Origin of the sequence: Colwellia psychrerythraea, from assembly GCF_000764225.1 — a bacterium.
GTDB classification, from domain to species: domain Bacteria; phylum Pseudomonadota; class Gammaproteobacteria; order Enterobacterales; family Alteromonadaceae; genus Colwellia; species Colwellia psychrerythraea_D.
Map to the genome: position 1 here is coordinate 115,343 of NZ_JQED01000040.1, position 57,671 is coordinate 173,013.

Below are 57,671 nucleotides of genomic sequence, written 5' to 3' on the forward strand. Positions count from 1 at the left end.
ACCACTTAGGTGATAAAGATGAACATTTACCGACCAATCATGGCTTTGATGAATTTTTTGGCAACTTGTATCATTTGAATGCAGAGGAAGAGCCGGAAGATCCTGATTACCCTAAAGATCCTGCTTTTAAGAAAAAATTTGGCCCTCGCGGTGTAATCCATTCTTTTTCAGATGGCAAAATTAAAGATACCGGACCATTAACTAAAAAGCGTATGGAAACGGCTGACGATGAATTTGTCGCAGCGGCTATGAAGTTTGTAGATAAAGCGGTGAAAGCTAAAAAGCCTTTCTTTGTTTGGGTTAATACCGCAGGTATGCACTTTAGAACGCATATCAATCCAAAACATGTTGGCCTTTCAGGTCAAGGATTCTATAACGATGTGATGGTTGCTCACGATAATCATGTTGGCTTAATGTTAGATCAATTGGATAAATTAAAAATTACCGATAATACCATTGTCATGTACTCAACTGATAATGGCGTACACTACAATACTTGGCCAGATGCAGGTATAACCCCGTTCGATGGTGAAAAAAATAGCGAAAAAGAAGGTGCTTACCGTGTTCCTATGATGGTGCGTTGGCCGGGTAAAATTAAAGCTGGTGAAATTTCAAATGAACTGATGGCTCATTTAGACTGGATGCCAACCCTAGCTGCTGCAACTGGTGATGACCAACTCAAAGAAGACATGCTTCAGGGCAAACGTCGTTTTGGTAATAAACAATCAAAAATTCACCTTGATGGTTATAACATGTTACCCCACCTTACGGGTAAGACAGATAAAAGCCCACGTAACATTTACCATTATTTAAATGACGAAGGATTTCCTGTCGCTATTCGCGTTGGTGATTGGAAAATGGTTTATGCAGAAAACCGTGGGAAAACCTTAGCGTTGTGGACAGAACCTTTTACTATGTTGAGAATGCCTAAAATCCTAAACTTACGTCGTGACCCATGGAGTAGAGCCGAAGAAAACTCTAATTCTTATTACGATTGGATGATTGATAAAGCACCCTATATCTATTTAGGTTTATCAGAAACAGCTAAATTTTTATCAACCTTTAAAGAATATCCACCTAGCCAACCTACTGGCTCTTGGTCAGTTGAAGCGGTATATGATACTTTCCTAAGTAAGTCTGAAGGCAAATAATACACTCTTTGTCTATACTTAAAGGCCAACAATTGTTGGCCTTTAAGTAAGTTTACTCATGCTTTATTGTTTAATAAAAAATATAACAAACAATAATAAAAACAATTACTACTGCTACAAATAGGCCTCTCATTAACAATAGATTTATCAAATTAGTTATGTAATATTAAAAATGAGACTAATTCGCATATTGCTCATTTAACGGTGAACAATACACTCCTCCATCGGAAAGGAAATGACATGGTAACTCAAAATAAGTTAAGGAAACTGGTTTTAGGTTTAGGATTATTAGCTGCATCAAGTGTTGCAATGGCAACGACAGATACTGCTAAACCAAACATTCTTGCTATCTGGGGCGATGATATTGGTCCATTCAATATTAGTGCCTATAACCGTGGCATCATGGGTTACAAAACCCCCAATATCGATCGAATTGCTAATGAAGGTATTATCTTTACCGACTCTTACGGCGATCAAAGTTGTACCGCTGGTCGCGCTGGCTTCATTACCGGTCAACACCCAATGCGAACAGGTTTAACTAAAGTAGGTTTACCTGGTGCGAAAGAGGGGTTAAATAAAAAAGATCCAACAATTGCTGAACTATTAAAGCCCCATGGTTACATGACTGGCCAATTTGGTAAAAACCATTTAGGTGATCAAGATGAGCATTTACCAACAAACCACGGCTTCGATGAATTCTTTGGTAACCTATACCATTTAAATGCTGAAGATGAGCCAGAACATCCTAACTATCCTAAAGATCCTGCCTTTAAAAAACGTTTTGGCCCTCGTGGTGCTATACATTCTTTTGCTGATGGTAAAATTACCGATACAGGTCCGGTAACAAAAAAACGTATGGAAACAATTGATGAAGAGTTTTTAGGTGCCGCGTTAAAATTCATTGATAAAGCACATGCTGCTAAAAAACCTTTCTTTGTATGGTTCAACTCCACACGTATGCACGTTTGGACTCGTCTCAAACCCGCATCTGAAGGTGTTACCGGTCAAGGCTTATATGCCGATGGTATGGTTGAGCACGACGGTCATGTTGGCCAGTTATTAGATAAAATAGATAAACTGGGTATCGCTGAAAACACTATTATCATGTATACCACGGATAATGGCGCTGAGTTAGCTTTATGGCCAGATGGTGGTTACACACCATTTAGAGGTGAGAAAAATACTAACTGGGAAGGCGGTTACCGTGTTCCTATGATGGTTAAGTGGCCAGGGAAAATTAAACCAAATCAAGTGTCTAATGAAATGATTTCATTAATTGACTGGATGCCTACTCTTTTAGCCGTTGCTGGTGATACAAAAATTAAAAGTAAACTTAAAAAAGGTACTAACGTTGGTGGTAGTAAATTTAAAGTTCACCTTGATGGCTATAATTTTTTACCTCATTTCTTAGACACATCTAAAGCAGGACCTCGTAAAGAGTTTATTTACTCGTCTGATACCGGTGACATTGTAGGATTACGCTACGAAGACTATAAATTTGTTTTTAAAGAGCAACGAGCACATGGCTTAGAAGTCTGGCAAAATCCTTGGACAACACTTCGTGCACCTAAAATATTCAACTTAAGAATGGATCCATATGAACGTATGGACCATGAATCTGAAGGTTATGGTCAATGGTGGGCTGAACATATGTTTTTAATGGCTCCTGCTATGATGAAAGTGGCTCAGTTTAAAGCAACCTTTAAAGAGTTCCCACAACGTCAAAAACCTGGAAGTTTCGTGCCATAATCCGACTGTCAACTAAGTGTTCTTTTAAACACTTAGTGACACTAATGTCCACAGGGCAAAGCCATCAAAGTCTTTGATGGCTTTAACTTTCTTACTTTATAGTTGTTCATTGACTGTTATAAAGTAAGAATTGTTTCAAAAAAATTATTAACATTTATCCACTGACTAAGTAAGAATTCACTGCAGTTATGAACCAAGCTTTTAAATTTTCATCACCTTCATTGCCCACTATCATAAAGGTATCCCTTTTTAGTGGCTTAATGAATATATGCCTAGCCATTCATGCAAAATCGGTAGAAACGTTAATCGAATCACCTGCGACCGAAGTTGAAAGCGAACATAAAAAACAACGAATATTTACCTTACCTAAGCCAATGTTAGATGAATTGATGAAGAATATGGTGCTCATTGAAGCAGGAACCTTTGACATGGGCTCTGACTCTTCTTTAGCCAGAAACCGTGAAAAACCTGTCAAGCAAGTTAGTCTTGATGCTTTTTACATTGGAAAATATGAATTAACACAAGATCTGTTCGAGCAAATTATGGGTTGGAACAATAGCTTTTTCACCTGTGATAAATGTCCAGTGAATAACGTAAGTTGGCTTAATGTACTTTTATTTATTGAGCGATTAAATAGTGCGACCGGTAAAGAGTTCAGTTTACCTACCGAAGCTCAATGGGCATATGCAGCCAAAGGAGGCAATAAGTCCCAAGACTATCAGTACAGTGGTTCAAATGATATTAATGACGTTGCTTGGTTTGCTGGCAACGCTAACAACAAAAGCCACCCTGTTGGCCTCAAAAAACCTAATGAACTTGATTTATACGATATGACGGGGAACTTATGGGAGTTTTGTCTTGATGATATGAGCCGTAAGGCCTATACATTTACAGAGAGCCATAATCCTTTTATCGGTGATAAAGAAAACCTTAAACGAAAAGCAATGAAAGTGATTCGCGGCGGCGGTTACGAGTTTTCTGCGACTGAAAACTTAGTTTTTATGCGAGATGGCGCTACCAATAATGTACGTATGGCTGATATTGGCTTCAGATTAGCCTTGAGTAAGAAGTAAATGTATCCACTTTTCTCCCTAAAAGATAAACACTATAAAATGAAATTAGTCCCAAAACTCAGCATATTTGTAGTATTGCTATGCCTCAATGTACTGATCAGTTCAACTGTTACTGCTGCAGATTTTGTTGGTTCAAAAGCCTGTATTAACTGTCATGAACAAGCTTATCAGGACTGGCAAGGTTCACATCATGATATGTCAATGAAACATGCCAATAACAATAGTGTTTTAGGTGATTTTGATAGTGTCACATTGACCTCTCAAAACAATCAGTCTGAAAAATTGAGTACCTTTTTTAAAAAAGGCTCTCAGTTCTGGGTCAATATCAAAGGTGATGATGGTAAGTTTCACGACTATCAAATCAAATATACCTTTGGTTATGAGCCGCTGCAGCAATATATGGTTGAGTTTGATGATGGTCGAGTTCAATTGATACCCTTTGCTTGGGACTCTCGTACCAAGGCAGAAGGTGGACAACGTTGGTTTAATCTCTACCCAGAGATGACTGAAAAGCATCAAGAGTTTTTTTGGACCAATACCGGACAAAACTGGAACTACATGTGTGCTGACTGTCATTCAACCAATGTAGATAAGAATTTTGATATTAAAACAAATACCTACAACACTACTTTTAGTGAAATCAATGTTGCGTGTGAAAGCTGTCATGGGCCCGCTGGTAAACATTTAACCTGGGCTAATCAATCTAATCGATCAGCTAAAGAAAAGCCTAAAAGTAAAATTGAAAAACAACATGGAACCATGTCATTAACTGATAAAGGTTTCAGCCGTGATTTATCAAAATCCGTACAAAACTGGCAAGTGGAAGACAATAAAAAAACCTTAACACCAAAAAGCATTGAAGCTAGCCAACAAGTCATAGTTTGCGCACAATGCCATAGCAGACGAACTCAAATAAGTAGAAACGATCATGTGAAAGGTAATGCCTTTGGTGAGCGGTATTTACTCGATTTGATTTCTAGCACGAATTATCACCCAGACGGACAAGTCTACAACGAAGATTTTGTTTATGGTTCATTTTTACAGTCTAAAATGTACAAAAATGGCGTTGTCTGTACCGATTGTCATAACCCGCACACCGCTGAATTAAAACTTCCCATTGAAACCCTTTGTTTGCAGTGTCATCAAAGTGAAAGCTATGCATCCACACAACATCATAAACATCCTGAAAACTCTACTGGCGCGCAATGTGTTAATTGTCATATGCCAGAAACGACTTATATGGAAGTTGATGCCAGACGTGATCATGGCTTTCATATACCAACGCCTAACTTAGCGCAAAAATTAGGAACACCTGATACCTGCTTAAGTTGTCATGATGATAAAAACAGCCAATGGAGTTCGAGCAAGGTGAATGCTTGGTATCCTAATTCATCAGTTGAAGCGGAAAAGGATTTTGTCGCAGTTTTTTCCGCTCTCAACTTGGCATTAAATGAGCAACAACTACAAGGTGTTTCCTCTGAGTTATCTCGCATTGCTCAAACAATCAGTTATGCTAGCATTATCCGCGCTTCTGCATTAACTAAAATGGCAAGCGTATCCAATACCAATACGATTATCGCTATTGCTAGAGCCGCTAAAAATCCTGATGAAAATATACGATTAGGTGCAATTGAAGGTGCTCAAAATATGGCAGGTGCTGAAAAATGGCGCATCTTATCACCTTTATTAAACGATAACGTCTTAGCCGTAAGGGTCAATGCTGCTTTTGCCTTAGCCAGCTTATGGCAAAACTTATCAGCTCCACAAAAAGAGCAGCTATCACCTGCCCTTGATGAATATATTGCAAGCCAATTTTTTAACAATGATCGTGGTTTTTCTCATTCTAATCGAGGCATTATTTTTGCCTATCAGGGTCAATACGATCAAGCCATTAAAGCATTCAAACAAGGCATGGCGATAGAAAAGCATTTTGCACAAACTTACCTCAACTTAAGCCAAGTTTATTATCAACGAGGTGAAAACCAAAAAAGTATTGAGATATTAAAACAAGGTATCTCAGCAAACCCTGATGATGCGAGCCTGCCCTATAATTTAGGGCTCGCCTATATTAGGGTTAAAGATAAAGCAAAAGCGGCACAAGCATTAGCCATTGCGACACAACTTGCACCACAAAATAGTCATTATTTTTATGTCTATGGCTTAAGTTTAGAACAACATAAACCTAGTGCAGCTTATGGGGCTTTGTATCAAGCATATCAACTTAGCAATAACCCTCAGCATCTATATGCGCTGTGTGAGATGCAAGTTCGCCACCAAAGTGGCTTAGCAAAACAATGTTTATCTCAATTACAACCCTTAGTACCACCAGCAGTGATTCAAAGGCTTACGCTACAACTGAACAGTAATTAATCGATAAGTATCAAATAATTAATGAATAATTCAGCAATAATTTAACGGATAGAAAGGGATAATCTAATGACAGAAAATACGCAAGTACAATCAAACGCTTTAGCACAGTTGTCATTGCTAAAAGCACAAATTGAACAATCAGTTATTGGGCAATCATATGTCGTTGACTCACTACTTATCGCTTTATTAACCAACGGTAATATCTTACTTGAAGGTCTGCCCGGTACGGCAAAAACCCGTTCAATTAAAACGTTAGCGCGCTCTCTTGCTGTTGATTTAGGGCGCGTCCAGTTTACACCGGATTTATTACCATCGGATGTCACGGGTACCGAAGTTTATCAAGAAGTTAATGGTAAACCTGTACTAACTTTCCAACAAGGGCCTATTTTTAATAATTTACTGCTTGCTGATGAAATTAATCGTTCTCCGGCAAAAGTACAAGCCGCTCTTTTAGAAGCCATGGAAGAAAGACAAATAACCGTTGCCGGTAAAACATATAAGCTGCCTGAGTTATTTATGGTATTGGCAACACAAAACCCTATTGAGCAAGAAGGTACCTACCCTTTGCCTGAAGCACAAATGGATAGATTCATCATGAAAATTAATCTTGATTATCCTGATGATGCTGCAGAGGCTGAAATAATTAACTTAGTGCGCGGCGAAGAAAAACAGGTACAGGCAGTAGAAAATATTAATCCAGACCACATTTTCACCGCCCGTGATGAAATTCATAACATTCATTGTAGCAAAGCTATTATTGATTATATTGTGGCTATTGTTATGGCGACCAGAAAGCCAGAACGTTATCAAGATTCTACTTTAGCAGAATGGTTAACTGTTGGCTCAAGTCCGAGGGCTAGTATCGCAATTGATAAATGTGCACGTGCTCAAGCCTGGTTAAAGGGTAAAGACTTTGTTGACCCTGAGGATGTACGTTCAGTTGTTCATTCGGTGTTACGCCATCGATTAGTACTGAGTTATGACGCCTTAGCTGATGGCATTACGCCAGATGATGTCATTGATGAAATCCTTAAACAGGTGGCAGTTGCCTAAGGCGTTCCTATGAGCACCAGCAGTTTTTTTAATAAAAATAGCGCTTCTGCTAGAGAGAAGAACAAAGATGATTCTCACGATAAGTCTGCAATTTATGCTGACTTAAATGAATTACGTCGGCTAAAATATTTAGCGAAAGGTTTCTCGTTTACCCCCAACCAACCAGCAAATAGTGCCTTAAGTGGTAAAAATGTTTCTAAGCTTCGCGGTCGCGGACTCAATTTTGAAGAGTTACGTCATTATCGTCCTGGAGATGACATTCGTTCTATGGACTGGAAAGTGACTCAAAGAACGGGCAAGCCGCATATTAAAGTCTTTACCGAAGAGCGCGAACGTAATGTTTTTTTAGCCATTGACCAACGTATGACAATGTTCTTTGGCAGTTCAAACAAAATGAAATCAGTTATTGCCGCAGAGCTTGCAGCACTTATTGCTTGGCAAATAAGCGATAGTGGCGATCGCATTGGTGCAGTTATTTATAATGATCAACAAACCAAAGTCATCCCCGCCAAGCGTGGCAAACAACATGTTATCAATCTACTCTCTGAGTTGTTAAAGAAAAACCACGCGTTATCACTGAAAAATAGTGCTCATTTGCAAAGTGATGACGGTGATTCCTATAATAAGATGTTAGCAAGATTAAATAAGGTCTCTAGCCATAATGGTTTAATTATTTTGCTCGGTGATGGTCATGGTTTTAACGATAAAAGTACCGATTTCATAAAACAATTACGACAACATAATGAAGTCATAGCTTGTCATATTTTTGACCCGCTAGAATTAAAATTACCCAAAATGTCACAAATGATCGTCAGTGATGGTGTGCAACAAATTCAATTTTCTTCTGCAAAGAAGAACTTTCAAAAAAACTATGAAGCTGAAATTTCCCGACAATTAGAAAGCTATGTCAAAGCAGCAAAAAAATACCGTATTCCATTAATAGAGATAGATACCATTTCACCCGTTGAACAACAGTTACGTAAAGCCCTTGGTCACAACGCTGTTCGTAAAGGCGGGACTAAAAAATGAGTTTTGAAAAACCTTGGGGGAATTACCTCCTTGATGCCATTGTTGAAACAAACGCCCCACAAAGCATTAGTTTTTGGCCTCAAACAATTGCTTGGCAGATTATCTTTGTCTTACTCACAATAGTTATTATCAAGAAAATCTATCAAACATGGCAACATTACCAAGCCAATGCCTATCGACGTGAAGCGCTTGCTTGGCTTGCACAATGTTCATTAACCAGTGAAAATGATGTAAGGCAATTGCCTGCGTTATTAAGAAAAACAGCACTACTCGCCAATGAAGTTAGTCAACTTGAGGAAAACTCACTAAATAGCGTATCCACAATCGGTAAACGTCGTCAAGAAATTACCGGATTAACGGGGCAATCTTGGACAGCTTGGTTAGATAGGCATTGCAAGCGCAGTCAATTTAGTAAAACAACACTGCTATCTTCACACGTTTCTCTGTCAAATGAAGCCTTATTAACACAGCTCGCTTACATTCCTCATCTTGATCTAAATGACAGTGAATTCAACAACGCCTTAAAGCAGCTTTGCCAACAAATCACGTTGTGGGTTCAACACCACCAACTCCATGATGAAGACTTACCACATGATCTAGGGAAGGAAACATGATTGAATTTGTCTACCCTTGGGCATTTATCTTATTGCTTGCACCTATTTTAGTAACACTTTTTGCTCCTGCATACAAAGAACGTAAATCTTCAATTAAAGTTCCCTATTTTGCTCGTTTAGTTGATGTCACCGGTGAAACGCCACAAAGTGGTGCCGTGCTACTTAACAGAAATAATATTCAACGCATTATTGTCGCTTTTTCATGGCTTTGCATTGTAACGGCAATCGCTAAACCGGAAATGATTGGTGCCCCCATCAAGCAAGAGAAGTCGGCGAGAGATTTGATGGTAGCGGTAGATTTATCTGGCTCTATGTCAGTAGAAGACTTTACTTTACCGGATAAAAACAATACCGCTAAATTAGCAGGTAAAGTAAACCGACTCGTGGCAGTTAAAGATGTTTTAAATACCTTTGTCAAAAGTCGTCAACATGACCGCTTAGGCTTAATTCTTTTTGGTGACTCGCCTTATCTGCAAGCGCCATTTACTGATGATATTCCAACTTGGCAAGCATTACTCAACGAAAGTGATATTGGCATGGCGGGACAAAGCACAGCCTTTGGCGATGCTATTGGTTTAGCAATTAGCGTTTTTGAACAATCAGAGACTCAAAACCGTGTCCTCATTGTCTTAACGGATGGCAATGACACGGCTTCTAAAGTGCCTCCAGTAGAAGCTGCTAAAGTCGCCGCAGCTCACGAAATCAAGATATACGCCATAGCGATTGGAGATCCAAGCGCCGTCGGTGAAGAAAAAGTAGACCTTGATTTGTTGCAGGAAATTGCTGACATAACCCAAGGTAAAAGTTTTCAAGCCTTAAATAGTGATGAACTTTTACAAGTCTATGCAGAGATTGATACATTAGAGCCTCAACAGTTCGACTCGCTTTCCTTTAGACCTCGAATCAGCGTACATCACTACCCTATCATCTTATTTGTCAGTATTTATCTAATTGCACTGTTTATCGTGAATATTCGCATTCGCTTGCTGCTTCACAAACAAAAGTATGCATTTGTAAATAATGAGCCAGAAGACCAGTACAGTAAAATGAATGACTACAAAGAGGTGAGCCATGATTAACGAACTCACTTTCTTTTTCGATAGTTTGCAGCACTTCCATTTTTTAAGACCTTATTGGTTGCTGGCATTTGTCGTTATTTATTACATTATTCGCGCCTTTTCTCTTAGAGACGATACCCTATCTCAATGGCGAAGTTTGATGTCAAAACAAGTACTAACGCATCTAACAGTGAGCGGGAATAATACTCATTGGTTGTCTCCTCAGAAAATGTCGTTAATTTTGGCTGTACCATTGTGTATTGTCTTAATGGGGCCAACATGGCAACAACAACCATCACCATTTAGTGAAAATAATGCTCCCTTAGTTATTGCTCTGGATGTATCAAAAACAATGGAGCAAGGTGACGTGCAGCCTTCGAGACTGTTACGTGCAAAGCAAAAAGTAATCGAGTTGCTCGAACTAAGAGGCGATAGTAAAACAGCACTAATCGCCTTTGCCGGCAGTGCTCATGTCGTTATGCCAATAACTAATGATAGAGAAATGATCCGCCACTTTCTTGATGCCCTCAGTGAGAAAATCATGCCGGTACCAGGTAAATTACCTGAAACTATATTGCCATTAGCCAATAGTTTACTCACAAATTCAACCGTGCCCGGCACCGTTTTATTAATAGGTGATGGTGCTACCAATAATACAGTAAATGCCTTTGAAGAATTTTTTGCCACACAAACGGCGCAACTCATTGTGTGGGGTATTGGCCAGAGTACAACTGTTGAACAAAGTAAAAATGGGCAGGATGTACTCAGCACTGATGTCATCCCAATGCAACTTGAGCAATTAAAAGCACTCAGCAGTGAAAGTGATGGTCGCCTTATTTTAATGACTAATGATGATAGTGATGTAAAACGCGTTGATAATTATATTAAACACAACCTTGTTATTGTTGATGATAACTCAAGGCCTTGGCACGACTCGGGATATCCGCTGGTTTTTGTAGTTGCATTTATCTTCTTGTTTTGGTTTAGAAAAGGATGGACATTGCAATGGTAACAATCATTTCTAATCGCTACTTCACTTTATTAGGCGCCATTAGACGCAATAAGCGCTTTATTATCACCACGTTTGTTTTGATAGCTGCGCTTTTCGCTTACCTCAAACCACAACAATTTACAGATCTATGGCTGACCCGTGATCAGCAAGGACAGTTGTTGTTTAAATTAGGTCATTATCAACAAGCCAGTAATACGTTTAAAAGTACACAGTGGCAAGCCTATAGTAGTTATGGTGCAGAGCAATACAAAAATGCAGCTACGCTATATAGCCAATTTTCTGATGTTGAAAACCAAATAGCCAAAGCAAATTCGCTTGCTCATGCACGGGAATATTTAACTGCTCGTAACTTATATCAACAAATATTGATGATTGATCCCCAAAACCTTGCCGCTAACACTAACATTAAAATCGTTCAAGACATTATTGATGAAGTAAACCGTTTATCCGCTAGCCAGGCACAAGAAGACGGTGAGTCAATAAAAGAGTTGGGTGATGAGCCACAAACTGGTGATGGCGCCGAACGAGAGGTAGCTCCAAAAGAGCAAGAAGTTGAACAATTAAGTGCTGAACAATTACTTCTCGATCCTAGCTTAAATGCCATGTGGTTGAGACAAGTCCAAAAAAATCCAGCACACTTTTTATCACAAAAGTTTTATATGCAACAAGAAATAAAGAATCAACAGCCACCTAAAGACAAGCGCAATGATATCCAGGGAGTAGATAATGAATAATGCATTATTTAGTCTATTTATCTGCTTTTGCCTTTTAAGTCCCACTGCCTTTTCTGAGCAAACTATCGATAACTTGATCAATCAAGATAAATTAACCATTTCGCTAACAGTCAACGAAAGTGAACAACAAATAGTAGGTCAAGCGCTGGTTGTTTCTATTGAGGTTGCAACAAACCGCTGGTTTGCCACAGGAACTCGCGTACAAAGTTTTACCTTGACTGACGTTGTGATGCAAACAAACAACATAACAACTATCAATGGCAGTAAGCGTGTCAAAGGACAATCATGGGCGACGCAAACTCATGAAATCACCTTATATCCCACGCTCGCTGGCTCTTATCTTTTACCTGAAATAAAAGTTGATGTATCAGTAAATACTGAGAATGATGGCATTATTTCTGGTGTATTAATGACACAAGAAGCGGGTTTTACCATAAACTTACCAGAAGCACTGATAGGCATTGATAACTTTATCGTTTCACCCGAAGTGAGCCTAAGTATTGATGGTCAATTTGATAGCGATAATCCCTATAGTATTGGCGAAGCAATCACACAAACCATTACTATTACGGCGAGTAATACCCCAGCCATGATGATCCCTGAAGTTAACTTAACCAATATCAGTAAAGCCAATGAAAAAATCACTGAAGGGATTAGTATTTACCATAAACCTGCGAAAGTTTTTGATAAATCTAATCGTGGAACTCTGTCAGGAAGTCGAGTTGAGTCATTTACTTATATTTTCGAAAAACCAGGTGATTATGTTTTAGCAGAGCAAATACTTTATTGGTGGAACAGTCAGACCAACACACTTGAAACATTACAAATCCCCGCCTCATCTTGGCGTGTTTCTGATAAAGGATTCATCAATCAGCATAGCTTTACTAACGGGCTTAGAGGTTTAGACTTTACCCTCACAACCTTATTAATTATTGCCTTATTTTTTGTAGCCTTAGCTTTATTGTATGTAATATTTATAAAACGTAAACAGCTAGTTACTTTATATAAAAAAATAAGCCAGCAAGAGCAAAGACAACTTCGCCAACAGTTTTTAAGTAATATTGCCCGTAAAGAATACCTACTCGCAACTCAAACTCTTTACCAATATTCAATGACATTAGATAAACCAACAGAAACTAAAAGTTATCAATTAACTAAACGCTTGCATAAACTGGCATTTCAAAATGATCAAAATAAAGACAGCTCGCTGACCTTTTCTATTGAGGATGCTCAATTGTTGATTAAACAAGTGGCTGACAATACAGCTAGCAATGTGAAAGAATCTAATTTCCCTTTTAAATCGGCTATTCATCTTAACAAAAAATAGTGACATTTGAACATTGTATTATTTTTTAAAAATCATAAAAAACCCGCACAAGCTTATCGCTTATGCGGGTTTGTTTTTTACACGTAATCATTACCTGTAGCTAGGACTAACTATTAATAAGTTTGCCTATTATACAAGAATAATTATTCGCTATTACCGTCTTCAACGCGGCTTTTCAATTTTTGACCAGGTCTAAAAGTAACAACCTTACGGGCAGAAATTGGAATATCTTCGCCGGTTTTAGGATTACGGCCAGGACGTTCGCTTTTGAGACGCAAGTCGAAATTACCAAAACCCGAAAGCTTTACTTGATCGCCACTTTCTAAGGTTTCGCGAATTTCTTCAAAAAATATTTCAACCATGTCTTTTGCGTCACGCTTGCTCAGCCCAACTTTTTCAAATAAATGTTCTGCTACTTCTGCTTTGGTAAGCGCCATTGCTTAGTCCCTCAGTGATGCATTTAATTCTGTTTTTAATGTTGCAACAACCCTGTCAATGACATCTGTGATGTCTTTTTCTTCAAGTGTTTTACTTGTATCTTGTAATACAAGGGCAATGGCTAGACTCTTAAAACCGTCATCAATGCCTTGTCCTTGGTATACATCAAATAAGTTTAGATCAATTAAATAATTTCCGCCAACCTTTTCAATAAGTTGTAATACATTTTTTGCATCAACGTCTTCTTTTACCACTATAGCCAAGTCACGGCGATTAGCTGGGAAGCGAGATATATCGGTGGCTTCAGGGATTTTTTGAACTAAAACTTCAGACAATAAAAGTTCGAAAATTAATGTGCGACCATTTAAGCCTAATTTCCTTTCTAATTCAGGGTGTAATGCTCCAACACAACCGACAAAAACGCCATTCTTAGTTATTTTGGCAGTTTGACCCGGATGTAAAGCGTCGACTTCAGCTTTTGAAAATTCGTAACCTTGTGCATCACAAGTCAAGGCTAATAAAGCTTCAACATCACCTTTAATATCGTAATAGTCGGTCGCTGCTTTTTCCATACTCCAATGCTCATCAACGCGTTGCCCACTGATAACACCCGCAATCATATTTTCTTGACGAACACCGTTTTCAGCACTCTCATCAGGAACAAAACGTAAGCCAGTTTCAAATAAACGAACACGACCTTGTTGACGATTTTGATTGTATATCATCGATTGTAACAAGCCAGTCCATAAACTTAATCGCATTACTGACATTTCAGAAGAGATAGGATGAGGTAACGTCATTACTTCTTGTTCAGGGTGTAACAATGCTTGAACTTTTGGGTCAACAAAACTGTAGGTGATCGCTTCTTGATAATCGCGATTGACTAAGGTTTGTTTTAAACTTGATAAAGAAAGATTAGCTTCTTTTTGTTCGCACATTTTCAAGGTTGCTTTTGGCGCAATATTTGGAATATTGTTATAACCAAAGATACGAGCAACTTCTTCAATTAGGTCAACTTCAATTTTAATATCAAAGCGATATGCTGGCACAATCACTTGCCATACTTTCGCTTCGCTTTCGCCTGTTGTATTAACAGTAAAACCAAGGCGCGTAAGAATTTCGCTGACTTGTTCATCTTCAATATGATGGCCAATACGACTATCTAACATTGTACGACGTAAGCTCACATCCTTCGTTTGCGGAATGTCTGCATCAGATTTAGCTTCAACAATCGGACCTGCTTGACCACCGACAATAGCAAGTAATAATTCAGTCGCTCGCTCAATTGCATCGTGTTGTAGAGTTGGATCAATACCACGTTCATAACGGTGTGAAGCATCAGTATGTAAACCATATTGGCGGGCTTTACCTAAGATAGCTAAAGGTGCAAAGAATGCACTTTCTAAAAAGATATCAGTAGTATCGGTAGTAACACCTGACTCAAGACCCCCAAAGATGCCAGCCATTGCTAATGCTTTATTCTCATCGGCAATAACTAAAGTCTCCTCTGTTAACGTCACTTCGTTTTCATCTAATAAAGTGAGTTTTTCGTCTTTATTAGCGAAACGTACGTTAATGCCACCTTCAAGCTTTGCTAAATCGAAAGCATGCATCGGGTGACCTAGTTCAAGTAAGATATAATTCGTTACATCGACAACAGGGTCTATTGAACGTGTGCCACAACGACGAAGCTTTTCTACCATCCAAAGCGGCGTAGTTGCCTTAGGATTAATACCTTTAATCACACGGCCCAAGTAACGTGGACACGCTTCGCCCGCATCTATGTTAATTGTAATAGCATCATCAATTGTTGGAACGGCTACCGTGATTGTTGGCTCAGTTACTTCTAACGAATTCAACACGCCTACTTCGCGCGCTAATCCCTTAAGGCCTAAACAATCACCGCGGTTAGCTGTTAAATCAACATCGATGGTGACATCATTTAAATCTAAATATTCACGAACACATTGACCCAAAGGAGCATCACTTGCTAATTCCATAATGCCATCTGAATCATCGGCTAAACCTATTTCAGATTCACTACACAACATGCCAAACGAAGGTACGCCACGTAATTTTGCTTTTTTAATTTTAAAATCACCTGGTAATACTGCGCCTACAGTTGCCACAGCAACTTTTAAACCTAAACGGCAGTTTTTAGCACCACAAACAATGTCAACTAACTCACCTTTTTCTACCGTAGCAGAGCTGTAATCACCTAAACTAATTTTTGTTACTTGCAACTTATCAGCATCAGGGTGTGGGCCACATTCAACCACTTCACCTATCACTACACCAGTAAATTCGCCTGCTACCGGGTCAACACCGTCAACCTCTAAGCCAGCCATTGTGATTTGATGCGCTAAGTCATCAGAAGAAAGTGCAGGATTAACCCATTCACGTAACCAAGATTCACTAAATTTCATTATGAGTTTTCCTACTTGAACTGTTTTAAGAAGCGAAGATCATTTTCAAAGAATGCACGTAAGTCATTTACGCCATAACGCAGCATAGTTAAGCGTTCAACGCCCATACCAAAAGCAAAACCGGTATACACTTCTGGGTCTATACCAACACTACGTAAAACATTAGGGTGAACCATGCCACAGCCTAATACTTCTAACCATTTACCATTTTTTCCCATTATATCGACTTCAGCAGAAGGCTCTGTAAATGGAAAATATGAAGGGCGGAAACGGATTTCTACTTCTTCCTCAAAGAAATGATGTAAGAAGTCATGCAAAATACCTTTTAGGTGAGTGAAACTCACATCCTTATCAACCATTAAGCCTTCAACTTGATGAAACATAGGTGTATGCGTTTGGTCATAATCATTACGGTATACTTTACCTGGAGAGATAATGCGTAATGGCGGTTGTTCAACTTCCATAGTACGAATTTGCACACCGGATGTTTGTGTACGTAATACTAATTTAGGGTTAAAGTAAAAAGTATCATGATCTTGACGGGCTGGATGATGCTCAGGAATATTTAAGGCATCAAAGTTATGATAATCATCTTCAACTTCAGGGCCTGCTTTAACTTCAAAACCTAAGTCACCAAAAAAACTTTCAATACGTTCTATAGTACGAGTTACTGGGTGTAAGCCACCTATTTGTGTACCACGTCCAGGCAAAGTGACATCAATTGATTCTGCCGCTAATTTTTCTTTGATTTCTTGGGCACGTAATAATTCACCACGTTCATTCAGTAATTTTTGTACTGCTTGTTTCGCAATATTAATTACTTGTCCCATTTTAGGTTTTTCTTCTTTCGGTAATTTACCTAAACCTTTCATTTGCTCGGTGAATAAACCTTTTTTCCCTAAAAAGTTAACACGCACTTGATCAAGTGCTGTTGGGTCTGATGCTTGAGCTATGGCAACTTCTGCCTGCGCTACAATGCTATCTATAGTGGTGGTGTCTAAGTTCATGATGTCCTCTAAAACGGGTAAATAAACGACGTTAAATAAGCTTTTCTTATGAAAAAAGGCCAGCTAAGTAAGCCATTTACCAATAGACTAAGTTAAATAATAAAAATGCGATTGATTTTACACGAAAACCTAGCTTTAGGTAGCAGTAATAGTGGCTTTTTTAATGATATATTACGATATATAGCCAAACCACAGGAAGATGTAGGTTTCAGCTGTAAGTAGAATCGTCTCTGACTGAGCCGCTGAATGAAGAAAATAGCTATTCTATTGCCGATATGGTCAACAGCAATAGCCTAGCATATCTACGAGTGGCTTGACATTTAATACACCGACGTTAGTTGAAGGCACACAAAAGTAAGTTATGAGTTATGAGTTATGAGTTATGAGTATATTGGCAAAGAATAAATAAAAGAGGAAATTATCCTTCACTATCCACTTTATTATCTTGCGATTCACTTTCACGTTTAACGAGCAAAAAGGTCAAATACATTTTTGTTGGTAAAGAAAAAATCAAGCCAAAGGCAATACACATAGCGCTAATGATAATACCTGTGACACCAAGCGATTCCATATAATCGCTAAATGAATGTAAGTAAATACCCAGCAGGATCAGGCAAATGCCGATAGTAATAGAGGTCTTCAATAATAAAATTAAACGTTGCTCTGACATAAATGACTCTGTAAAACCAAAAACATAATACAAATATATCAATAATGAACATTAGCACTTATTGAGCAAGATCATCATCTTGTCCAATAAGTGCAACTTTACTTTAAGGTTACGTTTAACGCAAAGAATCCAATATTGCTGCTACTGGATGTCTGGCTTTTAAATCACTAAAGCGCTTTACTTGTGAACGACAAGAGAAACCTGTTGCTAATACTTGCTCACTCGAAAGTGTTTCTAACTTCGCTTGCCAGCTCAATTCAAATAAACCTTTAGAATTATCAAAATTAGACTTTTCATGCCCGTAGGTACCTGCCATGCCGCAACAACCTACACTGACCTTTTCTAGGTTCAACCCAAAGTGCTCAAAAATTGATTGCCATTCATTTTCACTGTTCACTAAAGCTGTTTTTTCTGTGCAATGAGAGAAGAGTTTAAAACTCTTAGCTTTTGAACGTTCAGCTGCAGTTATTGATATTTTAAAAGCAGTGTCTTGCTTGATAAAGTTTAATAACCATTCATGGGCAAGTAATACTGAAAAGTTACCACGATCCTGCTGCAAGGTTTTTGCGTATTCATCGCGATAACATAACACCATGGAAGCATCCATTCCCAACATAGGGATATCAAGTTCTGCCAGCTGATTTAAAAAGTCACTGCTTGATTTCGCTGTTTTCGCAAACCGCGCTAAGAATCCTTTGACATGTTGCGCTTTACCATTTGGCTTAAAGGGCAATAAAATGGGCTCTAAACCCAGTTTTTTAATCAAATTCATCATACTTTCTACGGTAGTTGCATCGTAAAATGAAGTAAAAGGGTCTTGTACTATCAGTACATACCCTTTGCGTTGATACGTGGTTAGGTTTTGTAATTTACTTAAATCAAAACCTGAAAACCCTGCTTTTTTCACTTGTTTTTTCAAGGAAGGTACTGAAAGCAATGGAGTATTAACATAACCAATAGTTTTGTCGGACAACTTATCATATAGCTTAGTATTTAGTACCGCATTGACAATTTTAGGTGCCTTAGCCATTAAGGGAGCAAGTATTTCCACGTTGGCGACAAGGTGATCTTTTAACGGTCTGGCGTATCGTGAATAGTAGATATTGATAAAACGTGATCTAAAGTCCGGCACATCGACTTTAATAGGACATTGGCTTGCACACGCTTTACACGCTAAACAGCCTTGCATTGCTTCCATCACTTCATGTGAAAAGTCACCGTTTCCATTTTCATCTTGTTGCGGTTTGCTAATAAAGTTAATACGAAGCTTATCTGCAGCATTGCTTACGATTTCTTTAACCGACCAAAGACTTTTTGAAGCATTAATATTGTCTTCTAGTTTTAGTATATCCACGCCCTGCTTTTCTAATAAACGTAACCATTCACGCATTAAACCAGCACGTCCTTTAGGTGAGTGTCGTCTGTCTCGAGTAATTTTACTGGACGGGCACATAGGGCTATCGGCATCATAATTAAAACATAAGCCGTTACCATTACAATCCATCGCAGCGGTAAAAGATTCTTTAACAGTCACAGGGATTTGTCTATCAAACGAACCACGTTTGGTGCCATCTACACTCACTAACTGTTCGCTAGAATCAATTGGCGTACAAATTTTACCTGGGTTCATTTTATTATGGGGATCAAACACTGCTTTTATTGTTCTTAGCTCGTTAAACAAGTGTTCACCAAAAAATTCAGGGCCATACTCACTGCGATAGCCCTTGCCATGCTCGCCCCACATAAGGCCACCGTATTTTGCCGTTAACTTAACAACTTCATCAGAGAGTGTACGTAATAACTTTTCTTGCTCTGGATCACACATATCAAGTGCAGGTCGAACATGTAAAACTCCTGCATCAACATGGCCAAACATGCCATAATTTAATTCATAACCATCAAGCAGTGCGCGAAACTCACCAATGAAATCAGCAAGGTTTTCTGGTGGAACAGCTGTATCTTCAGCAAAAGCTAACGGTTTTTGGCTGCCTTCAGTTTTGCCCAACAGACCAACGGCTTTTTTACGCATCGCATAAATTTTGTTTATACTTGCAAGGTCTGAAGTTACTTGATATCCAATCACTCCGCGACTTTCTGTTAATTTATCCGACGCATCAACATTATCTTTATTTATCAAATCATCAAGCACTGAAGTAAGCTCATTCACTTGATCTGCTAGGCCTTCAATACTATCGCCGTTATATTCAACAACATTAATGCCATCCATGATTTTACCTGGCACATCGGTGATTAAATCACTAACGCTATGCCAAACAATATCTTGCTTTGCGAGATTTAAAACTCGCGAGTCAATGGTTTCTACAGAAGTCGCTTTGGCATCAACCAATGCAGGAGAATGACGAAGTGCAGAATCAAAACTATCGTATTTAATATTTATCAGCGTTTTAGCTACACGAATAGGGTTAATATTTAGTTTTGCTTCACAGACAAATGCTAATGAACCTTCAGATCCAGTGATCAAGCGAGATAAATCAACCCCTGTAATATCACCACTTTCGTCTGCAGTTAATACGTTCTCTAAATCATACCCTGTTAAAAAGCGATTCAATCGTGGGAATTTTTTTAAGACTAATTCACGATTTTCAAGACATGAGTCAAGCACTTGCGCCATAATTCTTGCATGGGAAGTTGATTGGGAGTTCGTTTGAGTTTGTGTTTGACTATCGCCTTCAATATTATTTTGCTGCGCTAGTTCTTGTGCTTGTGCTAGTGACATTGGCGACGTTTTTAGTACTTCGCCATTAGCCAATACTGATTCTAGGGCTAAAACATGGTTTGAGGTTTTTCCATAAACTAACGAGCCTTGTCCAGAAGCATCCGTGTTGATCATACCGCCAATAGTCGCTCGATTCGAAGTTGACAGATCAGGGGCAAAGAAAAAACCATGGGGGCGTAAAAAATCATTCAGTTGGTCTTTAACCACACCAGCTTGAACACGCACCCATTTTTGCTCAACATTTATCTTTAATACTTTGTTCATATATTTAGATAAATCAACCACAACACCCGGTGTCAAGCTCTGTCCGTTAGTGCCAGTGCCACCGCCACGTGCACTAAATTTAATACTGAGATATTGTGCTTCACTGGCTGTTTTAGCCAATAACACAATATCTGCTTTAGTGCGTGGTTGAATAACTAATTGCGGCAACTGTTGGTATATGCTGTTATCAGTTGCGACTGAAAGCCTCGCGCTGTAGCTGGCATTAATATCACCAGTAAAGCTGTTATCTTTTAATGAACGAATAAAATTATCATATAAAGGAGGAAGATGATTTTGATGACTAATATGGGGAAGCATAACGACTTAATTTTATTTTAAACAGGACAGTGCATCGAGTATATCATGTTGAAAATGAATTTTTACTCCATTTACAGGCCGATATTCAATAATATCACTCAATAATGAATATTTATTATGAAGACTAAATAAACTTCCTTTTAATTGAGCATTACTACTGGCTCATAAATCAAGCGACTACACATTACCCACAAGGATTAACAATAGGCACTTCTCCATTTGAGCCTTATCACAAGCCTCAATATCGCTACTTATCTAATACTAGGCCGATGCAAACAAGTTAAATGATTGATTATTTATCAATCACTAAGCTATGGCCATTACCTAACTTGCTCACTTTTTTTATCCTTTGCCTTAGATAATTTTAACGGGACTGTTACTCAATCAATTGAATTAAATACACAAAAAATTATAAATATTGAAAGAAAAAAGCGCTAACAACTATCTATATGCCAATCGTTACTATTAAAATTTTAGAGAATTTACCATGAAGATGATCATTAAAAGTTTTACAGCATTTACCTTTATTAGTTTCTTGACGCTATTTACGGCAAGTGCCCATGCTGAGTCAGAAATATATACTGGCTACTTCAGTGATCTTGCAGTATCAGGTTACGACACAGTCGCTTATTTTGAACAAGGTAAACCTGTGAAAGGAGATAGTGACTATAGCTTTGAGTACAAAAAAGCAACTTGGCAATTTAGCTCGCAAGCAAATTTAGCACTTTTTAAAGCAAATCCCGAAAAATATTCGCCCCAATATGGAGGGTACTGTGCTTGGGCTGCCGCAGATGGCCGTACAGCCAGCGGTGATCCTCTACAGTGGACAATTATCAATAATAAACTTTACTTAAACTATAACGCAGCCGTAAAAGAAGACTGGTTAAAAGACGCTAACAGATTCATTACTGAAGCTGATAATAACTGGCCTGAACTTTTAAAGTAACTATCTAAAAGAGAAAGAGAATAATTATGAAAGACCGTATTATCGCCATTTTTAGTTGGGTCGTTGTAGCATGGACGTGTAAAGTATTTTTATCTTCACTCCCTTATAAATTTTCTGGTCACCCGGATACTCAACATATATTCGGTACGATAGGTGTATGGATGCAGGAAACGATAAATCCTAGCCTGGGCCTGTGGTTTGCAGAACATGGTGCTGTTGCTGTAGGCATATTTGAACTCTTCGCATCATTACTTCTCTTATCACCCCTTGTTTTTTGGGCAATAAAAAAAATGAACTTAGTCAATAAGGTACCAACACGTGAATTGATTCATACGTTGGGTGGTTTATTGTCGGCGAGTGTCATGGCTGGAGCAATGTTTTTTCACTTAGTAACACCACTGGGTATTGAAGTGTTGCACAACGGTGAAAGTGACGGTGGCTCACTGTTTTATGCAGCAGTATCTATTTTTATTTTAGGGCTTATTTCCGCGAGTATTAATGGCGCTATTGTACGTCGTCAATACAATTAACCAATAACTAAGGCTGTGTCAGCAGATGATTATTCGAATATTACTTGTTTTAAGCTATGTCGTATCATGCATTCGATTATGCGTGAAACCCTGGTATTACTTTCGATTAAATGCCCCTTACTTCAATGAGAGTAAGGGACTGTTTTCTAAATTAGACATCGATCGTCTTATTCCGAGGCAATGGCGTTTAGAGCAATGGGTAGACGATGGCACACGCGAACCATCAGAGTATCCGGTGTTTGTAAAACCTGAGTGGGGACAAAATTCACGGGGGATATCACGGGCTGACAATCTAATGCAACTTCAGCAATTTCGTCGACAACGCAAGTTAAGTAAGATGCGTTATTTAGTGCAAGAAGCTGCTAAGGGAGCAATCGAATTCGAAATATTTACAATTGCCAATCATCAAGATTTAAGTAAACACGCCGTGTTATCGGTAACACAGGTCAATAATACAAGTTCAGATAAATTCCCAATCAATGGAATTTATAACAAAAAAACGCAATATCAAGATATTACACCGACATTATCTATCGAACAACGTGAAAAAATTTCTCAATACGCGAGTGAAATCGGCCAATTTAAAATTTCTCGTTTAGGTGTTAGAGCCGATTCTATAGCGGCATTAGTAGCTGGGCAGTTTGAGGTAATAGAAATCAATTTATTCGTGCCTATGCCGTTAGTCTTATTATGTCAGCAGCGCAGCAGTATTGATAACGTACGTTTCATTTTTAATGCCATGTACTCACTAGCTAATGTCACTAAACAGATCCCTAAAAATCAACCGTATAAGGCAATTTTTTTCAGAAAACTAGGGGTAATGCGTCAACATACTATAAAAGAAAATGAGGTTGGCAATGAAAGCCATTAAGAAAATTATTTATGCATGGATCAGTCAAAAATTCATGGGTGGATGCAGCAGTTACAATTCATTAGAAACTCGCAAGTGCTGTCGCTCTAAAGAACAGGCACGCAATGTCTTTTCAAAAGGCGGTATTCCTCATGCCCACGGTAAAATATTTTTAAACCCTTGGGTCGCTCATCAATTTGCTAAAAAGCATGGCTTTCCATTGGTGATTAAACCTAATGTCAGTGGATTTTCCCGCGGTAGTCATTTTCCTATTACTAACTATAGACAATTATACAAGGCCATTTTTTTGGCTAAATTGTGGTGGCCCACAACAGTGGTTGAACAATATTTACAGGGTAAAAACTATCGTGTAGTGGTCATAAAAGGACAAATAATGTCTGTTATTGAACGCTTTGCCCCTTTTGTTATGGGCGACGGGAAAATGACTATTGGTCAACTCATTGATCAAGAAAATGAAGTGCGTAAATCGATGGCGTTATTTCCCTGCATTTCACCACTTAAGAAAAACGCAATCACAGTTAAATTTCTAAAAAAACAGAACTTAACGTTAGATGACATTCCTGCTGAGGGTAATATTGTCACTTTGTTTTATCGAATTTCATTAGCACCAGGCGGTGTTGTGAAAACGATAGATAAAACAACGATTCCTATAGAAAACATGACATTATTTTTAAAAGTACTGGACTTGTTTGACGCCAACATACTCGGTATTGATGTTATTTTTGAACAAGACATTACCAAAGACTATACCGAACAGAAATGTATATTTTTAGAAGTGAATTCACGCCCATATTTAAAAATGCATGATTACCCTCGTTTTGGTAAAAAAGAAGATTTATCACCTTATTTCAAACAACTGGAACAGCTTGAGATTAGTCAAGCAGATATTTTTTAATGACGGAGGTTGCTCGCTTATTTTATCGCTTTGCCGGCGTTCATTCATTATTGATAGGTTTATTACCCTTTTTCATTCCTGTTTTGTTATGGCAGCAAGGGTATCAACTAATCGAAATTAGCGCATTTATTGCCTTAACAGCTGCTGGGTTCATGATAGGGCTAATAGGCTGGAAAGCTCTTTATAACCGAAGGCACTGGCGTGCTATTTTGCTGGGTTCTTTTGTCGCTGAATTAGCCTTGGTTACGAGTTTAATCCTAATAACCTACTTAATAGAATTGAGCGTGACAGTATTTGTATTAGCAGCGTTACTTAATGGAATTTACAATTGCTTTTATTGGATCACCCAACGTACTTTATTCAGTGCTATGACCCAAGTTCCAGCAGACAAACAAGCAAACATTATAACAGGAAAACAATTCGGTAACTTTCAAATTGTTATCGTTATATTTTTAAAAATTGGCATATTAATGGGAGGGTATTTTCTCGCACAGCAACAAACGCTGTGGTTATTGGTCATTAGTACTTTGCTCTCGGTGTTTGCATATTTTGCCTTATGCCGACAAGTTATCAATAACGAAAGTCAACAAATACCAATAGACAAGACAACCCCGATTGATTATCGACAAAAAGTAGTCTTTAGCCTCGATGGTATATTTCTGTTTTGTGAGAGTTATTTTTGGGTATTAACATTATTTTTTATCACTGATAACAATGTTATGGATCTCGGTTTATTAGTGGTTGGGTTAACCATCACTTTAAGCATTATATTTTGGGGAATTAAAAACACTATAGATAAATTAAACCAACGCTACGTGTTCTACTCAGCCACCATATTGTATGCCGCATCTTGGTTCATGCGAGGCAGCGTCAACAACCATACTGAACACTATTTATTATTGGTTAGTATTATCATCATCGCCTTTTTAACCACTTTTTTTAGGCTAAGTTTTAATAAACAGTTTTTTGATGACGCTAATGCCCAGCAGCCGTTAGCTTTTATCATAATGAAGAGTAATTTATCTCAAAAAGGGCTGCTATTGTTCTTTACGATGTTGTCATTCGGTTTAATGGTGATGGGGGAAACAGATAATTCACTCGCTTTACTTTATTGGTGTTTAGCGCCAGTAGCAGTGTTGTATGGGATATACCCTTTACGACATCAAACACATTTGCAGTCGGAATTGAATAATGAATAAAATTATTAGCGGTAGTATCGAATCATTAGAACAAATGATAGATTTTATCACAGGGCTTAGCGATGAAGCCTATAAGAAAGCACCTAAGCCATTATTTAATAGCTCAATTGGCCAACATTTACGGCATATTCTCGACGTTTATATGGCATTAATGAACAGTGATAATATTACAGAGATAAATTATGATATCCGCCGCAGAGGACTAGATCTTGAGACAGTGCGCAGTGAAGGCCTCCGTGAATTAAATCTAATATATCAATGGCTTAGCACACTTAACCCAGACGTTCTTACTTTGTCCATATCAATTCGAAGTGAAGTGTCTGTGTGTAGCGAACAATCAGCACAAATGGCATCGTCGATGGGACGTGAATTATGCTTTGCTTCAAGTCATTTAACCCATCACTTAGCATTGATGGCCGCGATTGCGAAATTTTTGGGTCATGAGGTTAATGATGAATTTGGTGTCGCACCAACCACAGCGACGTTTTTACGTAGTCAACAGCAAAAGACTGATACATGTGCACCGTAAGTTGGCTGGTTGAAAACAATGATTACCATGTATTTTTTAATCGTGATGAACAGCGATCTCGCAGCTTGGCACTACCACCCCAACAATTCACCATAAATAGAACTGAATCCTTGATGCCGATTGATCCCGACGGCAATGGCACTTGGATAAGCACTAATGAGTTTGGTTTAACTTTATGTTTATTAAATTACTATCAGGGTATTACCCCTCAAGGAGCTTTCGTTAGTCGTGGGCTCTTAGTCAAAGCATTATCTGCAAAAAAAACAATACAAGAAGCACATCAAGCACTGCAACAATCAAGGTTAAGAGATTATGCATCATTTAGTTTATTGGCTTTTGGTTACGATATTCACGGTCTGTTTGTGCAAAAAACATGGCAATGGAGTGGCAAGCAGTTAACTCAATTACAGCTGTGCAGTCCATTTACTTCATCGTCAGTAAAATTTGAACAAGTGAGTAGTTCTCGTTTTGCCCTAGCAAACCAAATGCCAATGAAAAGTGTGGCTGACGTAAAACTTTACCATCAAAGTCATCAACCTGACAAAAGCCACTTATCAGCTTGTATGCATCGCACTGATGCAAAAAGTGTTAGTATGAGTCATATTCATGTCAGCCCACAGCAAAGTTATTTTCATTACAAAAATGCATCCCCTTGTTCTCGCCAGCCATTTGTAACGACAGAACTAACACGTTCATTACAAACCAGCCACTTAACATATCGCTCATTATCTAACCTGAACTCGGTTTAAGGTATTTTTAATCCTCTAAAATTGATTTAATGCACTTCTAGTTAGAATAGTTGTGCTTAATTCAAGACAACTAGACTTGTCAATAGTCAGCCTATTGCAAGTGCATTTAACGAAGAAGTCAGTAAAACTTGCCGCTAGAGAATAAATTATCAAGTCGAACTCAGGTTATCTATGGCGTTATTTATCGACATAAAAAAACACGTTATCTCCAAAGAGGCTAACGTGTTTTTAATATCACTTGAAAAGTAATATGGGAATTGCTTTTCTGGCTTGGCCTTTAGCTAAATTCTAGCTAACAGTTAATTAGCTGTTATTCGCTAATTGCTCAGCAAGGTATAACCATGTTGGTAATACAGTATCAGGGTTTAGCGAGACACTATCAATGCCCTGCTCTACTAACCAAGCAGCAAAGTCTTCATGATCTGAAGGCCCTTGACCACAAATACCAACATATTTACCACGTGCTTTACAGGCTTTTATCGCCATTGCTAACAGCATTTTTATCGCTGGATTACGCTCGTCAAATAAGTGAGCAATTAATCCTGAGTCTCTATCTAAGCCAAGTGTTAATTGAGTTAAATCATTTGAGCCGATAGAAAAACCATCAAAGTAATCAAGGAATTGATCAGCTAATAAAGCGTTTGATGGTAATTCACACATCATAATAATGCGTAAACCATTCTCACCACGTTTTAAGCCATGCTCAGCTAAGATATCAATAACCGCTGCGGCTTCTTCAAGAGTACGTACAAACGGGATCATGACTTCAACATTAGTTAAATCCATATCGTTACGTACACGTTTTATCGCTTCACATTCTAGAGCAAAACAATCTCTAAAATCTTTAGAGATATAACGTGCAGCACCACGATAACCGATCATAGGGTTTTCTTCATGTGGTTCATATGCTTCGCCACCAACCAGATTAGCATATTCGTTTGATTTAAAATCAGACATACGCACAATCACTTTTTCCGGTGAGTATGCAGCCGCTAAGGTTGAGATACCTTCAGTTAGCTTAGCAATATAAAACTCAACGGGGCTTTCATATCCCGCAATAATATCGTTAATCTCATCTTGTAAATCAACCGGTTGCGTATCAAAATTAATCAGAGCTTTAGGGTGAATACCAATCATTTTATTGATGATAAATTCTAAGCGCGCTAAACCAATACCTGCATGCGGTAATCGGGCAAAAGCAAAAGCTCTGTCTGGGTTACCAACATTCATCATTATTTTTAGTGGTAACTCAGGCATATCATTAATTTCAGATGTTTTCACATCAAAATCTAACTTACCACGGTAAATAAAACCGGTATCGCCTTCAGCACAAGAAACAGTGATGTTATCGCCAGCGTTGATCAGCTCAGTTGCATTACCACAACCTACCACCGCAGGAATACCCATTTCACGGGCAATAATAGCCGCATGACAAGTTCTTCCACCGCGGTTAGTTACAATCGCCGAAGCGCGTTTCATGATAGGTTCCCAATCTGGGTCTGTCATATCTGTAACTAGAACATCACCTGGTAGGATCTTATCCATTTCATCCAACGATGATAAAACCTTAGCTTCACCGCTACCAATTTTATGACCTATTGAACGACCTTCACAAACTATTTCGGCTTTGCCATCGGCTTTTAATTGGAACTGCTCCATTACATTGGAGTTTTCTCGGCTCTTAACCGTTTCAGGACGGGCTTGAACGATATATAACTTGCCATCTAAACCATCTTTTGCCCATTCAATATCCATCGGATGACCATAATGTTTTTCAATGATGACCGCTTGTTTAGCTAATTCTTCAACTTCAGCATCGCTTAATGAAAAACGATTAGAATCCGCCTCATCAATATCAACAATTTCGACTTGCTTAGAATGCTCTTGGCTATCTGAGTACACCATTTTAATAGCTTTACTACCAATATTACGACGTACGACGGCAGGTTTTCCTTTGGCCAGTGTTGGTTTATGAACATAAAACTCATCAGGGTTTACCGCCCCCTGCACCACCATTTCACCTAAACCAAAACTTGAGGTAATGAAAACAACTTGATCAAAACCTGACTCAGTATCAATAGAGAACATAACACCTGAAGCAGAAATATCACTTCGTACCATTCGCTGAATACCCGCAGATAAAGCAACACCACGATGGTCATAACCTTGATGAACACGGTATGAAATAGCGCGGTCATTAAACAATGAAGCAAAAACATGCTTAATTGCCACCATGACTGAAGCAAAACCACGAACATTTAAAAAGGTTTCTTGTTGACCAGCAAAAGAGGCATCAGGCATATCTTCTGCTGTAGCAGAAGAACGTACCGCAAAAGAAGCGTCCTCAGAGAAATCACCGGCAAGTTTTGCGTATGCCGCTTCAATATCAATCTGCATTTGAGGAAGAAATGGCGTATCAATAATCCATTGACGAATAGTGGCACCACATTTGGCTAGCTCATTGACATCATCAACGTCTAAACCATCAAGTAATTGGTAAATTTTTTCATTAATACCGCTTTGTTCTAAAAATTCATTAAATGCAAATGACGTGGTCGCGAACCCTGTAGGGACTTGCACACCAACATTAGCTAAGTTAGAAATCATTTCACCAAGCGATGCATTTTTACCGCCGACACGGTCTACATCGTTCATGCCTAAGCTTTGATACCAAAGAACATTTTCTTGCACGTCACTTCTCCAATTGAAAAATAAATTTGTTTATTTATTTGTAGCTAAGCACATTCTACACTGCCCGTTGTACAAACTAAAAGACTAAATAAAATATAACTTAAAAGTTTTCATTATACTCTTCAGCAAACAAGACGCAGGCTACTGGTTACTTGAAATACTGCACAGCCAAAATATTTTCAAGACATAAAGACTGCTTTGCCTAGTAAAACCACCTTTGTATTACCCTTACAAATCAAAGAAATATAGAAGTAATCTTAAGCAAAAACTTATTCGATAGGTTTGAAGCAGCATTAGAGGGGATTAAACAGTGATATCCCGTTCATAATTCCTTATCAAAACAAGGAAAGACTGGTTCAAAAGTTTATCTTGGCTAAAGCCATTGTAATTTCGGCTGAAATCGGGCATTTTTAGCGGTAGCGAATATATAAATTTCGAACAACACCAATACTTATAAATAACGATTCAAGAAGAATTAATTATGCGATCAGCTTTTTACATTTCAGATGGTACAGCCATAACTTCAGAAGTTTTTGGCCATGCATTACTATCACTTTTCCCGACTGAATTTGAACACCATACCATTTCATTTATTGAAAGCACTGAGAAAGCACTCGCTGCCAAGGAAAGGATTAACAAAGCAACTAGCCGCAGTGGTGAGCCCGCGTTAGTTTTTCATACCTTTGTAAATAATGAAAGTCGTGAAATTATTGAGAGCTGTGATGCCGTCCTCTATAATTTTTTAGAACCCTTTGTTGCCCCGCTCGAAGAAGAGTTAGCGATAAAGTCTAAACCGACTACCCATAGAACACACAGCATTCACGAAAAGAGCTATGATTACCGGATTGAAGCAGTAAACTATGCCCTGACAAATGACGATGGTTCAAACGTCACCAATTATGAAGAAGCGGATGTTATCTTAGTTGGGGTTTCACGTTCAGGTAAAACACCAAGTTCACTTTATCTAGCGTTACAATATGGCATTAAAGCAGCAAATTATCCGTTTACTGATGATGATATGGAAGAGCTTAAAATCCCAAGCTTCTTAAAACCATTCCATAAAAAGCTATTCGGTTTAACCATAGATGCACAGCGTCTCATTGATATTCGAGATGGCCGTATGGCAAACAGTAAATATTCTTCTGCAAGGCAATGTCGCATGGAAGTAAGGGAGGTAGAAAAACTCTATAAAAATGAAAAGATACCTTTTATCAATACCACCAAACTTTCAGTTGAAGAGATTACCGCTAAAATACTGGCTGAAACAGGCTTGCAGCGTTACAAATATTAAATTAAATAGCGAATAACAAGCTTATATCAATTTATCGGTGGGTTATTCCGTATTTATTGCCTTTTATTAGCAATAACAGTTCACATTAGCCACTAATTTAGCTATGTTATCGCGCATAATTTACTTTATGCGCTCCTTGCTGCTGGCACATAAATAAGCCGAACTAACACCAAAGAAATATTAGAATTTCATGACGATTAAAACTGATGAATTACGCACCACGCTAATTGAAAATTTAGCCTCACCTGCACAGCTTGCTGAGCAAATTCCTTTAAGTACGGCAACTGCAGATTTTATCATGCAAAGTCGTAAAGAAATTGAAGCCGTGATTAATGGCGACGACAAGCGCTTATTAGTCATTATTGGCCCTTGTTCAATTCATGATACAACCGCTGCTATTGATTACGCTAAGAAACTAACGGTATTACGTGACAAGTATAAAAATGAATTACTCATTGTAATGCGCGTATATTTTGAAAAGCCACGTACCACCGTTGGCTGGAAAGGCTTAATTAGTGATCCTGATTTAGACAAGTCATTTCATGTGGCGAAAGGTTTGAAGCTCGCGCGTAATTTATTAGTCGACATTAATGAATTAGGTTTACCTGCTGGTACTGAATTTTTAGATATGGTCACTGGTCAGTATATCTCTGACTTAATCAGTTGGGGTGCCATTGGTGCTCGTACGACCGAAAGTCAAGTTCATCGTGAGTTAGCCTCTGCCTTGTCTTGCCCTGTTGGCTTTAAAAATGGTACTGACGGTAATGTTAAAATTGCCCTTGATGCCATACAAGCCTCAAGCGTGCCACACGTACTGTATTCACCTGATAAAAGTGGCCAAATGTGTATTTACCAAACTCATGGTAATCCATTTGCTCATGTCATCTTACGAGGTGGTAAAGTACCTAATTACCATACTGCCGATATTAAAGCTACGCGTGAGCAACTTGAAAAAGCATCATTGCCGCAAAGCATAATGGTTGATTGTAGCCATGGTAATAGCTATAAAGATCACCACAAACAAATTGATGTCGCTCGTTCGATAGCTGATCAGATCAGCCAAGGCGAAGACAGCCTATTTGGTGTAATGATTGAAAGTTTTATTGAAGAAGGTAATCAATCCGTTAAAGCAGGTACTCCGCTAACTTACGGTAAGAGTATCACCGATGCGTGCATTGACTTAACAGTTAGTGAAGAGATTTTAGCCTTATTAGCCGCTTCGATTAAAACACGTTTCTCTTAAACAACTTAGCATCACTCAAATAAAAAAACCTTAGCTCTTGGCTAAGGTTTTTTTACATTACTCTTGTGCAAAGAGTTATATCACACTTTACATTTTAGCTAATAAGCCGTCACTTGCGGCCTCGACTAAATCGAGTACATAATCAAATCCACGTGCACCACCATAATAGGGGTCAGGCACCTGATCTTCTTCATGCTCGGTGGCGAAGTCTAGCATTAACTTTATTTTATCTTGCATTGCTGGAGGTGCTACTTTTTTTAGCGCTTCAATATTGTCATAATCCATCGCTAAAATAAGATCAAAGTCGGTAAAATCTTGTACGGTAACTTTACGTGCTTTCATACCATCAAAAGAATAACCACGAGCAACACCCGCTTTTTGAGCGCGATGGTCAGGTTTTTGCTTGGCATGTGCACCGACAGTTCCAGCTGAGTCTATCTTTAATGCTAAACCTTTTGCCTGCATTTTATATCTAAAAACAGCTTCTGCACTAGGTGAGCGACAGATATTGCCCATACATACAAATAACACTGAATGAATTCCCACTACGTTTATATTATTAGACATTGTTTCATTCCATTTTCGAATAGTAATATTGTTAGTTCCATAACGTTGAAACAGCGTATGCGATAAAGTTAAGGAATTATTTGGTAATTTATTGTCTATTTTTTTCAACAACAAATAAAGTAAAACATTTGTAATTTGCCCGTTATTATATTAGAAAAATCACTTATTAGCCTTTTATTACCGATGGCAACGCCTGTGCACACACAGGCTTACTATATAAGTATCCCTGCAATATTTCACAACCTCGGTCAATCAAGAAAATCTTTTGTGCATCATTTTCAACACCTTCAGCAACAATATCTAACTCAAGGTTTTGCGCTAATGTAATAATTGCCGACGTTATCTGGCTTTCTCTAAAATTATGCGGTAATCGGGCAATAAAACTAGCATCAATTTTTAACGTATCAATAGGTAAGCTGGTTAGATAACTCAAGGATGAAAACCCCGTACCAAAGTCATCCAGTGCCACTTTAACCCCCATATTTTTAAGTTGTCTTAATATGTTGGTCGCTTTATCCATCTGCTTTATAAAGCAACCTTCTGTGACTTCAATTTCTAATAACTCTGCAGGCAGCTGACTTTGTGCCAGCACTGACTGCACCGAAGCAACAAGATTACCTTGATGGAAGTGTAATGCTGAAATGTTCACCGCTATGCGTCCACAATCAAGCTCTTGATCTAACCATAACTTTCGTTGTTTACAAGCATGATCTAATACCCAATGGTCGATCTCAGCAATAAATCCAAGTTCTTCTGCCATAGGAATAAATTGTGCTGGAGATACATGGCCAAGAATCGGGTTAGACCAACGTAATAATGCCTCTACCCCCATAACTTTACCAGTGACACCGTGTATTTGCGCTTGAAAGTTCAACTCCAATTCGTTGTTGTCTAATGCTAATCTCAGGTGACTTTGAATTAATGATCGTTCAAGTGAATGGGCATTCATTTTCGGTGTAAAAAGCTGAAATGAATTACGGCCAATGCCTTTAGCACGATACATTGCAATATCAGCATTTTTCATCAGTTCTTCTTTGTTTGTGCCATCTTCAGGGTAAACAGCGATTCCAATAGAAGTGGTTATATTAAGTGCATGTCCTTCAATATGGTAAGGTTGACGAAGCTTGTCAACAATTCGACTACAGGCTTTACAGATATGATCTACTTCACGCATATCTGTTAACAATAGGGTAAATTCATCACCACCAATACGGGCAATGGTGTCTCCTTCTTTTGAACTGTCAGTCAAACGTTTAGCGAAACTTTGCAGTAGTTTATCGCCAATACGATGGCCAAAGTTGTCATTAACTTCTTTAAAATAATCCAAATCAATAAAAAATAGTGCAATTTTATTTTGTTTTCGATGTGCTGTTGCTAACGCCATTTCAACACGATCAAAAAACAATCTTCGATTAGGTAATTGAGTGAGTTCATCATAAAAGGCTAAATTTTCTATACGCTTTTCAGCAAGCTTTCTTTCACTAATATCACTAAAAATAGCAGCAAAAATTTTATTATTATCCTCTCCTTCACTTATTTCAATAATTGTCAGCCACTGTGGGTAAATCTCAGCATTCTTACGCTTGTTCCAAATTTCCCCCTGCCAAACACCTTTTTCTAAAATGCATAACCAAAGCTCTTGATAAAATTCACTATTGTGACGACCTGAGCTCAAAATCTTAGAATTCTGTCCTAACACTTCAGCTTCTTGATAACCAGTCACCCGAGTAAACGCGGGGTTCACTGAGATAATGCTACCTTGCTCATTCGTAATCATAATACCGTCTAACGAGGCTTCTATTATTTTCTCAGCTACCAATAAGTGCTTTTTTGATTCCCTCAGTGCTGAATCTCTTTGCTGAACAATTTGGTGTAACTCTTCAACGTAGGCCAACTCAATATCAAACATTATGTTGTCCATAGATAAGGTGCCAATGATGGCTCCAATATCATCAGACACAGCTAGATGACGAATGTTGTTGCTGATTAATTGCTGGTAAGCTGAATACAAGGAGTGTTTGGCATTAATAGTTTTTAGTGGATAATTGGCATGATGCCAAGCGGTCTTTTTAGTACATTCACCACGGGCAAGTAGGCTTAATAAATCCCGTTCAGTAACGATACCATATTGTTTTAATTCATTATTGAAGATGAGCGAAGAGGAACACTCATTTATTTTCATCTGCTCTGCTACATTATCCAAACTACAGTCATGCTGAAGTAATTGCTGACTTTGCTTAAAACTGCTGGCAACGAGTTTCGCTTGTAAGTAATGCTCTATACCTTGATTTTTAATAACGTCTGTTTGACTAACAATACCCACAGGAAGATTATCATTATCTACGACGACAAAATGCCTCACGCCATGATGTCGAAACTTAGTAGCCAACTCATTAACGGCTACCTCTTGCTTGATAGTCACTACAGGCGAGTTCATTAGCTCACTAATATTTACATTAAACTGTGCCTGATCACTAAAATCAATTTTACGACAATCAGACTCGGTCCATATACCAAGTGTATGGTTACTTTTAATAATAATTGAGCTTATATTGCGCGCTCTCATACGGTTAGCTGCAACGTTTATCTTTGTCTCAGGCAAACACGTTAAGATACTCGTTTGCATAATATCTTTAACTATTAAGTTAAGCTCTGGTGTTTTAGAATGTAACAAGGTATCCCTTCCTATAAAATCTTAGTTCATCAGTCGCGAAGCTAAATCAGCAATTCATGATAGCCGTTAAGCCATTAGTATATTCTGAGCTATATGGAGATACTTTACTAAAGTTACCATCGTAAAAATATGATCTAGCGCATTGATTTTTATCAAAATTAAAGACATATACTTGGAAGCATTTATCTTGTTAACAAAACATGTCAAATATGTAAATTAGGAATGCTTTTAATGTGAATACGGCCAATTCCCCCTACTATTTTTTGAACTAGGAATATGAAATGACACCTGCAATTAATGCCGCTAAAAAGAATAAAATCACTTTTCATCTTCATGAGTATTCTCATGATGCTTCAAGTGATTCCTATGGTGAAGAGGCCGCACAAAAACTTGGTATATCAACCGAGAGAGTTTTTAAAACCTTGGTGGTGAGCATCGACAGTAAAGTATTGATTGTTGCCATAATACCTGTATCTTCCATGTTAAGTATGAAGTTAATCGCTAAAGCTTTCGGTGGTAAAAAAGCCGTAATGGCATTGAAATCTGATGTAGAACGCTCAACTGGTTACGTACTGGGTGGAGTTAGTCCATTAGGACAAAAAAAACGCTTAAGGACTTTTATTGACTCATCAGCTTCGCAATATACTTCTCTCTTTGTCAGCGCGGGTAAAAGAGGTTTGGAAATAGAGTTAAGCCCAAAAGATTTACAACAACTCACGCAAGGCAAAATGGCTGAGCTTTGTCAGTAAATTAAAGAAGTGGGACACTGACACAAAAAAGCGGTAGTACCTAACAGTACTACCGCTTAATAAATGATTTATTATTGTTTAAACGTTATTATTACCTTTTAAACTCTGATGTTTTGCTCCATTGAGGCCAAACACCTGATTCAGATAACTCAACGCCAATTTCAAAGAACAATTGCATATCTTCAACCGCACCTGTTAAATCCCAGTCTTTCGTATATTCATCACAAAGACCGTGATAACACTTACTAAGAATTGGATCTAACTTAAGTCTTAAGTCTGCTGTTGCTTGATCAGCTGGAATAGAGCCACCTTTTGCGTATAACGCAGGAATACCGATATTAGCAAATGCGAAGTGATCAGAACGATAATAAATACCTGCTGCCGGTCTTGGATCACCCGAGATGATGCGATCTTGTTTTAAAGCCGCTTTAGTTAAATAATTATCAAGCTCAGATTGGCCTAAGCCGTATACTGCAACGTCTTTACTCTTACCATTTGCATTGAGTGCATCCATATTAATGTTAGCAACCGTTTTAGCTGCTGGAATTATTGGGTTTGCTGCATAAAACTTAGAGCCAAGTAAGCCCTGCTCTTCTGCTGTTACTGCTAAGAAAGTTACTGAACGGTCAGGTCTATTGGGTAGTTTTGAGAAAGCTTCTGCAACTTCAATCAAGGCAGCAGTACCTGTCGCATTATCACGAGCACCGTTATAAATTTGATCACCTGTTTTGGTTAAATCAGTACCTAAGTGATCCCAATGCGCTGAGTATAAAATATGCTCATCGGCTTTCTGCTGACCAGGTAAAGTTGCAATAAAGTTATATGAAACCGATTTTTTGATCGTATTTTTAACGGTAATAGAGGCATCTAAATTCCCCATATCAACATTGAAACTGCCCTGTGCGGCACGTTTTTTCATTTTATCGAAATCTAGACCTGCTCTTGAAAACAATTCAGTTGCAACACTACTGTTAATCCATCCCTCAACGGCAACACGACCTTTATTTAAGTCATCACGTTGAAAGCTAAACTGAGGACCAGTCCAAGAATTTTTTACTACTGACCAGCCATAAGAAGCGGGCGCAGTTTCATGAATGATAATTGCTCCTTCGGCACCTTGCCGGCTGGCTTCTTCATATTTATATGTCCAACGACCATAGTAAGTCATGGCATTTCCATTAAAGATTGCCGGGTCTTTGGTGGCAAAACCAGGATCGTTAACTAAAATAACAACTGTTTTACCCTTAACATCAAGCCCGTCATAATCGTTCCAGTTGTATTCTGGTGCATTGACACCGTATCCAACAAAGACAAGTTCAGAATTTTTAAGTTGTTCTAACTCACTAATACGAGCGCTGCCCATAACCATGTCAGTACCGTGTTGGTAATTTTTACCACCAATTGCCAATGTCATATCGCTTGACGCTTCAATTGAGACTAACGGCACTTCTTGTAAAAAGCTGTCACCATTGCCTGGCTTAAAACCAATAGCCGTAAACTGCTCAGTTAAATATTCAAGGGTAAGTCTTTCACCTTCACTTGACGGTGCACGACCACCAAATTCATCAGAAGATAATACTTTTACATGTTCAATTAATTGCGCAGTATTAATGCTATCGTAGCTAGCACTAATCGCTTGAGCGCTATTTCCAGTTGAAGCGTTTCCTTGTGTTGAGTCATTAGATGTTGCAACACAACCGACTAACACTGCTACCGATAAAATCGATAATCCAATTTTTTTTATCATAATTATTATACTTATGCTGTGAAAAAGATGATTGGAGTATAAAGGGTCTCAAAACAACTGACCAGTAGCGATATGTAAATCAACGCAGAGCAACTAAAGCAAACTGTCATGGTCAGTTTCCACAAGAGTAAAATAATCACCTCACATGATAATAGATTTTAAGTACTCGCTGGTTTAAAGTAATCAACTGACTGATACTTCTATTCAATCAAACACTTTACCGATAAGAATATAATGAAAAAAACCTTAAACGAACTCTCTGAAATTGTCGCCAAAGCCAATGATTTATTTTATGACCGTAATAAAGATGTTGATACTCTTATGGGCATAATGGACAAAACATTACGTAAGCAAGGTATAAATGCAGATGCAATAACAATTGATTGTATCGCTGTAAATAAGAAAATAGTTTTGGTATTGCATGATAGCAAGCCTGATTTAGTCGACATTGCTTTAGGTGATAAAGCGGGAGCGATTCATTCATCAACTGAGCATAAATTAGAAGACCTTAATATTGTACAAATACTCGATATGATGGAAAAGAACTTCCTGCACTCACTTGATAAATAATAGCAATGTTAGAAATAGTGCCGTAATTAATGTTGACGATTGCATTAAGTGGAACAAGGAGTGTGTCGATGAATATAAACCAGTTATCTGAAAAAACTGTCGGTTGTCCATACTGCGGTGAGTTAATCAACGTACTCATTGACACATCTGACTTGCAACAACAATATATTGAAGATTGTCAGGTATGTTGCAAACCAATTAATTTCATTATTTCTGCAAGCCTCGAAGGTGAACTAATCGTAAGTGTTTTTAGTGAAGATGAAGCATTTTAACCATTATTTAGTTTGGTGGTTAGAGCCTCCATGCTCATAATCTAGGCTCTATTTAACTATGCACTTAGGCATTTATTTTGATCTCACATTAACTTTACAAAAGGCAGCTCATGGCTTCTAAAGAAACACTGACCGAATTCCTACAATCCGAATTCCCGCAAACTAAATGCTCCATTGATGAAGTAGGCAATCAAAAAGCCATCGTTAGACACGAGGTTGGAAAAGATGAATTACGTCCTGGTGGTACAGTTTCTGGCCCCGTCATGATGACCACTGCTGATGTTGCTTTGTACGTGGCAATTCTTGGTGAAATTGGACTGGTACCACTCGCCGTTACAACAAACTTAACAATTAATTTTCTTCGTAAACCTTCTAGCCAAAAAGATATTATCGGGATTTGTTCATTGATAAAGGTAGGAAGAACGCTAGTCGTTGGGGAGGTCGAGTTATATTCTGACGGTGAAGAAGAGCCAGTAGCGCATGTTATTGGTACTTATGCCATCCCCCCAACTAAAGCTAAAAACGACATGTGAAATGAGATGAGAGCTTAGATCTTTGTTTTCTCTAACAACAAGACAGTTGGACAGGTTATTCTAGATAGAATAGTTAAAGGGCATAAATGGACTTTAAACAGCTCTATCATTTACAGCAACTTTTCCAGTTATCATCTGGTTCCCAGTTAATAATCCATGACGGAATATCACTGGCAGGCATAGGTCTAGCAATACCATGACCTTGTGCTAATTCACAGCCAAGCTGTAATAGTGCGGTACCGTGTTCAATGGTTTCAACCCCTTCAGCAATCACCTTACGTTTGAATAATTTAGCTAACGTAATTACCCCTTCAACAATGGCCAAATCATCAGCATCACTTAACATATCTAGTACAAAACTCTGATCTATCTTTATTAAGCTAACTGGTAACCTTCTAAGGTAAGTCAGCGATGAATACCCTGTGCCGAAATCATCGAGGGCAAAACCTACTCCCAATGCCATGCAAGCATTCATGATTGTTGATATATGATGAACATCTTCTAAGGCACTTGTTTCAAGCACCTCTAATTCTAAGTAACTAGGTTCAACATCGGGATGAGCATCTAATAATGTCTTAAGCTTATCTATAAAGTCAGCCTGCTGTAACTGAACGGCTGCGATATTTACGCTAATACTTACCGATAGATTAGGCCCCATTTTTTGCCAATCGCTGATTTGTGTCAGTACAGTATCAATAACCCATTCCCCCAATTCGATACTCATCGGGTTATTTTCAATCAGCGGCAAGAACTCAAGTGGGTTTATTAACCCGCGCTCTGGGTGTTGCCAACGAATAAGTGCTTCAACTCCGGTCACTGTCCCTAACTTCATATTAACCTTAGGCTGATAATGAAGAATAAATTGACGGTTATCTAATGCATTACGAATAGCTTCTAGGCTTTCCCGTTGCACTTTGACCGCATCATCTTGAGCAGTATCAAAAAAGTGATAACGATTTTTACCTGATTCTTTGGCCACATACATTGCTTGATCAGCATGACGCATTAGCAAATCAGCATCGCCATTATCTTGTGGGTAAAGTGTGACACCAATACTGGCAGATATATTTAATACAATCCCATCAATCACAACCCGCTCTGACGCGGCTAACAATAGCCGCTCTAATACAGGTTCACAATCTTCAACTGTCGTTAAGTCGGCTAACACAGCGACAAATTCATCGCCACCAATGCGCGCTAAGCTGTCATTTTCGCGTAATGCCGCTTTCATACGAACAGAGAGAGCAATTAGCAGTTCATCACCTACATCATGCCCATAAGTATCATTGACGTGTTTAAAGCCATCTAAATCAAGAAATACAACAGCCAGTGACTGTTTATAGCGGCTGCACTGCAACATTGCTTGAGATAATCTATCAGCCAATAATACGCGATTGGGTAAATTTGTAAGTATATCGTAGTGAGCTATATGCTCTAGTTGATATTGATGTTCCTTCATTAGGGTTATATCGTTACCCAATGATACGTAATGGGTCGTCATACCATTTACATCTCGAACAGCGCTGATCGTTTGCATTACCGCATACACTTCACCATTTTTTCGCCTGTTCCAAACTTCACCAGACCAATAACCTACCTTTTTTAAGGCTTGCCACATCTCAGCATAAAACTCGGTAGATTGACGTCCAGATTGGAGAATCTGTGGGTTACTACCAATAGCTTCTTCACGACTAAAACCGGTTATTTTAGTGAAGGCCTGATTCACATCAATAATCGTCGCTTTATCATCCGTGATAATGATTCCTTCTCCCGCATGGCTAAAGACACTAGCCGCGAGTTTAATTTTCTCTTCTGCTATCTTGCGATTGGTAATATCACTATGTATACCGCTCATGCGAAGTGGCTTACCATCACTATGGCGTTGCATTACATTAGCTTGGTCATGAACCCATCTAAAGCCGCCTTCTTTAGTTAACATCCTGTATTCGAGGCTATGAGAATTTGAGCGCCCCTCTAGGACGTCATTAATAGACTGCCATGCCTTTTCTCTGTCCTCATGGTGCACAAAATCAGCCCACTGATTAGTTGTATGTTCTAGTTCATTATGAGTATAACCGAGCATAGTAGCCCAGCGTTCATTTCTATACACTTTTCCTGTGACTATATTCCAATCCCAAAAACCAAGATTTGCCCCCGCCAATACGAGTTGCATTTGTTCATCACTAGCCTTTAAGTTTACATTAGCTTGGATTTTCTCAATGGCGATACTTGCTAAACTAGCCGCTTGTTCAATCATTGTAATATTAGCTTTTGTTGGGGTATTTATTTCATGATGATAAATAGAAAAAGTACCTAGCACCTTTCCTTGTGTTGAACGTATAGGTTCAGACCAGCACGCCCTCAATTTGGCCTTACTTGTGAGTTCTTTGAAAGAAGCCCAAGAAGAATCATGTTGGATATCCTCAACAATAACTCGTTCATTTGTGTAAGCGGCGGTTCCACAGCAACCTACCCCAGGCCCAATCTCAATACCGTTTATAGCAGTACTAAAAAAATCAGGCAGGCTTGGTGCTGCCCCACTTAATAAATGCTTACCTTCATCATCCAACAGTAAAATACTACAAAGCATTTCTGGACATTCTTGCTCAACACCTTGCACCACAGCTTCTAAAATTACAGGTAATAGGTCGCCACTTGTGAGGAGTTCTAATACATGTGTACGAGATTTTTCACGAAGTTCTGCATGTTTTCGCTCAGTGATATCTTGATGTGTTCCACAAAGTCTAAGAGGGTCATGTGTACCTTCTTCGTACTCAATAACAGAGCCAGACCCTTGAATCCAAACCCATCGACCATCCGCATGCTTCATCCTAAATTCAGCAACGTAGTTTTTTCCAGACAGAATATGAGCATGAACAGTTTTCTTCATTAAATCTTCATCATCGGGATGAATAAGTTCAGCCCAGTCACTGATATGATTTGTAATATTTTGTCTTGCTAAACCAAGTATTGCTAACCATTCATCATTAACAACATGTTCGCCAGTTTTATACCACCAATCCCAGTAACCTAGCTTTGCGCCATTAATTACATTTAACAACTGTTTTTGAGATGTGCTAACATTTTCATCACTCAACTTTAATACATTGATAGTTTTTAATCGCTTAGCGTTATAACGAAGTAATAAGCTAGCTATGACAACTCCCAATAAAAGGACTAAAACAAGTAATAATCCCTGGATGAATTTGAACGCTTGCAAGTCTTCTGCTTTCGCTTTTTGTAAAGCGCTTTCAACACTATCTGCAGAATGATTAAACTTTAAAAAGGCTTGGTCAAATTGTTGTTCAATACTAGAACCAACACCAGATACTGACTGTGATGCCCAACGCTTTTTTGCTATTTGCCGAAAATTATGAATTCCATCTATTGTATCTTCAATTTGGCTACGTAAATCAGGATTATTTAATGCGAGAAAAGTACCTTCATTGTTAGTGCCACCGTCAAGCATCGCTTTAGCATACCATTCTGATTGATCCAAATTGGCCCAAATATTTTCTATACTAACGGTTTGATCACCACTCATAATCTCTTCAAACCACAAATGAGCCATGGTTGCTTCAAGCTTTATTTCCATAGTCGCATCAATTAAAGGTGTATATCGCTCGGCAATATCACGGCCAATAAAAAATGAATAATAGATAATAGCCATTGTGAACAGTGTTACGGAAGTAGAGACAAAAAGTATTTTACGAGCAGCAGTGTTCATCAAATCCATCCCTATTTAAAACTGACAATTATGCATGAATGGCTAGACAAAATTCCTTTTATTTTAATAGGATAATTACACATACTGTTGCCTAAAGTTGCGCCATTAATAATCATAATTGTTAGATTATTAATATAGCAAAAACTCAGGTAATATCACCCTAACTTAAATCAAGGCTTGCATTTAAAGTCATCAAATAAAATTTTAGTATTAAACCTAGGAAAACCTTTGGTATTTTATACCAACGTCTTTATAGTTTTAATTATCAACTTGCAGCAATTAGAGGGATATATGGATTCAAATTTTTGGCATCAACGATGGGAAACCAATGACATAGGGTTTCATCAACGGTCCGTTAACCCGCTATTAGCAGAATACTTTAACACCCTTTCTTTAGCTGAAGGCGCTCGTCTATTTATACCTTTATGCGGTAAAACACTCGATATAGCTTGGCTACTCTCTAAAGGTTACCGTGTTGCTGGAGCTGAGCTTAATCAACCGGCAGTTGAGCAGCTATTTTGTGAACTTGGTGTCGAGCCAAGGGTTACTAAATTAGGCGAGTTAATCTGTTTTAGTGCAGAAAATATCGATATCTTTGTTGGTGATATTTTCGATTTATCAACTGAATTATTAGGCGATATTGATGCTATTTATGATAGAGCTGCGCTGGTTGCTTTACCTGAAGCAATGCGTAAACAATATCGAGCGCATTTACTTGAAATCACCCATATTGCGCCCCAGCTCCTGCTTACCTTTGAATATGATCAAACTGTGTTAGAAGGTCCGCCATTTTCTATCAGTTCCGAAGACATTAATCAGTATTATGCAGATCAATACACCTTAAAACGCCTGAAACAAATAGAGGTACCGGGTGGGTTAAAAGGTCAATGCAAAGCGAGTGAAACTATTTGGTTGCTATCTGCTATTTAATTTTTCCTTTAATAATAAATAAGATAACTAACTTGAGGATATAAATTTTGAGTTTATCAAAAAATTTTAAAATGATGTCGCTTTATAATCAGCGAATGAATAGTCAATTAATGGGACATTGCTTGACATTATCAGATGATATTTTGACAAAAGACACTGATTCATTTTTCCCAAATATCATCAGTTATTGGAATCATATTTTGTTCGGTGATTTAATTTTATTAGGCCGTTTAGCTGCAAATAATATAGGAAGTTTATCTCCTTTGGACTTCTCAGAATTTCCAACACCTATTTCTCCACAAGATGTTTATCATACTAACTTACTCGATATTGCCTTGTTAAGAACGCAAATTGATGTATTAATCATCCGTTATTGCAAAAATTTAACCGAAAATGATTGTGATAAATTTATTACTTACACCACTACTGAAGGCGATGTTATTAGCAAAGCAGTTGCTGATATAACCCAACATATTTTTAACCACCAAACTCACCATCGAGGACAGCTAACTTGCCTAATGAATCAGGCTGGAGTTGATTATGGCTGCATGGATTTACCCATGATTGTTGCAGAAGGCAGCCGTACCTCTCCTAACCTGTAACGCTGTATCTTTCATTGCACATGTGCGCTAATAATACGAAGCATTGTATCAATGCCTTCATACCGATTCCCCAAAGGGGCTTTAGATTTAATCAATGCACTGATTGAGGAACTCTACGTATTTAGGTTTTTATAACAAAGAGCAACTATTCTCTAAAACCTATCAATAATAGTTGTTCTCTGACATATTCTTTCAATGAATTCACGATATTTATAGCTATCAGCAACAATTAAAAAACTACCCGTTCAAAGAATAGAAAGCCCTTTAGAGTCAGCTGGTAAAGCTTAAATGTTAACCTCACAAGTTATATTTCCCCAAAAACACAAACAGCAAAAAAACATTTGTCATCACGTAGAAATTGAGTTTTGGTCTATACTTATTTGAAATAACGCTGGACATTCAACCTAAAAAAGACTAGCCCACTGTTATAAAAGTGAATTGACACAATAATTTAGCAGATTAATTTAGCTAAATTTGAGCAAATACTAAGCGCTGAAGTCGTGTCCGCGTAACACTAAATACAACAAGGTTCGATACAGTTTTCATTAATGACAGTGTAAAAATAGCATTTATATCACTATTAAAAACATCTAGTAAATTACACTCTCTTTATTTGTACAGCTTAACTATCGATACAAATTTATATTTTTATGGACTCTTTCAAGCGTCTGTTTAAAAGGATATCTTTCATGGAATTCAAGCTAACAGCTGAAGGTGATGTGATTGAACAGCTTCACAACCGCAAGCGTTCAATGTTAGTTAGCATATACCAAACAAGAAAATATTTAATTTTTTCATTCAAGGACTTTCTACAAACTAACCAAGTCGTTTTATTGGACCCGCTGATGGCAATAGCAGTCTCAGGTTATCAATTAGCCATCGTGGTAAAAAATTTAATAATTAACCATATGAATCATCACAATCTACGCCAAACATACCCGAAAAACGTACTTAACACCGACGCGCTCTCCCCTTCTAAAATAGGGCTATTCACAAATAAAGTTTCACGTCAAAACATGAGTGTTTATATTGAATGTACGTTTTCAAGTCTTTCCGATTTCATAATAACTCTTCATTTACACCCATTTGCAAGATTACATTTATCAATTATGCAAGTTACGACGATTATTACCGCTTTACATGCCCTAGCTAGGATCAATAATAAAAAATTACAGCGCTTAATGAAATAAATAATAACTTTAGGAAAGTATAGTTAGAAAATATTACTAATAAAATTAAAACGTTAAATACTGAAAATGTGTAATTATCCAATTGTGTAGTCTTTTTCAGCTCCTTTATATTAATTATCTCTTTCTACACCTCAAGGTGCTGTTGGGGGGAATGTTAAAATGAAATTAACTACACGGATAACACAGGCAATTTTTAATATCAGACAAGCATTAATTGTGATGGCACTTACTCTATCAAGTAATGTTAATGCAGCGCCACCTAGTATAACGATAGGAACTTCTAACCTTAACTATACCGAAAATATGCCTCTGACCCAATTTGATCCAGTAGCCACACTTTCCGATTCAGATGGTGATACCGATTGGGATGGGGGTAGCTTAGTTGTCCAGATAACCGGTAATAGTGAATCTAGTGACGAAATAAGTATCCCTGACAATATTGTGGGCACTATCAATACTAGCGGATTCAATATTCAAAATAACGCCACAGTTATCGGTACGTTGAGTTCTAGTGAAGGAACCGTTACGGATGGCGCTGCTTTAACTATCACCTTCAATGCCAGCGCAACAAATGCATTAGTACAGCAAGTTTTACAAGGGATCAGTTATCGTAATTTATCGGATGATCCAAGTGCGTCCGACCGTATTGTGACCTTTACCGCTACAGACAAAATCGCTGAATCAGCCAGCGACACTCAAACAATCGTATTTACAACGCTCAATGATCAGCCTACGTTATCTGCAACAGCAGATAATCCGACATTTACTGAGGGTGATAGTGCTGTGAGTGTATTTAGTAATAGTTCTACGTCTACGGTTGAATCTGGGCAAACTTTAAGCGCCTTAACTCTAACCATCATGAACGTGAGTGACGGAAGTCCCATAGGTACAGATGAAACGCTCTTTATCGACGGTAGTGCTATTTTATTAACCAACAATAATAGCGGTACAACCACAACCAATAGCTTAACCTACGATGTTAGCTTTTCTGGTATAACAACTATGTTAAGTTTAATTGCTGGCAGTCTTAGCGAAACCGAAATGCAGTCATTAATTGATAATATGACTTACTTAAATTCAAGTGAAGCACCTAATGAAAGTGACCGAGTAATCACTTTAACTGAACTTGTCGATAGTGGCAGCAATAGCGAGGATAATGCTAACAGCACTAGTTTGACGATTACTTCAACAATAACAATTGAATCCGTCAATGATGAGCCTACCATTACCATTGATAATGCCTTAACCACCGATGAAGATAACAACCAAAGTTTAACGTTTACTTTTACTGATGTTGATGGCGACACCGTCTCTGCAACTGTGACCACCCAAGCTAGCCACGGTGTTGCTAGTGTCAGCGGTACCACGGTCACTTATACGCCCGATGCCAACTTTAACGGCAGTGATAGTTTCACCCTGACCTTAACCGATGGTGCAGGATTCACCACAACACAAGTGATTAGCGTCACAGTCAACTCTGTCAATGACGAGCCAACCATAACCATTGATAGCACTTTGACCACCGATGAAGATAATAATCAAAGTTTAAGTTTCACTTTTACTGATATTGATGGCGATACCGTCTCTGCTAGCGTAACTACGCAAGCCGACCACGGCGTTGCCAGTGTCAGTGGCACTACTATAAGTTATGTGCCGGATGCCAACTTTAACGGCAGTGATAGTTTCACCCTGACCTTAACCGATGGTGCTGGCTACACCACAACACAAACCATTAGCGTCACGGTCAACTCAGTCAATGACGTGCCTACCATTACCATTGATAGCACCTTGACTACCGATGAAGATAATAATCAAAGTTTAACGTTTACTTTCACTGATATTGATGGCGATACTGTCTCTGCTAGCGTGACTACGCAAGCCAACCACGGCGTTGCCAGTGTCAGCGGCACCACCGTCACTTATGCGCCCGATGCTAATTTTAATGGCAGTGATAGTTTTACGTTGACTTTAACCGATGGTGCCGGCTACACCACAACGCAAGTGATTAGCGTCACGGTTAACTCGAGCAATGACGAGCCCACCATTACCATTGATAGCACCTTGACTACCGATGAAGATAATAATCAAAGTTTAACGTTTACTTTTACTGATGTTGATGGTGATACCGTCTCTGCTAGCGTAACTACGCAAGCCGACCACGGCGTTGCCAGTGTTAGTGGCACTACTATAAGTTATGTGCCCGATGCCAATTTTAACGGCAGTGATAGTTTCACCCTGACCTTAACCGATGGTGCAGGATTCACCACAACACAAGTGATTAGCGTCACGGTCAACTCAGTCAATGACGAGCCAACCATAACCATTGATAGCACTTTGACCACCGATGAAGATAATAATCAAAGTTTAAGTTTCACTTTTACTGATATTGATGGTGATACCGTCTCTGCTAGCGTAACTACGCAAGCCGACCACGGCGTTGCCAGTGTCAGTGGCACTACTATAAGTTATGCGCCCGATGCTAATTTTAATGGCAGTGATAGTTTCACCCTGACCTTAACCGATGGTGCTGGCTACACCACAACGCAAGTGATTAGCGTCACGGTCAACTCGAGCAATGACGAGCCCACCATTACCATTGACAGCACTTTGACCACCGATGAAGATAACAACCAAAGCTTAACCTTCACTTTTACTGACGTTGATGGTGATACCGTCTCTGCTAGCGTAACTACGCAAGCCGACCACGGCGTTGCCAGTGTTAGTGGCACTACTATAAGTTATGTGCCCGATGCCAATTTTAACGGCAGTGATAGTTTCACCCTGACCCTTACAGACGGTGCTGGCTACACTACAACACAAGTCATTAGTGTTACAGTCAATTCTGTCAACGACGAGCCCACCATTACCATTGACAGCACTTTGACCACCGATGAAGATAACAACCAAAGCTTAACCTTCACTTTTACTGACGTTGATGGTGACACCGTCTCTGCCACGGTGAGCACGCAAGCCAACCACGGCGTTGCCAGTGTCAGCGGCACCACGGTCACTTATTCGCCCGACGCTAACTTTAACGGCAGTGATAGTTTTACACTAAGCCTAACCGACGGTGCAGGCTTCACCACAACACAAGTGATTAGTGTTACGGTCAACTCAGTGAATGATGATCCAACGATCAGTATTGCAAATACCCTGATCACGGATGAAGATAGCAATCAAACCTTGACCTTCACCTACAATGATGTCGATGGCGATACCGTGTCTGCCAGCGTGAGCACCCAAGCTAACCATGGTATCGCTGTAGTCGTCGGTACCACGGTCAGTTATGCGCCTGATGCTAACTTTAATGGTAGTGATAGTTTCACCCTGACCTTAATCGGCAGTGATGGATATACCACAACACAAACTATTACCGTCACGGTCAACTCCATCAATGACGAGCCAATGATAACCATTGCAAACACCTTGACCACGGATGAAGATAACAACCAAACCTTGATCTTCACTTACAGTGATGTCGATGGCGATACAGTTTCTGCCGTTGAGTCTGTTGCACCTGTTCATGGCACTATATCCATTAAAGACACTACCGTGTTGTATTCCCCTGACGCCAATTTCAATGGTAGTGATAGCTTTACATTAACGTTAACTGACAGTGCCGGTTTTGAAACCAATAAAACTATTATTGTTAATGTCGATTCTGTTAACGATATACCTATTGCTGTAGATGACCAGTTAATGCTTGATGTTGCTGCTGATAATTTGTATCAACTTGACATACTAGCTAATGATATATCTCCCGACGGTGATTCATTGGTTCTGATAGGAGTATCAGCAAGCATAGGCGAGGCGCTAATAGAGAATAACAAGCTAGTTTATCAAGCACCCATCGGGACCGAAGGTATCATTGAATTCGATTATGCGATAAAAGATGTTGATGCTGAAATAGTGACAGCCAAAGTATCACTGCAATTGCTACCTGTTATTTCAAGTAAAATAAATTTAATCCTACCTGATGATGTTATTGCTGATGCTTCAGGATTATTTACCCAACTTGATTTGGGTTTAGCTACTGCTGTGGACCCATTAGGTAAGGCTGTCCCTTTATCAATCGAAAATGGTAACTCTTTATATCCAACAGGCAATAGTTTAGTGCACTGGAAAGCAGATGATGGTGAAGGTCATACTGTCATGTTAAGTCAACGCGTAAAAATCAACCCGTTAATATCAATCGATAAAGATCAGAATACCGCTGAAGGAGCAAATCCAGTTATTGCGGTTCATTTAAACGGTACTGCTCCTGATTATCCTGTAAGGGTAACTTACACCGTATCAGGAACAGCTGATGCTAGTGATCATAACTTAACCGGTGGTGAACTCGTTATAGAGGAAGGCACAACAGGATTTATCACACTAAGCGTATACGAAGATGCTGTTGTAGAAAGTAATGAAACTATTGTTGTACGCCTTAGCAGCGATCATAATTTAGGTAATAAATCAGAGCATACATTAACAATCGTTGAAGGGAACTTAGCCCCCAAAGTAGTCTTAAAAATATCACAAGCCAATGAACAACGCTCTTTAGTTACCAATAATAATGATTTGGTAACAGTTCACGCAATAGTATCAGATGCGAACCCTGATGACATTCATCGCATAGAATGGTCAACAACACATAATGAAATTCCAGTGCCGGGCATCGACCAAAATGAATTTAATTTTGACCCTTCAGTATTAGTCCCAGGCGTGTATAAATTAACGGCAAGAGTCATTGATAACGGTACTGCACTGCTAGAGACAACGCAAGATGTATATTTTGAAGTAGTTACCACACTTGCACTACTTCGCAGTGTAGACAGTGATGGCGATCTTATTCCTGATAATCAAGAAGGTTATATTGATACTGATGGCGATGGTATCGCTGATTACTTAGATGCTATTAGTCAGTGTAATGTATTGCAGGAGCAAGCATTAGTTAGTAATCAATTTCTAATTGAAGCGGAGCCTGGTGTTTGCTTACGCAAGGGCATAACCGTTGCTTCTAATGAGACTGGTGGCTCACAATTACTCAAAGAAGAATTATTAACCGATGATGAAATGACCAATATTAGTGGTTTATTTGATTTTATGGCCTATGATTTGAAAACACCGGGGCAAAATATTACGTTGGTCATTCCACAACGTTTACCCATTCCCGAAGCAGCTGTATACCGTAAATTACGAAACGGTCAATGGAGTAATTTTATTGAAGATGAAAACAATATGATTCATTCTGCTGCAGGTCAGCCAGGCTACTGCCCTCCGCCCAATCACCCGACATGGTCTGCCGGTTTATCTTTAGGGCATTGGTGTGTGCAGTTAACCATTCAAGATGGTGGTGCAAATGATGCTGATGGCCATATTAATTCAGCAATTGTTGACCCGGGAGGAATAGCCATTAGTGCAAGTGACAACCACGCACCTGTAGCTACAGCAGATGACGTTACGATAAAATGGAAAACAAGTAAGGTGATCGACGTATTATCTAATGATACAGACGAGGATGATGATGTAGTTAGCATCAGTGCCGCTACCGTTGATTATGGTGAAGTTAGCTTTGAAAATGCTCAACTAGTGTATACGACGTCAGATATTTTCTTTGAGCGTGCGATTATCCAATACAGTATCACAGATCAAAATGGCGGCTCGGCTCATAGTACAGTAACTGTTCAGGTAGTAAATAATTTTGCACCGGTTGCTTTTGATGATAGTGCTTCTACTGATGATAGAGGTACCGTTAACATAGACGTCCTAGGTAATGATCTAGATGCTGATGGTGATCAGCTAACCATTATTGAAGTAGCTGCTGAACATGGTGATGTAGTTATTAACGCCGATCAAACGTTAACTTATAGTGCTCAATCTGGTTTTGACGGCGTAGATACTATTTCTTATACCATCGTAGATGAAAAAGAGGCAACTGCACAGGGGACTGTCACAGTCACAGTAACTGCTTTTGTCATCGCAGAAGTTAAAAACTCATCGGGAGGCTCAATGGGAAGCATTATTCTTTTATTAACAAGCATCGCTTTACTGTGTCGCAACAGAAAAATAGCAGTATCACTATTATTAGCGGTAATCTTTAGTGTAAATGCACAAGCAAAGGGGGTTGGCGAGCAATCTCAATGGCTAATCGAAGTTGAGTATGGTTACTCTCAAGCCGAGAATAACAAGGACTTAGATGATATCCCACCAGAAAATATCGAAAGTATTGATAGTGAAGATACTGCTTGGTCTGTTGGCTTAGGGTATTTATTAACACCTGAATGGAAAGTAGTTGGACGTTTTGTTGATCTCGGAACCGGTAGTGCCACATTAAAAGCAGAAACTCTTGACCCTGACGAATATCACCAATCAGCTGCTAAGGCGACACCACTGCTTGTACGTGGTTTCGCTGTAGATGTAAGTTATCAATTGTTTAATTTTGCAGATATTGTCAGTGATGCCGCAGTGGGAACAATACTATGGGAAAGAGACTTCGAAAGTAGCTTTCAAGGAAACTCAATTAAACGTTTTAAATCAGGCACTGATATGTATTTAGGTGTGCAGATGGGGTATCAGTTGAATAAGCACTTGCAGTTAGGGGTAAGTTATAATCATTATTTTATTTCAGAAAATGGCATTGATACCCTCAATGTCAGAGCTACTTATCGGTTTTAGAGCTTTCAAGCAACTCTTCAACCAAAACCATTAAACCATTGGCCATTTGTGTTTGTTAAAATACTTCAAGGCGGCGCTTGTTCAAACAAGTGCCTTGCTTTGAATAACTTTCCTACACAACATGAACACAAACTTAAGAAAGTCGGTACTTCTTGCCGAACTTACCTATTCCTGCCCTGTTGCAACAACTGCGACAAAGTGGCCATAATAAAGTTTTTTACCCACTAAACGCTCTATTTCAGCTGCACTTGGATAGGTAGACCACTGTGTAGAGCAGCACTTTACCGCTTCAATATTTACCCAAGTCAGGTGCCAACATATTTCTTCTGCATTATCGGTTTTCACTAAAATTTCGTGCGCAATAATATTATTTTGTTCAGCATTTATTTCAATAAATAGTGATTCACTTAACGCGAGCACGCGCGTTAAGTTTGCTTCATCAACCTCAAAAACTGCAAATTCCGTACATGTTGACATCTCTTTCCCTTTTTCGCTTATGACTAATCTTCGCTGCGATAGCTTGCCAGCTCAGTATTTAAATTGACACCCTGCAGTTTTAACTGGTTGATGCGTTGTAAGTAAGCGGCACCTTTTAACATATGCAATGCAACATCCACGGCAAAACGGCGAGTATAGTCTTCTAAATAGGTACCTTTTACCCAACTATTAAATGCGCCTAAACTTGGACCTGCCCAAATTTGATAATCCATTTCGCGGCCCTTTTCACCGGTATTAGACCAACGAGAGCTTAATCCTAGATACCAACGGAAAATTAGCGCCATTTTACGTTTAGGGCTAGATTGTGCCCGCGCTAACATTTCAGGATCACGTTCAGTGAAAAACGCTTCTGTACCAGCCCAAACATCATCTAAGTTGGAACGAAATATTTGTTTTTCAATCTTAAGACGTTCATCCGCTGGGATCGCTTCAATAGAGTCATAGTTAATGTATAACTCGTAAAGTTTCTTTGCTCGCATGGCGAACATTGAACCACGCTTAACAACTTGCAACTTCACGCCCATTTCGAACATATCAGCAGCAGGTGCCATAGTCACATCGGCCATTTCAACACTGGCTAGTAACTTACGCGTATATTCTGATGCCCCTGCTTCAACACAGGCTTGGTTAACCGAACCAAGCACAATATACGCTGCGCCCATATTAAAGGCGGCTAATGCAGCTTCAGGGGTGCCAATACCACCACCAGCACCAACTCGTAGCGCTGGAGAGAAGTTGTATTGTGCTTGCACTTCATCACGCAAGGCAATAATTGTTGGCAATAAAGTTAAGAACGGACGATTGTCGGTATGACCACCAGAGTCTGCTTCTGCAGTTATATCATCAGCCATGGGTACAAGCTTTGAAAGTTCGGCTTGCTCTTGCGTGACTTTTCCTTGAGCGAGGAGTTTATCAATTAATTTTTGCGGTGCAGGCTCCATAAAGCGTCGACCAACTTCAGTGCGAGAGACTTTGGCAATCACTTTATTGCCGATGTTTACGCTACCATCGCTATTTTTAGATAAACCTGCTAAACGATACCAAACGATATGTTCGGTTAAACCTAAATAAGCTGAAGCTTCTACTGTTTTAACGCCTAACTTTAAAAAGCGTTCAACCGCGCCACGCTCTAATGCTTCTTCTGCTGGTGCATGAATTAAATTTACCGCGTAAGGGCCGTTAGGCAATTCTGCTTGAATACGTTTAATCGCATCTTCTACCGCATCAGGCACTAAGCCTGCTGCGCCAAATGAACATAAAAATCCAGCTTTACCTAAAGCAACAACAAGCTCAACTGAGGCAATACCATTGGCCATAGCGCCGCCATGATAGGCATATTTAACACCATGCTGTTTTTTGTAAGCATCATCGCCTAAATCTTCAGGGTTTAACTTTTGCGCAAAGGCTAAGACATCGGTTGATCCCGAGGTTGATGTAGTATTAGCAACACCGAAGCCATCATTTGATTTTGCTACATACACAGGTTTTGTTAAGTCCATTAATGCTGACTTAACTTCAACAGCATTGGCTTTAACGGCGCTGTTATCAACTTTCCATGCCCAATCAATTGGATTGGCATTGTTATAACGTAAATTTGACATCTTTGTTCCTATTTATCTTACTTGTTCTTATTTTTTTAAGATCTATTTGATTGACTAAGTAATGGTGTTAATCCTAATAGTTAAGCTCGACGCCAGTTGGTGCTGTTGCAAAAAAGAAACACGGAATTGATGCCTATCAATGAGTATTTCTGATACTGCAACAGTGCCAAATGGCAATGAGGTTAGCTGTTAGCTAAGCTTCAATAAGCGATAAAACAATATCTTTCACTTCGTATATACGCAGACCATCTTTTGATAAGTTCGCATCGCCCACTAATCTCACTTCACCGTCTTCTTTGATGATGTCAGTGATATGTACATCCAATGACATTTCTTTATTCAATGGCGTAATTTGACCACGATACTTCCATTTAACTAAGGTTGTTGGCGCAATAAACCTTGGGTTTGCAAACTGCTTGCCTAAATCATTTTCTAATGCATAGGTTTGCATTAATTCGATAATCGCCTCAACACCCAATGAACCCGGCATTACCGGATCTTGGTGGAAGTGGTAACGGAAGAACCAATCAGTTGCATCAATTGAGCGCTGACCATGTACATAAGCAATACCTGCTTTACCGCCACCTTCAACAATCGACACAGTATCAATAAAGTTCATTTGACCACCCGCTAATTTGTAATGCGGTTTGTCTGCTGGAGATTGATATAAAGGTAGATTTGAATTACTAAGATCGATCACCTTAATGTCTGATTTAGGTGTCTTGTTATCAACGAACCAAGGATGAGTCACTTTACCATTATCAATACCTAATTGGTTCGTTAAGGCATCAGCGCCAAAATAACCAAAAACGGCTGTACCTTTGTAGAACAAGTCATGACTTTCCAATGACTGAGCAGCAGCACTTTCATTTTTTACATACAGCTCAAAGGTAAAGCTTTGCACTATCATACCGCCAGCCATGGTAGTACTTAATAACACCGACTTATTAACAATGGTTTTATCACGTAAATCTACCTGTTTGATTAAGTCACCGCTGCCATCAAGGTTGCGGAAGAATAAATCTTTTTCAGGGTATTTAAGCGTGGTGCCCATGTAACCTGAAATAAAGCCATTAGGTTGTAAGGCAATTTCCATGATGAGTGAATAAGGCATCCAGTTATGCACACTATTTTTAGTGAAGTACCATGCATCACTTGGTACATAATATTCTGCGATACAGCTAGAAGTCTTTTTAAGATCTAAACGCTCACCTTGCACTTCGACAACTTGTGTGACTACTTGTAAATCACCACATGGCGTACGAGGAGGAATACGGCCTTGATAAACGTCAAAATCAGGACCAAAACAGTTAGAGATATTACCTGTGGCAAATTCGAACATGTGCCATGGGGTAAATGGCGCTTGGTTTGGTACACGATTTTGCCCCGCCACCATTGGCGCTTCAAAATGTTGAATGGGTGTCACGCCTTTTTCTTTTGGCGCGGATAAATCAGACATCACCTTCATTAATGGGCGATGCGCGTGTTTAAATGGTGCAACACCTCGCTCATCTATTTCTAACGGCTGGGTTGTTGGTTCTTGTAATTCCTGAACTAGTTGAACATTGTCAGGTAAGGTGACCGGATAGGGTGAGTTATCATCTTGCTCAGTAATCATCACTGATAAGTTTTTAAAATCAACAACCGCTTTACCATCAAGAATAATTTCTATGTTAGCTTTTAAGAATGGGTAAGGTTCCATGCCCATTGCGGTTACTTCCATACGATACGTTAAAGTATTGTGTTGTGGGATGACTTGTCCACGACAACGTACGGTTTGCGACTCACCCGGCATAGGCTGGAAACGGGCGTTATTTACATTAGCGTGCATGCCTAATTTAAGCATTAAGAACATCGCCATTTGACCACAACCTTCACTCATTAATGAGCCGGCCATCACTTGGTCACCCTTAAAGTGACATGGGAAATACCAATGTTGCGGGTCTAAGTCTTTTTGACCTTCTAACAAACCTAAGCCCCAGTGACCGCCTTTGGCATCAATCTTAGTAATGCGCTCTATCATTAAGAATTTCTTCGATGAAAATTTTAATGACGGGTTACGACCTTGTTGGTCATATTCTTCGCCAAAACAACCAGCAACATCACCATCCACCAACTTCATCATGTCAACATAATCGAAATGTTGTTTGGCTTGTTTAGCTGCATCTACATTAGTAATTAATGGCGTAAAATCAGTTTTAACCGCGTTGGCTAATTCTGCTTTATCTTTATCATTTAAAATTACGCCCTTGCCATCAGCAAGCTCTTCATCAGTGAAGAAACCCGCACAACCATTACGCATGATAAGTACTTTTTTATCGCCAACATAACAATCGTAGTGGAAGAAGAATAATAATTGCTCGCCGTTTCTTGCATATGAGTCGATATGAATTTCATAACGTAGTGTTTCACCACCAAAAGCCATTTCTTCTAAGAAGGTTAATTCACAATCAAGTAAACGATACACACGTTCACCTTTGGCTTGAAAATCAATACCAATATAAGAAATTAAGAGTAAATCACATTGGCCTGATTCAACGGATACTGACCAAGGAATTTGACCATCGATAAGGAACGGCGCATCAACAGGAATATCATACTCGGTGCACATGTATGATTTCTTATATTCATTTACCTTAGCTTCAAGCTCGGTAACACGTGATACTAATAAATAATCTGTGGTTGGTAAGCGAACTCGACGTGAGTAGCTATCGATAATTTTAAAGTCATCACCAAACACTTTAGCGATATCACCTTCCGCAAATTCAACTAAATCAGCAGTATCCCAAATAATTTCTTGGGGTTGATTAAAACGCTCTTCCAGTTGTAATGGCGGATAGTTATATCCTGCTGGGCCTTTAATTTTAAAGCCTGATTCATTTGCCCATTTCTCATTAAGCACAGCAACATTTGCTGCTTCAACATTTGAAGAAACAACTGAAAGTGCAGGTGCATGAGCACGTTCACTTATCGGCTTAGTTGCGCTTGTACTTGATGTTGAAACATAAGCGGGTAACCCTGCACTAGCATTCGCTTGCATTTCAATCAATTTCGAAATCTGCTGACCTGCCATTTGGCGAGTATTTAAAAACGCTTGATGGGTGGCAGATTCTTGGAAAATTTCTTTACTTGCCTGATGTTTAACATCAGTAAGTACTTTGGTATTTGTAGTGCTGGTTCTTTTCACTTGTGCTCCAGTTACGACATTGGGTCGTGTTTTGGCTTGAGTAGCGACGTTCGCTTGCGTGACTGTACTAACTGGTGTAGCTAATTGCTTGGGCTTAATGTTCATCACATTAACCCCCTGTCTAACATTGGCTAATGGTTGCTTGGCAAAGGCATGTTTGATGACTGTGAGCTCTGTTGCTTGCGTTTTA

General features: G+C 38.8%; 41 protein-coding genes (2 of these 41 running past the window's edge). 28 read left to right on the forward strand and 13 right to left on the reverse strand.

Annotated elements, in window-relative coordinates; genetic code table 11:
- From ND2E_RS06985 to ND2E_RS06935, 11 genes are all read left to right on the forward strand, one after another.
- On the forward strand, nt 1–1,151 hold the 3' portion of the coding sequence (locus tag ND2E_RS06985; protein ID WP_033094649.1) for an arylsulfatase. 388 nt of this gene lie to the left of the window's left edge; the window shows 1,151 of its 1,539 coding nt (coding positions 389–1,539); its start codon lies beyond the left edge, outside the window; it ends in the stop codon at nt 1,149–1,151.
- A 240-nt stretch (nt 1,152–1,391) separates the two neighbouring features.
- Nucleotides 1,392–2,900 (forward strand): arylsulfatase, encoded by a 1,509-nt coding sequence (locus ND2E_RS06980; RefSeq protein ID WP_033094650.1) that lies wholly within the window; start codon nt 1,392–1,394, stop codon nt 2,898–2,900.
- A gap of 260 nt (nt 2,901–3,160) precedes the next feature.
- The gene (locus tag ND2E_RS06975) at nt 3,161–3,973 is read left to right on the forward strand and encodes a formylglycine-generating enzyme family protein (protein ID WP_223303642.1); all 813 of its coding nucleotides are present in this window, start codon (nt 3,161–3,163) and stop codon (nt 3,971–3,973) included.
- Nucleotides 3,974–4,012: 39 nt separating this feature from the next.
- Nucleotides 4,013–6,343, forward strand: a complete 2,331-nt coding sequence (locus ND2E_RS06970) for an ammonia-forming cytochrome c nitrite reductase subunit c552 (protein ID WP_033094697.1) — start codon at nt 4,013–4,015, stop codon at nt 6,341–6,343.
- A gap of 66 nt (nt 6,344–6,409) precedes the next feature.
- Entirely contained in the window at nt 6,410–7,396 is a 987-nt protein-coding gene (locus tag ND2E_RS06965; protein WP_052056713.1) for an AAA family ATPase, read from the forward strand.
- A gap of 9 nt (nt 7,397–7,405) precedes the next feature.
- Complete coding sequence (locus ND2E_RS06960) at nt 7,406–8,425, forward strand: DUF58 domain-containing protein (protein ID WP_052056715.1); 1,020 nt, start codon at nt 7,406–7,408, stop codon at nt 8,423–8,425.
- Entirely contained in the window at nt 8,422–9,039 is a 618-nt protein-coding gene (locus tag ND2E_RS06955) for a DUF4381 domain-containing protein (protein ID WP_052056717.1), read from the forward strand. Before ND2E_RS06960 ends, ND2E_RS06955 begins: the two co-directional genes overlap by 4 nt.
- Complete coding sequence (locus ND2E_RS06950) at nt 9,036–10,118, forward strand: vWA domain-containing protein (protein ID WP_052056720.1); 1,083 nt, start codon at nt 9,036–9,038, stop codon at nt 10,116–10,118. The genes ND2E_RS06955 and ND2E_RS06950 overlap by 4 nt, the downstream gene beginning before the upstream one ends.
- The gene (locus ND2E_RS06945; RefSeq protein WP_033094652.1) at nt 10,111–11,109 is read left to right on the forward strand and encodes a VWA domain-containing protein; all 999 of its coding nucleotides are present in this window, start codon (nt 10,111–10,113) and stop codon (nt 11,107–11,109) included. Before ND2E_RS06950 ends, ND2E_RS06945 begins: the two co-directional genes overlap by 8 nt.
- Nucleotides 11,103–11,843 carry a tetratricopeptide repeat protein gene (locus ND2E_RS06940; RefSeq protein ID WP_052056721.1) on the forward strand — a complete coding sequence of 247 codons (741 nt, stop codon included), beginning with the start codon at nt 11,103–11,105 and terminating at the stop codon, nt 11,841–11,843. The genes ND2E_RS06945 and ND2E_RS06940 overlap by 7 nt, the downstream gene beginning before the upstream one ends.
- The gene (locus ND2E_RS06935; protein WP_033094653.1) at nt 11,836–13,170 is read left to right on the forward strand and encodes a BatD family protein; all 1,335 of its coding nucleotides are present in this window, start codon (nt 11,836–11,838) and stop codon (nt 13,168–13,170) included. Before ND2E_RS06940 ends, ND2E_RS06935 begins: the two co-directional genes overlap by 8 nt.
- A 143-nt stretch (nt 13,171–13,313) precedes the next feature.
- On the opposite strand, the gene ND2E_RS06930 is transcribed toward ND2E_RS06935, so the two are convergent.
- The 5 genes from ND2E_RS06930 to ydiJ all read right to left on the reverse strand — a co-directional run bounded on the left by ND2E_RS06930 (nt 13,314) and on the right by ydiJ (nt 21,030).
- Complete coding sequence (locus ND2E_RS06930) at nt 13,314–13,607, reverse strand: integration host factor subunit alpha (RefSeq protein WP_033094654.1); 294 nt, start codon at nt 13,605–13,607, stop codon at nt 13,314–13,316.
- A 3-nt stretch (nt 13,608–13,610) separates the two neighbouring features.
- Nucleotides 13,611–16,034 carry a phenylalanine--tRNA ligase subunit beta gene (gene pheT, locus ND2E_RS06925; RefSeq protein WP_033094655.1) on the reverse strand — a complete coding sequence of 808 codons (2,424 nt, stop codon included), beginning with the start codon at nt 16,032–16,034 and terminating at the stop codon, nt 13,611–13,613.
- Nucleotides 16,035–16,045: 11 nt separating this feature from the next.
- Complete coding sequence (gene pheS, locus ND2E_RS06920) at nt 16,046–17,041, reverse strand: phenylalanine--tRNA ligase subunit alpha (protein WP_033094656.1); 996 nt, start codon at nt 17,039–17,041, stop codon at nt 16,046–16,048.
- A 418-nt stretch (nt 17,042–17,459) separates the two neighbouring features.
- The gene (locus ND2E_RS06915) at nt 17,460–17,711 is read right to left on the reverse strand and encodes a hypothetical protein (protein WP_033094657.1); all 252 of its coding nucleotides are present in this window, start codon (nt 17,709–17,711) and stop codon (nt 17,460–17,462) included.
- Between the two features lie 115 nt (nt 17,712–17,826).
- The gene (gene ydiJ, locus ND2E_RS06910) at nt 17,827–21,030 is read right to left on the reverse strand and encodes a D-2-hydroxyglutarate dehydrogenase YdiJ (protein WP_033094658.1); all 3,204 of its coding nucleotides are present in this window, start codon (nt 21,028–21,030) and stop codon (nt 17,827–17,829) included.
- Nucleotides 21,031–21,517: 487 nt separating this feature from the next.
- Between ydiJ and ND2E_RS06905 the strand changes: the two genes are divergently transcribed.
- The 7 genes from ND2E_RS06905 to ND2E_RS06875 all read left to right on the forward strand — a co-directional run bounded on the left by ND2E_RS06905 (nt 21,518) and on the right by ND2E_RS06875 (nt 26,749).
- The gene (locus tag ND2E_RS06905; RefSeq protein ID WP_033094659.1) at nt 21,518–21,976 is read left to right on the forward strand and encodes a YHS domain-containing (seleno)protein; all 459 of its coding nucleotides are present in this window, start codon (nt 21,518–21,520) and stop codon (nt 21,974–21,976) included.
- Between the two features lie 26 nt (nt 21,977–22,002).
- Nucleotides 22,003–22,506, forward strand: coding sequence for a hypothetical protein (locus ND2E_RS06900; protein ID WP_190277845.1), 504 nt, complete (start codon nt 22,003–22,005; stop codon nt 22,504–22,506).
- Between the two features lie 82 nt (nt 22,507–22,588).
- On the forward strand, nt 22,589–23,377 hold the full coding sequence (locus ND2E_RS06895; RefSeq protein WP_223303643.1) for a D-alanine--D-alanine ligase family protein: 789 nt from the start codon (nt 22,589–22,591) through the stop codon (nt 23,375–23,377).
- Entirely contained in the window at nt 23,364–24,272 is a 909-nt protein-coding gene (locus ND2E_RS06890; protein WP_033094662.1) for a cyanophycin synthetase, read from the forward strand. Before ND2E_RS06895 ends, ND2E_RS06890 begins: the two co-directional genes overlap by 14 nt.
- Nucleotides 24,272–25,471 carry a hypothetical protein gene (locus ND2E_RS06885; protein WP_033094663.1) on the forward strand — a complete coding sequence of 400 codons (1,200 nt, stop codon included), beginning with the start codon at nt 24,272–24,274 and terminating at the stop codon, nt 25,469–25,471. Before ND2E_RS06890 ends, ND2E_RS06885 begins: the two co-directional genes overlap by 1 nt.
- A complete protein-coding gene (locus tag ND2E_RS06880) occupies nt 25,464–26,000 on the forward strand; it encodes a DinB family protein (protein ID WP_033094664.1) in 537 nt (178 codons plus the stop codon). The genes ND2E_RS06885 and ND2E_RS06880 overlap by 8 nt, the downstream gene beginning before the upstream one ends.
- Nucleotides 25,988–26,749 (forward strand): NRDE family protein, encoded by a 762-nt coding sequence (locus ND2E_RS06875; protein WP_052056723.1) that lies wholly within the window; start codon nt 25,988–25,990, stop codon nt 26,747–26,749. The genes ND2E_RS06880 and ND2E_RS06875 overlap by 13 nt, the downstream gene beginning before the upstream one ends.
- 303 nt (nt 26,750–27,052) lie before the next feature.
- On the opposite strand, the gene ppsA is transcribed toward ND2E_RS06875, so the two are convergent.
- Nucleotides 27,053–29,440: a phosphoenolpyruvate synthase gene (gene ppsA / locus ND2E_RS06870; RefSeq protein ID WP_033094665.1), complete on the reverse strand. Its 2,388-nt coding sequence runs from the start codon at nt 29,438–29,440 to the stop codon at nt 27,053–27,055.
- 481 nt (nt 29,441–29,921) lie between these two features.
- Here ppsA and ppsR point away from each other — a divergent pair, with 481 nt between their 5' ends.
- Together ppsR and ND2E_RS06860 are read left to right on the forward strand one after the other, a co-directional pair.
- Entirely contained in the window at nt 29,922–30,731 is an 810-nt protein-coding gene (ppsR, locus tag ND2E_RS06865; RefSeq protein ID WP_033094666.1) for a posphoenolpyruvate synthetase regulatory kinase/phosphorylase PpsR, read from the forward strand.
- A gap of 190 nt (nt 30,732–30,921) precedes the next feature.
- On the forward strand, nt 30,922–31,974 hold the full coding sequence (locus ND2E_RS06860; protein ID WP_033094667.1) for a 3-deoxy-7-phosphoheptulonate synthase: 1,053 nt from the start codon (nt 30,922–30,924) through the stop codon (nt 31,972–31,974).
- An 87-nt stretch (nt 31,975–32,061) separates the two neighbouring features.
- Here ND2E_RS06860 and ND2E_RS06855 read toward each other — a convergent pair whose 3' ends face one another.
- Together ND2E_RS06855 and ND2E_RS06850 are read right to left on the reverse strand one after the other, a co-directional pair.
- Entirely contained in the window at nt 32,062–32,541 is a 480-nt protein-coding gene (locus ND2E_RS06855; protein ID WP_033094668.1) for a low molecular weight protein-tyrosine-phosphatase, read from the reverse strand.
- Between the two features lie 166 nt (nt 32,542–32,707).
- The gene (locus tag ND2E_RS06850; RefSeq protein ID WP_052056725.1) at nt 32,708–35,215 is read right to left on the reverse strand and encodes an EAL domain-containing protein; all 2,508 of its coding nucleotides are present in this window, start codon (nt 35,213–35,215) and stop codon (nt 32,708–32,710) included.
- Between the two features lie 281 nt (nt 35,216–35,496).
- Here ND2E_RS06850 and ybaK point away from each other — a divergent pair, with 281 nt between their 5' ends.
- The gene (gene ybaK, locus ND2E_RS06845; RefSeq protein WP_033094669.1) at nt 35,497–35,964 is read left to right on the forward strand and encodes a Cys-tRNA(Pro) deacylase; all 468 of its coding nucleotides are present in this window, start codon (nt 35,497–35,499) and stop codon (nt 35,962–35,964) included.
- A 91-nt stretch (nt 35,965–36,055) separates the two neighbouring features.
- Here the strand turns inward: ybaK and ND2E_RS06840 are convergent, their stop codons facing one another.
- On the reverse strand, nt 36,056–37,711 hold the full coding sequence (locus ND2E_RS06840; protein ID WP_033094670.1) for a M28 family metallopeptidase: 1,656 nt from the start codon (nt 37,709–37,711) through the stop codon (nt 36,056–36,058).
- 234 nt (nt 37,712–37,945) lie between these two features.
- Here ND2E_RS06840 and ND2E_RS06835 point away from each other — a divergent pair, with 234 nt between their 5' ends.
- The 3 genes from ND2E_RS06835 to ND2E_RS06825 all read left to right on the forward strand — a co-directional run bounded on the left by ND2E_RS06835 (nt 37,946) and on the right by ND2E_RS06825 (nt 39,086).
- Nucleotides 37,946–38,281 (forward strand): hypothetical protein, encoded by a 336-nt coding sequence (locus tag ND2E_RS06835; RefSeq protein ID WP_033094671.1) that lies wholly within the window; start codon nt 37,946–37,948, stop codon nt 38,279–38,281.
- A 74-nt stretch (nt 38,282–38,355) separates the two neighbouring features.
- Nucleotides 38,356–38,553 carry a CPXCG motif-containing cysteine-rich protein gene (locus tag ND2E_RS06830; protein WP_033094705.1) on the forward strand — a complete coding sequence of 66 codons (198 nt, stop codon included), beginning with the start codon at nt 38,356–38,358 and terminating at the stop codon, nt 38,551–38,553.
- Between the two features lie 110 nt (nt 38,554–38,663).
- Complete coding sequence (locus tag ND2E_RS06825) at nt 38,664–39,086, forward strand: PaaI family thioesterase (protein ID WP_033094672.1); 423 nt, start codon at nt 38,664–38,666, stop codon at nt 39,084–39,086.
- A gap of 106 nt (nt 39,087–39,192) precedes the next feature.
- Here the strand turns inward: ND2E_RS06825 and ND2E_RS23555 are convergent, their stop codons facing one another.
- Nucleotides 39,193–42,813: a bifunctional diguanylate cyclase/phosphodiesterase gene (locus tag ND2E_RS23555; RefSeq protein WP_317628129.1), complete on the reverse strand. Its 3,621-nt coding sequence runs from the start codon at nt 42,811–42,813 to the stop codon at nt 39,193–39,195.
- A gap of 291 nt (nt 42,814–43,104) precedes the next feature.
- Between ND2E_RS23555 and tmpT the strand changes: the two genes are divergently transcribed.
- The 4 genes from tmpT to ND2E_RS06805 all read left to right on the forward strand — a co-directional run bounded on the left by tmpT (nt 43,105) and on the right by ND2E_RS06805 (nt 52,195).
- Nucleotides 43,105–43,743 (forward strand): thiopurine S-methyltransferase, encoded by a 639-nt coding sequence (tmpT, locus tag ND2E_RS06820; RefSeq protein WP_033094673.1) that lies wholly within the window; start codon nt 43,105–43,107, stop codon nt 43,741–43,743.
- 47 nt (nt 43,744–43,790) lie between these two features.
- Entirely contained in the window at nt 43,791–44,345 is a 555-nt protein-coding gene (locus tag ND2E_RS06815) for a DinB family protein (protein WP_033094674.1), read from the forward strand.
- A gap of 689 nt (nt 44,346–45,034) precedes the next feature.
- Nucleotides 45,035–45,535, forward strand: a complete 501-nt coding sequence (locus ND2E_RS06810) for a hypothetical protein (RefSeq protein WP_033094675.1) — start codon at nt 45,035–45,037, stop codon at nt 45,533–45,535.
- Nucleotides 45,536–45,694: 159 nt separating this feature from the next.
- Nucleotides 45,695–52,195 carry an Ig-like domain-containing protein gene (locus ND2E_RS06805; RefSeq protein WP_033094676.1) on the forward strand — a complete coding sequence of 2,167 codons (6,501 nt, stop codon included), beginning with the start codon at nt 45,695–45,697 and terminating at the stop codon, nt 52,193–52,195.
- Between the two features lie 165 nt (nt 52,196–52,360).
- On the opposite strand, the gene ND2E_RS06800 is transcribed toward ND2E_RS06805, so the two are convergent.
- From ND2E_RS06800 to ND2E_RS06790, 3 genes are all read right to left on the reverse strand, one after another.
- On the reverse strand, nt 52,361–52,672 hold the full coding sequence (locus ND2E_RS06800; RefSeq protein WP_033094677.1) for a hypothetical protein: 312 nt from the start codon (nt 52,670–52,672) through the stop codon (nt 52,361–52,363).
- Nucleotides 52,673–52,695: 23 nt separating this feature from the next.
- Nucleotides 52,696–54,294, reverse strand: a complete 1,599-nt coding sequence (locus tag ND2E_RS06795; protein ID WP_033094678.1) for a PfaD family polyunsaturated fatty acid/polyketide biosynthesis protein — start codon at nt 54,292–54,294, stop codon at nt 52,696–52,698.
- Nucleotides 54,295–54,487: 193 nt separating this feature from the next.
- Nucleotides 54,488–57,671: the 3' portion of a hotdog fold thioesterase gene (locus ND2E_RS06790; RefSeq protein WP_033094679.1), read on the reverse strand. The gene runs 2,777 nt beyond the window's last position; only the last 3,184 of its 5,961 coding nucleotides appear in the window; its start codon lies beyond the right edge, outside the window; it ends in the stop codon at nt 54,488–54,490.

Excerpts from the sequence above, each read along its gene's own strand:
- ND2E_RS06935 (WP_033094653.1), top strand. The coding sequence starts at position 11,836 with ATGAATAATGCATTATTTAGTCTATTTATCTGCTTTTGCCTTTTAAGT.
- ND2E_RS06800 (WP_033094677.1), bottom strand. The coding sequence starts at position 52,672 with ATGTCAACATGTACGGAATTTGCAGTTTTTGAGGTTGATGAAGCAAAC.
- ND2E_RS06955 (WP_052056717.1), top strand. The coding sequence starts at position 8,422 with ATGAGTTTTGAAAAACCTTGGGGGAATTACCTCCTTGATGCCATTGTT.
- ND2E_RS06840 (WP_033094670.1), bottom strand. The coding sequence starts at position 37,711 with ATGATAAAAAAAATTGGATTATCGATTTTATCGGTAGCAGTGTTAGTC.
- tmpT (WP_033094673.1), top strand. The coding sequence starts at position 43,105 with ATGGATTCAAATTTTTGGCATCAACGATGGGAAACCAATGACATAGGG.
- ND2E_RS06975 (WP_223303642.1), top strand. The coding sequence starts at position 3,161 with ATGAATATATGCCTAGCCATTCATGCAAAATCGGTAGAAACGTTAATC.
- ND2E_RS06885 (WP_033094663.1), top strand. The coding sequence starts at position 24,272 with ATGACGGAGGTTGCTCGCTTATTTTATCGCTTTGCCGGCGTTCATTCA.
- ND2E_RS06905 (WP_033094659.1), top strand. The coding sequence starts at position 21,518 with ATGAAGATGATCATTAAAAGTTTTACAGCATTTACCTTTATTAGTTTC.
- ND2E_RS06930 (WP_033094654.1), bottom strand. The coding sequence starts at position 13,607 with ATGGCGCTTACCAAAGCAGAAGTAGCAGAACATTTATTTGAAAAAGTT.
- ND2E_RS06950 (WP_052056720.1), top strand. The coding sequence starts at position 9,036 with ATGATTGAATTTGTCTACCCTTGGGCATTTATCTTATTGCTTGCACCT.
- ybaK (WP_033094669.1), top strand. The coding sequence starts at position 35,497 with ATGACACCTGCAATTAATGCCGCTAAAAAGAATAAAATCACTTTTCAT.
- ND2E_RS06960 (WP_052056715.1), top strand. The coding sequence starts at position 7,406 with ATGAGCACCAGCAGTTTTTTTAATAAAAATAGCGCTTCTGCTAGAGAG.
- pheT (WP_033094655.1), bottom strand. The coding sequence starts at position 16,034 with ATGAAATTTAGTGAATCTTGGTTACGTGAATGGGTTAATCCTGCACTT.
- ND2E_RS06915 (WP_033094657.1), bottom strand. The coding sequence starts at position 17,711 with ATGTCAGAGCAACGTTTAATTTTATTATTGAAGACCTCTATTACTATC.
- ND2E_RS06805 (WP_033094676.1), top strand. The coding sequence starts at position 45,695 with ATGAAATTAACTACACGGATAACACAGGCAATTTTTAATATCAGACAA.
- ND2E_RS06810 (WP_033094675.1), top strand. The coding sequence starts at position 45,035 with ATGGAATTCAAGCTAACAGCTGAAGGTGATGTGATTGAACAGCTTCAC.
- ND2E_RS06940 (WP_052056721.1), top strand. The coding sequence starts at position 11,103 with ATGGTAACAATCATTTCTAATCGCTACTTCACTTTATTAGGCGCCATT.
- ND2E_RS06900 (WP_190277845.1), top strand. The coding sequence starts at position 22,003 with ATGAAAGACCGTATTATCGCCATTTTTAGTTGGGTCGTTGTAGCATGG.
- ND2E_RS06880 (WP_033094664.1), top strand. The coding sequence starts at position 25,464 with ATGAATAAAATTATTAGCGGTAGTATCGAATCATTAGAACAAATGATA.
- ND2E_RS06825 (WP_033094672.1), top strand. The coding sequence starts at position 38,664 with ATGGCTTCTAAAGAAACACTGACCGAATTCCTACAATCCGAATTCCCG.
- ND2E_RS23555 (WP_317628129.1), bottom strand. The coding sequence starts at position 42,813 with ATGAACACTGCTGCTCGTAAAATACTTTTTGTCTCTACTTCCGTAACA.
- ND2E_RS06890 (WP_033094662.1), top strand. The coding sequence starts at position 23,364 with ATGAAAGCCATTAAGAAAATTATTTATGCATGGATCAGTCAAAAATTC.
- ND2E_RS06795 (WP_033094678.1), bottom strand. The coding sequence starts at position 54,294 with ATGTCAAATTTACGTTATAACAATGCCAATCCAATTGATTGGGCATGG.
- ppsR (WP_033094666.1), top strand. The coding sequence starts at position 29,922 with ATGCGATCAGCTTTTTACATTTCAGATGGTACAGCCATAACTTCAGAA.
- ND2E_RS06875 (WP_052056723.1), top strand. The coding sequence starts at position 25,988 with ATGTGCACCGTAAGTTGGCTGGTTGAAAACAATGATTACCATGTATTT.
- ND2E_RS06855 (WP_033094668.1), bottom strand. The coding sequence starts at position 32,541 with ATGTCTAATAATATAAACGTAGTGGGAATTCATTCAGTGTTATTTGTA.
- ND2E_RS06970 (WP_033094697.1), top strand. The coding sequence starts at position 4,013 with ATGAAATTAGTCCCAAAACTCAGCATATTTGTAGTATTGCTATGCCTC.
- ND2E_RS06860 (WP_033094667.1), top strand. The coding sequence starts at position 30,922 with ATGACGATTAAAACTGATGAATTACGCACCACGCTAATTGAAAATTTA.
- pheS (WP_033094656.1), bottom strand. The coding sequence starts at position 17,041 with ATGAACTTAGACACCACCACTATAGATAGCATTGTAGCGCAGGCAGAA.
- ND2E_RS06835 (WP_033094671.1), top strand. The coding sequence starts at position 37,946 with ATGAAAAAAACCTTAAACGAACTCTCTGAAATTGTCGCCAAAGCCAAT.
- ND2E_RS06965 (WP_052056713.1), top strand. The coding sequence starts at position 6,410 with ATGACAGAAAATACGCAAGTACAATCAAACGCTTTAGCACAGTTGTCA.
- ND2E_RS06945 (WP_033094652.1), top strand. The coding sequence starts at position 10,111 with ATGATTAACGAACTCACTTTCTTTTTCGATAGTTTGCAGCACTTCCAT.
- ydiJ (WP_033094658.1), bottom strand. The coding sequence starts at position 21,030 with ATGCTTCCCCATATTAGTCATCAAAATCATCTTCCTCCTTTATATGAT.
- ND2E_RS06980 (WP_033094650.1), top strand. The coding sequence starts at position 1,392 with ATGGTAACTCAAAATAAGTTAAGGAAACTGGTTTTAGGTTTAGGATTA.